This window comes from Vibrio sp. 10N.261.54.A5 (assembly GCF_041471145.1).
GTDB lineage: Bacteria > Pseudomonadota > Gammaproteobacteria > Enterobacterales > Vibrionaceae > Vibrio > Vibrio crassostreae_C.
In genome coordinates this window covers 1-54,464 of the sequence record NZ_JBFRNU010000069.1, presented here as the reverse complement: position 1 = coordinate 54,464, position 54,464 = coordinate 1, and the positions used below count along the sequence as shown (strand labels likewise).

General features: G+C 44.3%; 46 protein-coding genes. 20 read left to right on the top strand and 26 right to left on the bottom strand.

Features of this window, described 5'->3' with window-relative positions:
- On the bottom strand, window positions 1-1,147 hold a 1,147-nt coding region (locus AB4329_RS20040), incomplete at its 3' end, for a cadherin-like domain-containing protein (protein WP_372139112.1).
- A 190-nt stretch (window positions 1,148-1,337) separates the two neighbouring features.
- Between AB4329_RS20040 and AB4329_RS20035 the strand changes: the two genes are divergently transcribed.
- From AB4329_RS20035 to AB4329_RS19980, 12 genes are all read left to right on the top strand, one after another.
- On the top strand, window positions 1,338-1,688 hold the full coding sequence (locus AB4329_RS20035; protein ID WP_017060458.1) for a hypothetical protein: 351 nt from the start codon (window positions 1,338-1,340) through the stop codon (window positions 1,686-1,688).
- A gap of 12 nt (window positions 1,689-1,700) precedes the next feature.
- The gene (locus tag AB4329_RS20030) at window positions 1,701-3,050 is read left to right on the top strand and encodes an HlyD family type I secretion periplasmic adaptor subunit (RefSeq protein WP_017060459.1); all 1,350 of its coding nucleotides are present in this window, start codon (window positions 1,701-1,703) and stop codon (window positions 3,048-3,050) included.
- 3 nt (window positions 3,051-3,053) lie between these two features.
- Window positions 3,054-5,285: a response regulator gene (locus tag AB4329_RS20025; RefSeq protein WP_372139110.1), complete on the top strand. Its 2,232-nt coding sequence runs from the start codon at window positions 3,054-3,056 to the stop codon at window positions 5,283-5,285.
- The gene (locus AB4329_RS20020) at window positions 5,260-6,684 is read left to right on the top strand and encodes a TolC family protein (RefSeq protein WP_017064679.1); all 1,425 of its coding nucleotides are present in this window, start codon (window positions 5,260-5,262) and stop codon (window positions 6,682-6,684) included. Before AB4329_RS20025 ends, AB4329_RS20020 begins: the two co-directional genes overlap by 26 nt.
- Window positions 6,674-8,260, top strand: a complete 1,587-nt coding sequence (locus AB4329_RS20015; protein WP_017060462.1) for an ABC transporter transmembrane domain-containing protein — start codon at window positions 6,674-6,676, stop codon at window positions 8,258-8,260. The genes AB4329_RS20020 and AB4329_RS20015 overlap by 11 nt, the downstream gene beginning before the upstream one ends.
- On the top strand, window positions 8,257-10,395 hold the full coding sequence (locus AB4329_RS20010) for an ATP-binding cassette domain-containing protein (RefSeq protein ID WP_017067905.1): 2,139 nt from the start codon (window positions 8,257-8,259) through the stop codon (window positions 10,393-10,395). Before AB4329_RS20015 ends, AB4329_RS20010 begins: the two co-directional genes overlap by 4 nt.
- Before the next feature lie 108 nt (window positions 10,396-10,503).
- The gene (locus tag AB4329_RS20005) at window positions 10,504-10,878 is read left to right on the top strand and encodes a hypothetical protein (RefSeq protein ID WP_017060464.1); all 375 of its coding nucleotides are present in this window, start codon (window positions 10,504-10,506) and stop codon (window positions 10,876-10,878) included.
- A 213-nt stretch (window positions 10,879-11,091) separates the two neighbouring features.
- Window positions 11,092-14,295: a response regulator gene (locus AB4329_RS20000; RefSeq protein ID WP_372133322.1), complete on the top strand. Its 3,204-nt coding sequence runs from the start codon at window positions 11,092-11,094 to the stop codon at window positions 14,293-14,295.
- A 10-nt stretch (window positions 14,296-14,305) separates the two neighbouring features.
- The gene (locus AB4329_RS19995; RefSeq protein ID WP_017060466.1) at window positions 14,306-14,782 is read left to right on the top strand and encodes a hypothetical protein; all 477 of its coding nucleotides are present in this window, start codon (window positions 14,306-14,308) and stop codon (window positions 14,780-14,782) included.
- Between the two features lies 1 nt (window position 14,783).
- A complete protein-coding gene (locus AB4329_RS19990) occupies window positions 14,784-15,875 on the top strand; it encodes a sulfate ABC transporter permease (RefSeq protein WP_372133325.1) in 1,092 nt (363 codons plus the stop codon).
- A 107-nt stretch (window positions 15,876-15,982) separates the two neighbouring features.
- The gene (locus AB4329_RS19985) at window positions 15,983-16,492 is read left to right on the top strand and encodes a helix-turn-helix domain-containing protein (RefSeq protein ID WP_372139108.1); all 510 of its coding nucleotides are present in this window, start codon (window positions 15,983-15,985) and stop codon (window positions 16,490-16,492) included.
- Complete coding sequence (locus AB4329_RS19980) at window positions 16,489-17,331, top strand: IS3 family transposase (protein ID WP_106427119.1); 843 nt, start codon at window positions 16,489-16,491, stop codon at window positions 17,329-17,331. Before AB4329_RS19985 ends, AB4329_RS19980 begins: the two co-directional genes overlap by 4 nt.
- A 74-nt stretch (window positions 17,332-17,405) precedes the next feature.
- Here the strand turns inward: AB4329_RS19980 and AB4329_RS19975 are convergent, their stop codons facing one another.
- Both AB4329_RS19975 and AB4329_RS19970 read right to left on the bottom strand, forming a co-directional pair.
- A complete protein-coding gene (locus AB4329_RS19975) occupies window positions 17,406-17,945 on the bottom strand; it encodes a disulfide bond formation protein B (protein WP_017068121.1) in 540 nt (179 codons plus the stop codon).
- A gap of 9 nt (window positions 17,946-17,954) precedes the next feature.
- Window positions 17,955-18,110, bottom strand: a complete 156-nt coding sequence (locus AB4329_RS19970; RefSeq protein ID WP_017072479.1) for a DUF5993 family protein — start codon at window positions 18,108-18,110, stop codon at window positions 17,955-17,957.
- A 331-nt stretch (window positions 18,111-18,441) separates the two neighbouring features.
- Between AB4329_RS19970 and AB4329_RS19965 the strand changes: the two genes are divergently transcribed.
- Window positions 18,442-20,679, top strand: a complete 2,238-nt coding sequence (locus tag AB4329_RS19965; protein WP_372112181.1) for a hypothetical protein — start codon at window positions 18,442-18,444, stop codon at window positions 20,677-20,679.
- 90 nt (window positions 20,680-20,769) lie between these two features.
- On the opposite strand, the gene AB4329_RS19960 is transcribed toward AB4329_RS19965, so the two are convergent.
- Window positions 20,770-21,030 (bottom strand): DUF5062 family protein, encoded by a 261-nt coding sequence (locus AB4329_RS19960; RefSeq protein ID WP_017070120.1) that lies wholly within the window; start codon window positions 21,028-21,030, stop codon window positions 20,770-20,772.
- Between the two features lie 448 nt (window positions 21,031-21,478).
- On the opposite strand from AB4329_RS19960, the gene AB4329_RS19955 reads away from it, so the two are divergent.
- Complete coding sequence (locus tag AB4329_RS19955; protein WP_372074846.1) at window positions 21,479-21,694, top strand: hypothetical protein; 216 nt, start codon at window positions 21,479-21,481, stop codon at window positions 21,692-21,694.
- Between the two features lie 138 nt (window positions 21,695-21,832).
- Here the strand turns inward: AB4329_RS19955 and AB4329_RS19950 are convergent, their stop codons facing one another.
- From AB4329_RS19950 to AB4329_RS19915, 8 genes are all read right to left on the bottom strand, one after another.
- Window positions 21,833-22,579, bottom strand: coding sequence for a phosphatase (locus AB4329_RS19950; RefSeq protein WP_372074845.1), 747 nt, complete (start codon window positions 22,577-22,579; stop codon window positions 21,833-21,835).
- A gap of 15 nt (window positions 22,580-22,594) precedes the next feature.
- Window positions 22,595-23,329, bottom strand: a complete 735-nt coding sequence (locus AB4329_RS19945; RefSeq protein ID WP_017065845.1) for a nucleoside/nucleotide kinase family protein — start codon at window positions 23,327-23,329, stop codon at window positions 22,595-22,597.
- Between the two features lie 10 nt (window positions 23,330-23,339).
- On the bottom strand, window positions 23,340-23,852 hold the full coding sequence (locus tag AB4329_RS19940; RefSeq protein WP_017065193.1) for an MltR family transcriptional regulator: 513 nt from the start codon (window positions 23,850-23,852) through the stop codon (window positions 23,340-23,342).
- A gap of 58 nt (window positions 23,853-23,910) precedes the next feature.
- Window positions 23,911-25,182, bottom strand: coding sequence for a zinc-binding dehydrogenase (locus AB4329_RS19935; RefSeq protein WP_017065192.1), 1,272 nt, complete (start codon window positions 25,180-25,182; stop codon window positions 23,911-23,913).
- 48 nt (window positions 25,183-25,230) lie between these two features.
- Window positions 25,231-26,637, bottom strand: a complete 1,407-nt coding sequence (locus AB4329_RS19930) for a PTS mannitol transporter subunit IICB (RefSeq protein WP_372074844.1) — start codon at window positions 26,635-26,637, stop codon at window positions 25,231-25,233.
- Window positions 26,638-26,666: 29 nt separating this feature from the next.
- Window positions 26,667-27,110: a PTS sugar transporter subunit IIA gene (locus tag AB4329_RS19925; protein WP_017065190.1), complete on the bottom strand. Its 444-nt coding sequence runs from the start codon at window positions 27,108-27,110 to the stop codon at window positions 26,667-26,669.
- A 539-nt stretch (window positions 27,111-27,649) separates the two neighbouring features.
- Window positions 27,650-28,081 (bottom strand): GNAT family N-acetyltransferase, encoded by a 432-nt coding sequence (locus AB4329_RS19920; protein WP_372139106.1) that lies wholly within the window; start codon window positions 28,079-28,081, stop codon window positions 27,650-27,652.
- Between the two features lie 119 nt (window positions 28,082-28,200).
- Complete coding sequence (locus tag AB4329_RS19915) at window positions 28,201-28,857, bottom strand: Qnr family pentapeptide repeat protein (protein ID WP_372139105.1); 657 nt, start codon at window positions 28,855-28,857, stop codon at window positions 28,201-28,203.
- Window positions 28,858-29,177: 320 nt separating this feature from the next.
- On the opposite strand from AB4329_RS19915, the gene AB4329_RS19910 reads away from it, so the two are divergent.
- Window positions 29,178-29,768, top strand: a complete 591-nt coding sequence (locus tag AB4329_RS19910) for a TetR/AcrR family transcriptional regulator (RefSeq protein ID WP_372139104.1) — start codon at window positions 29,178-29,180, stop codon at window positions 29,766-29,768.
- A gap of 108 nt (window positions 29,769-29,876) precedes the next feature.
- Here AB4329_RS19910 and AB4329_RS19905 read toward each other — a convergent pair whose 3' ends face one another.
- The 14 genes from AB4329_RS19905 to AB4329_RS19840 form a co-directional block, all read right to left on the bottom strand.
- Window positions 29,877-31,124, bottom strand: a complete 1,248-nt coding sequence (locus AB4329_RS19905) for an anaerobic sulfatase maturase (RefSeq protein WP_372139103.1) — start codon at window positions 31,122-31,124, stop codon at window positions 29,877-29,879.
- Window positions 31,125-31,241: 117 nt separating this feature from the next.
- Complete coding sequence (locus AB4329_RS19900) at window positions 31,242-32,987, bottom strand: arylsulfatase (RefSeq protein ID WP_372139102.1); 1,746 nt, start codon at window positions 32,985-32,987, stop codon at window positions 31,242-31,244.
- Window positions 32,988-33,080: 93 nt separating this feature from the next.
- Entirely contained in the window at window positions 33,081-33,512 is a 432-nt protein-coding gene (locus AB4329_RS19895; protein ID WP_048610280.1) for a tetratricopeptide repeat protein, read from the bottom strand.
- Between the two features lie 194 nt (window positions 33,513-33,706).
- A complete protein-coding gene (locus AB4329_RS19890; protein WP_372139101.1) occupies window positions 33,707-34,912 on the bottom strand; it encodes an iron-containing alcohol dehydrogenase in 1,206 nt (401 codons plus the stop codon).
- Between the two features lie 248 nt (window positions 34,913-35,160).
- Window positions 35,161-35,604, bottom strand: coding sequence for a hypothetical protein (locus AB4329_RS19885; protein ID WP_372139100.1), 444 nt, complete (start codon window positions 35,602-35,604; stop codon window positions 35,161-35,163).
- Between the two features lie 72 nt (window positions 35,605-35,676).
- Complete coding sequence (locus AB4329_RS19880) at window positions 35,677-37,092, bottom strand: coniferyl aldehyde dehydrogenase (RefSeq protein WP_372139098.1); 1,416 nt, start codon at window positions 37,090-37,092, stop codon at window positions 35,677-35,679.
- A gap of 276 nt (window positions 37,093-37,368) precedes the next feature.
- Window positions 37,369-37,851 carry a MarR family winged helix-turn-helix transcriptional regulator gene (locus AB4329_RS19875; protein ID WP_017066477.1) on the bottom strand — a complete coding sequence of 161 codons (483 nt, stop codon included), beginning with the start codon at window positions 37,849-37,851 and terminating at the stop codon, window positions 37,369-37,371.
- A gap of 362 nt (window positions 37,852-38,213) precedes the next feature.
- Complete coding sequence (choV, locus tag AB4329_RS19870; protein ID WP_372130874.1) at window positions 38,214-39,428, bottom strand: choline ABC transporter ATP-binding protein; 1,215 nt, start codon at window positions 39,426-39,428, stop codon at window positions 38,214-38,216.
- A 2-nt stretch (window positions 39,429-39,430) separates the two neighbouring features.
- Window positions 39,431-40,273: a choline ABC transporter permease subunit gene (choW, locus tag AB4329_RS19865; protein ID WP_372129492.1), complete on the bottom strand. Its 843-nt coding sequence runs from the start codon at window positions 40,271-40,273 to the stop codon at window positions 39,431-39,433.
- 95 nt (window positions 40,274-40,368) lie between these two features.
- Window positions 40,369-41,340, bottom strand: a complete 972-nt coding sequence (locus AB4329_RS19860) for a choline ABC transporter substrate-binding protein (protein WP_171733156.1) — start codon at window positions 41,338-41,340, stop codon at window positions 40,369-40,371.
- Window positions 41,341-41,459: 119 nt separating this feature from the next.
- Window positions 41,460-43,172 (bottom strand): choline dehydrogenase, encoded by a 1,713-nt coding sequence (betA, locus tag AB4329_RS19855; protein WP_372139095.1) that lies wholly within the window; start codon window positions 43,170-43,172, stop codon window positions 41,460-41,462.
- Window positions 43,173-43,244: 72 nt separating this feature from the next.
- Window positions 43,245-44,705: a betaine-aldehyde dehydrogenase gene (gene betB, locus AB4329_RS19850; RefSeq protein WP_372139094.1), complete on the bottom strand. Its 1,461-nt coding sequence runs from the start codon at window positions 44,703-44,705 to the stop codon at window positions 43,245-43,247.
- Between the two features lie 119 nt (window positions 44,706-44,824).
- A complete protein-coding gene (gene betI / locus AB4329_RS19845; protein WP_004732441.1) occupies window positions 44,825-45,427 on the bottom strand; it encodes a transcriptional regulator BetI in 603 nt (200 codons plus the stop codon).
- Window positions 45,428-45,858: 431 nt separating this feature from the next.
- Complete coding sequence (locus AB4329_RS19840) at window positions 45,859-46,968, bottom strand: alpha/beta hydrolase (protein ID WP_372139093.1); 1,110 nt, start codon at window positions 46,966-46,968, stop codon at window positions 45,859-45,861.
- Between the two features lie 278 nt (window positions 46,969-47,246).
- Between AB4329_RS19840 and AB4329_RS19835 the strand changes: the two genes are divergently transcribed.
- From AB4329_RS19835 to AB4329_RS19815, 5 genes are all read left to right on the top strand, one after another.
- Window positions 47,247-47,951: a response regulator gene (locus AB4329_RS19835; RefSeq protein ID WP_029236480.1), complete on the top strand. Its 705-nt coding sequence runs from the start codon at window positions 47,247-47,249 to the stop codon at window positions 47,949-47,951.
- 35 nt (window positions 47,952-47,986) lie between these two features.
- Window positions 47,987-49,306 carry a sensor histidine kinase gene (locus AB4329_RS19830; RefSeq protein WP_372139092.1) on the top strand — a complete coding sequence of 440 codons (1,320 nt, stop codon included), beginning with the start codon at window positions 47,987-47,989 and terminating at the stop codon, window positions 49,304-49,306.
- Between the two features lie 135 nt (window positions 49,307-49,441).
- Complete coding sequence (locus AB4329_RS19825; protein WP_004732471.1) at window positions 49,442-49,717, top strand: hypothetical protein; 276 nt, start codon at window positions 49,442-49,444, stop codon at window positions 49,715-49,717.
- A 564-nt stretch (window positions 49,718-50,281) separates the two neighbouring features.
- Window positions 50,282-52,651, top strand: a complete 2,370-nt coding sequence (locus AB4329_RS19820; protein ID WP_372139091.1) for a M4 family metallopeptidase — start codon at window positions 50,282-50,284, stop codon at window positions 52,649-52,651.
- A 143-nt stretch (window positions 52,652-52,794) separates the two neighbouring features.
- Window positions 52,795-54,351, top strand: coding sequence for a M28 family metallopeptidase (locus AB4329_RS19815; RefSeq protein WP_372139089.1), 1,557 nt, complete (start codon window positions 52,795-52,797; stop codon window positions 54,349-54,351).
- The last annotated feature ends 113 nt before the right edge of the window (window positions 54,352-54,464 follow it).

The following is a 54,464-nucleotide window of genomic DNA, read 5'->3' as shown; positions in this document are numbered from 1 at the left end:
CGTTTGGCGCAAAGGTGTATGTACCATTACCGTTGTCGGTAAGGATACCGTCGCCACCATCGTAGGTCACACCTTCAACCGTTAGGTTATCACCTTCAATGTCAGTCGCACCTGTTAGTAGGTCTGCATCGGTGAATACAAGAGTTCCGTCTTCCTCGATTTCAAACGTTTTATCTTCAGGAACAGGCGCGTCATTAATCGGGCGTACCGTTAAATCAATTGCGCTGCTAATCGTTTCTTGGCCGTCACTGATGTCGAAAGTAAGGTCAAGTTCACCATTAAAATCAGCTGAAGGAACAACGGTGAAAGTACCATCACCATTGTCTTGAACTGTTGCATCATCACCAACTTGAACGTTAGAAGCAACAAGCTCGTCCCCATCTACATCACTTGCGTATTCGAGTAATTGTTCTTGAGTGAATGTTATGGAGCCATCTTCATCCATGATGTAAGCCAGATCTTGTTCAGCTTCTGGCGCATCATTTTCACTTTCCACTTTGATTTTAAACGTTTCGCTTACCGTTTCAGAATCAAAGTCATCCTCTACTTCGCTAATGGTCTCTTCGTCAGAAGCTTGAACATCAACTGCAAACGTCTCTTCTACTGTTTGTGAATCTAGCTCATCACCAACTTGTTGGTCACCCGACTCTGAAGATGTCGCACTCGGCGCTGCTGAAGTACGCGCAGCTTGGCCTTGTTCTTCATTACCTTCAGCGTCTACACCACCTGTCGCAGCCTCTGCGATATCACCACCTACAGCTTGTGCGCCCGCTCCAGCACCGCCACCACTGCCAGCAGCGTTATCCGAGCCAGCTTCAGAAGCGGCTCCACCAACTACATTGGATTGTGCAGCGTCTGAATCTCCATCACTTTCTGGCGTCTCTTCTTGCACAGCCGCACCAGAAGCAGAGGCATCTTCAGCATTACCTGCACCACTCGGATTTTCGTCTAAAGCCTGGTTAACTTCGTCTGCCGCATCCGCATTTTCAGCACCCGTCGCTATTGTCGACGCAATCGTGTTTTGTTGATTTTGTTGATTCTGCTGTTGGGAGGGCGTACCCGCGTCGTTCGTGTCCGTTTGTTCTACCGCGTCATTTAGATCTTCATTTTGGTTGTTTTGGTTATTTTGGTTATTTTCGCCTGCCATTACAGCCTCCGTTGCTACTAGCTAACTGATCGTATTTATAGAGGCATTAAAGGACATCATTTTGAAAAACCAATTTTTTATACAACATTTTTCATAATTTCTTTTTAAAGAGAAAGAATCAAAAAAAATTTGAAAACTGCCTTTAAAGATCCTTAGTTATTGTGATTAAAGCAATTAAGGCAGTGGAGCGATGATAGACATGACGAATTTGTTGCGCTCGGTCGACAACAACCACAAAGGGCTGCAATTGCTATTAGGCGACTTTTACAATGACTTTTCTGACGCAGCCCTAAATATAGAAGCGCTTCATAACGGTAATCATTTTGATGAACTCAATAGTTACTCAAAACGATTGAAGACCATCTTAACGTTGCTTTGCGACCAAGACCTTCCGCCAAAAATGGCCAAATTGGAACACTTGAGTAGACACGAGTTTCCTGCGCCGGAAGATCTAATAGAGGATGTAAAAACTGAATTGCACAACGTCAATCGACAAATCAACCACTTGTTGGATATTAAGGAAGTAATAGATGGCAAGTAACCGAGGTCAGTCATGAGCAATAACCAAATAGAACATCACCTCAGAAAAGCACTCGTTTCCAATAACGAGGCTTCTAAGGTCACAGCTGATGACACTATTGTGCTTGCTAGTGCCATGACCAGCGTTCACAAAACGTTGCTCATTATATTCTTGCTCGCTTTGGTCGCTATTGCGGTGGCGTCACAAGCACGTATCGATATTGTTGTTTCTGTACGTGGCGAACTGCTATTGGAATCGGATGTTGAGAAAGTTCAGCATTTAGAAGGCGGGATATTAGAAGAATTGTTAGTCAGAAAAGGGGAAGTCGTTTATGAGGGCCAACCTATCGCTCGAATACGCTCACTTGACCGTAACACTCAACTTGATACCGTCAATACTGAAATTATTCAGATAGAGCTCGATAAGATTCGTTATGAAAGCTTACGCGACATGATAGAGCCTAACTTCGACGCTTTCATTGAAAAATACCCTGAGCAAGTTCAGGTCAACATGAATACCTGGAGACAAGAATTCTCTAAAAACCGTTCAAATGAAGAACTCATTACACACGATATTAAGCACAAGAACTCGTTGATCAGTTCAATGTTAAAGCGTCGCAAAAGTTCAGAGAATCAACTCTCTCTGATACGTAAGCAGCTCAACATCAAAAACACCCTCTATAAAGAAGAGATGGCGTCTTATGTCGACGTTCTTAACATGAAAGTACAAGAGTCGAATATGGTGCGTGAGATTGAGAACCTTGACGAATCTGTGATGAATGAGCGTTTCCAACTCGACAAACTGGAAAAGCAACACCGTGACTTGGTTGAGAATCGAAACTCTGAGTACCAAGCACAAATCATTCAAGCGAACAAAGACCTCAAGCTAAAGCGAATCTTACAACCGCAGCATTCCGACAAAGTTGATCGCCTAGTCGTCTACTCGCCAGTCGATGGTGTGGTCGATAAACTTCACTTCAATTTCCGTTCTGCTGTGATTCCGCCAGGAGAAAGTATCGCCGATATTGCCCCAATAAATAATTCGTTACACGGTGAAGCGAAGATCCCACGTAAAGACATGGGATTTGTCGAAATTGGTCAGGCAGTGAAAGTAAAAATGGATACCTATAACTTTGCAAAATACGGGTTTGTTGAGGGAACCATCGCCTCAATCAGCCGTTCATCATACGAAGAAGAAGACGCTGAATTCTATTTAGCTGAGATTGAAATTGACCGAAACTTTCTTGAACGAGGAGGCACTCAATACAAGTTATCACCTTACATGGAGTTTACCGCTGATGTGAAAACAGGCTCGCGTCGCGTGATCGAATACGCTGCGAAACCGGTGATGTCAGCCATCGAGGATGCTTTCGATGAGAGATAATCAATGAGCGGTAAACCTTCGTACAATATTTCCATACCCGCCCTACGTCTAAGCATACTATTTAGCGTGGTATTGGCTGCGCTCGCTTTCTATTTATACTTTTCTTGGTCAAAAATAGATTCAGTCGCACAAGTGCAAAGCGCCCCACTGCTCATACAAGCCCAGAAGCTTAATCAGACCATAGAACAAGATATTCAAACTCTGCAACAGTGTTTAAGTACCAACACTTGCGGCACTAACCAATTCAACCTGGTTAACTTGAAGCTTGAAATTAATGAATTTCGCTCTTTAGCCTCGTTGAACAAAACCGAGTTCAGCTTGGTTGGGGCAACTGAATACACACAACTGGAATTGGCGATTAATCGTTTCTCCGATAGCGCAAAAACACGTAACGACGTATTAGGCTTGTACCTTTCATTGACCAATAACTATCTGCAGATGGACGACAACTATCGCACCATGTTTAACAACCATGCAAATGACTTAATGTCAGAAAAAAACGAGTTCTTTATCTGGTTGTTTATGGTGGTCGTGATATTGGCTGTGATTACGATTCTATCCAACTCAGTTGCTATGTTGAAGCTAAAGAAATCCAGTTCTAACGAACGCGAAATCGACTATGAATTCGATGCCCTGTATCAAGAGCTGAAGCAGCTAGATTTACAACGTCTTGAAGAGCTTCTTAATGAAGTTAGCATCAACCCCAAGCAGCGTCAGATTTACTCTCATCTCAAACTTATTTTCAGTAAATTAGAAGACCAAAAGCGCAATAACGATCTCTACAAACAGTTGTATGCGCTGATCGGTTATGAGATTCGCGGAATTACAAACACCATCAACGGTGGTGTCCAATATCTGGTTCAAGAAACCGATGAAAACGGCGTGTTGATGGCGAACGATATTACCTCTGCGTGTAGCACACTATCTGAGTTAGCAGAAAACTATAATCGCTTGATATCACAGGGTACGGAAAGCAAGTCGAAAGAGTTCTCTTTACTGAGCGTGTTATCTGAATTAATGATTCATATCAGTGCCAAAGTACAACGTAATGAAAGCCAACTTGACTGTTTTATCTCTGACAACTTACCGAATCGTGTTGCAGGCCAATCCACCAGCTTATTCTGGATACTGTTCCTTCAACTTTCTAACGCTATTCAACTCAAATCAAATAAGAAACTGTTTGTGACGATTGAATCGGGTGCGGCTTCTGACATGGAAAATACCCGTGTCACCATCAACCTCAACTTCTTATCAACGCTGGATGTCTCTGTTGCCAAGCTCAATAAACTCCATTGGAGCGCCCACAAAGACCATACAGCCAGCACAGATGACTTAGCGAAAAGCGTTCTGAAGGATTACGGATATTACGAGAGCCACTGGTTCCAGTCAGGGGCTCAGGAACGTTTTCAGATCGAGCTTGATCTTAAGGCTAAGAACTTCCACACAGAGAAAACTCGCTTTAATGGCAAGCGTTTACTCTTGTGTGCTAATACTCAAGTTCGCATCGATGTGATGAAGAAAATGCTCAGTAACTTGGGGCTTGATATCACCGAGATTCGCACTGCAAATGAGCTTTTCTCAGCGGCGAAAACGTTCGGTGATTACGATGCGATAATGTTGACCGATACCTTTGAACCCAACAAGCTGCCGTCGTTGAGCAAGACGGTGAAATCTCAGCTTAAGAACCACCCAAATACCAAGTTACTGTTGTCAGTGACCAACACTCAGCAAGCACAAGAGTGTCATAGCTTCGTCGACAAAATCATCAACGCTCCTGCTATCCCTTACGAGTTCATTCCAAACCTACTCACCATTATGGAAGCGGAAGCATCGGAAGAACAGATGGAAAACAGCTCATTCCTTATCGTAGAGGATGACCGAGTTCAACAAATTTTACTGAAACGAATCTTGACCAAACAAGAATATGAACCAGACATGGTTGGCGATGGCGCCGATGCCGTGAAGCACTTTATGAACAAGCGTTCTGACATCATCTTCATGGATTGCATCATGCCGGGTATGGGTGGCATCGAAGCCACAAAACGCATTCGCCAATTCGAACAAGAAAACGAGAAAAACCCTTGTACCATCATAGGTGCAACCGCATTGACCAGCAGTAACGAACACCAGGCTTGTATTGAGGCCGGAATGGATTACGTAATCAGCAAACCTTATAAAAGCGACCAAATCATCAAGGTGATCAACAAGTATGTGGCGGTACAAAAACTTAACTAGCAGCATCATAGCTGCGCTTACATTAAGCACGACACCTTCAGCATCGGCGACTACCCTGCTTGAGGCGGTAGAACTCGGTCTGCAGAACAGCCTTTCTCTTCGGGCGAGTGATAAAGGGGTCGAAGAGAACGAGTACAACATTGGTATCAGCCGCTCAAAATTTCTTCCTTCCCTCAATGGTGCTGCCGATACCACATGGAATGAAAATGAAACCTTGCTATCAAGTGTGCCTGATGAAACTTCAAGCTATAACTCGAACAGCTACAGCCTTTCCCTTTCTCAATCGATCTTCAATCTGGGCGATATTTTCAAATATGGGACGGCAAAGCTCGACTTCAACATTGAAGAGATTAAACACGAGAACAAAATCCAAAGCACTATTTCAGAAATCGGCTCTCAATACTTTGAGTATTTGAAAAACAACGCACAAATTAAAGCGACCAAGGTAGAGCTTAAGTCGTCTGAGACGCGTGAACATCAAATGCGACGCAATGTGGAACTCGGCAATACAGCCGCCAGTGAGCTTTACGAAGTGATTGCTCAGAAAGAAGGTGTGTCGAATCGATTGAGAACCTTGCAGAAAGACCGTCGCGTCATTCTCAACGGGCTATCGATTCAGATTCAATACCCTATCACTCCGTCTCAAGATATCTACGAAAGTGTGCCTTTAAAAGAGATAAACGAAACCGAACAACGATCAATCATGGATCAAGCGTTAAAGCTCAACAACGACTTGTTAGTGGCTAAGAAAAACGTCGAGAGAAGCCGCAGAAGCTTAAAAGAGAGCGGTTCGAACTTCTTACCGACCGTATCGCTTTCAGCCAGCTATCGACACGATGACGCCAATAACTTCGACAAAACCGACATTACAGCGACAGGCGAAAGTAACTCAACCAGTGTTGGGTTAAACCTAGCAGTTCCTATCTTGTCTGGTGGCTCTGATTACTACGGCTATCAAAAATCATCGACGGCCATCGAACGTACTGAGCTGCTTTACCAAGATTCGCTTTACACCACACGTAACAGTGTGAATACCTCCGTGCTCAACATTAACGATTTCTCGCAGTCTATAAGCAGTTACGAAAACATCATTCGCGCCAACTACGCGTCTTATAAAGGGATCCAAAGAGCCTACCAATTGGGCACGCGTACTATCACCGACTTGCTGGCGGCGGAAAGTAAACTATTCAGCGCCTTAAGAGACTACGAAAGCGCACGATACGACTACATCATCGAGACCATCAAGCTTGAGCAAATTAAGGGAATACTCTCAATTCAATCTATCGAAAGCGTGATGCAATTAATGAGCGATATTGAGGGACGAGACAATCAAGATTTGGTGCCTAAACATCTTCTCTCAACGGAGTCGTTGAGGAAAGGAGGTCGCAATGCAAACTGAGCAGTTTTCGCAAAAGATCAACATGGCAGATAAGTGTTATCTGACTTTCTCAACGATAATATCGACCCTGTTTGGTTTGGTACTGCCCTTCTCCATTCTGATCATTTTTGACCGAGTGTTACCCAACCAAGCACAAGATACTCTGTTCTTATTGTTCGCGATTATCTTGATTTCTATCTTCCTCGACTATCACTTAAAAAATCAGGAAGAGAAGATTTCCTCTGTCATCATGAGGCAGTTTGAGACCAACTTAACCAATAAGGTATTTCAATCCATCTGTTTGGCGGAAATCTCTAAGTTCCGACGTTTGGAGCCAGGCGAATACCTAGAACGAATCTCAACCATTCCTGAATTGAAAACCTTCTTTGGTGGCGAATCGGTTCGAGCGCTTATCAACCTTGCCGTCAGCGTGATCACTATCCTCATCATAGGACTCATCAACATATGGGCTGGCATTACCCTTCTGATTGCCTCTGTCATCTTGGCTATTTTTGCGTGGAGCCTTTCCAAACAAAAGATTGGTAGTTTGCAGAATAAGTCAGACATCGAAGGGTTAACTACCTCCAAAATCATTGAGATCATCTCTAGCCCGCTTGATATCAAAGCTCGAAATATGGAATACCGCGTTGAAAGCCTGATGACACAAATGGTCGAAGAGCGCGAAGTTGAGAACATCAAATATGAGCAGATTGAATCTAACTTCAGCCTAATATTGGCGCTCATCCAACAGCTTTCTATAGCTTGTGTTGTTGTGGTACTGGCAACGGCCGTTATCAATATGGAATCTAGCCAAGGCATCATGGCCGCGATCATCATGCTAACCAACCGTTATTTTGCGCCTTACCAACAAGTGATGCGCACCGCGAGCCGTTGGGAGTTAAACAAACTCCATATTCAGCGTATCGTTGACCTCCTTGAATTGGCCGCCTCTGTTGAACACCAACATGAAACAACAGAAGTAGAACGTATCTCGGTTAAGTATTCTGAAAAGCAGCGTATCGAGTTCGAACTCGGACAAGCCTATTTGCTGACAGGGAAAAGTGGTTCGGGTAAGACCCACCTCGCTAACTGTATTACGCGTCAGAACAGTGATAGCAAACTAGATATCATGATTAACGACACGCCTTTGGATGACGTCAATTACAACGTTTGGCGTAACAGTGTTCTGATGGTTGATAAGACCAGTTCGTTCGTAGAAGGGACGATTATCGATAACCTCACCTGTTTCCGCCCAAGCTTGAATAACACGGCGTTTGCACTGTGTGAAACCATGAACATCAAAGCTCAAATTGATGGGCTTCCTGCCGGTTTTTATACAGAACTCAAAGGCCATATGCGTAACCCATTCTCACGCCAAGTTGGCTACGCCCTATTATTAGTTCGCGCCCTGCTCGCCAGTAAGCGCGTATTGATATTTGATGACATCGACTGTGTGTTTGATGAGGAATTTGCACGAATGGTTCTCACCAGTACGGCTTATCGAGCCAACGACAAAATCTTGATCATCGCCAGTAATAAAATGGACAAGCTTAACCATCGCCTCAAACGCGTAAAACTTACCGGAGGTGACCAATGAGTATCTTAGTCGACTTCAATAATGTACCGCAACGTGTCTTGGATTTTGAATCCAGCGGATACGACGAACGTTACAGTCAATCGCCACTTATCCGCGGTTTGGCCTACACCTTGATAGCACTCGAATGGGAAGGCACACCCGCGATACTCAGCGATGCTTTTATTCCGAAACACAAAGACAGCGACAGCTTTACAGCAACCATAGAGCGTCTTGGGTATCGCTGTGATGTGACCAAATTAAAGACACTCGAGAATATAGATAAACACCCTCAGCCATGCTTTATTGAAATAGAGAATCTAAGTGCGATTTTCTTAGGCACCAAAGATGGAAAGTTGCTGCTGTTTGATTACACGAACAACAACACCATTGAATACCCAATGTGCAAAAAGCCCTGTTTGCTGATTGCGATTAGCGAATATTCTCGTCTGTTCCGCGAGCCACCTCCGGAATCGCAAGACAGAAGCAATTGGATTAAATACGCTTTCTATCGTTATAACAATGAACTTAAAAGCCTGATCATTCTCAGCTTCGTCATCAGTATTCTCGGTGCATTGCAGCCATTCTTTATTATGAGTGTATATAACTTCGCACTGACTTCGAGCTCCGAAGCCACACTCTATTGGCTAACCTTATTCGCCATTATTGTCGGCTTCTCTGAATACTTCTTTAAGAAAATGCGGGTCAATATCATTGCCACTTCCGGTAAAGACCTCGCCGTGCACATCTCGCAAGCCGTTATATCTAAATTGCTTTGGCTACCCTATGCGATGACATCTACTGCTGGGGTCTCTTCTCAGCTAGCACGTTTGAAAGATATCGATACCTTCCGACGCTTGGTGACCGCAGAATCAACGCTTAGCTATTTTGATATGCCGTTTGTGATTGTATTTATCATCGCCATTGCTCTGATGTCTGGTACAGCGGCATTGGTGGTGATGGGCGGCTTAATACTGATGTTAGTGTTCTGTATTTACTCGCGCTATATCTACTCGCAAGCCACATCCAAAAGTTCGCGTGCCAATGCGATGGTTTCGTATCAATGGAATGAAATTCTTCGTGGTATCAAGACTATCCAAGGCCTGCCTTTACTTCGTGTCGTTCAATCTCGATTCAGCGCATCGCATATGCAAAGCACCAGCGATGCAGAGAACGTTGCCGTAACGAACAGTAAGATTCAGGCCGCTGGCGGTAGTTTGATCCAAGTGATTGGCACAGCAAGTATCGTGACTGCAGTTATTGGCGTGATGGAAGGTACTTCTGATGCGGGTGCCATGCTCGCGACCGTTATTCTGGTTTGGAAAGCGTTAGGCCCAATCATGGGTATCTATAACTCAATTTCCAAGTTCCAGTCGATCAAAGCTTCGTCCGCACAGATCAACAATTTAATGTCGATGAATGACGACAAATTAACCTTAGAGAAAAGCCCGCCTATTCGCCTGTTCCAAGGCAGCATCGTGGGCAGCGGTGTCAGTCACCGATACGCGGGAGCAGCAACCGGCTTAACTAACTTGGGGTTCAAAATCCCACCCAGTGCAAAAGTGGTCATTTGTGGCCCAACGGGCTGCGGCAAAACCACCTTAATTTCAATCATTGCTGGGTTAGAAGACCGCTATCAAGGCGCAGTCTCTGTCGATGGTTACAACATTAAACAGTTCAATAGCTACCGTTATCGCACCTCGATTAACTACATCCCTTTTAATTTGCATATTTTTGAAGGCTCACTCGAGACCAACTTCATTCTACACAACGGGCTGATTCCAACAGACAAGATGCAAGAGATGGTGAGCTTCTTCGAGTTAGATGAATGGCTTCCGGAAGGCTTAGCTACTCAGTTAAGCGTGGATAAATGCAAAAGTCTCCCGAATGGAATTCAACAAAAATTGCGTCTGGCACTCGGCTTAGGTAACTGTGAGCAATCTCTGATTATTATTGATGAGCCATTCAATGGTGCAGAAAATGAAAATGCGCAGTACTTTAACCGCCTGTTCTCCGATAAATTGTTGAATAAGACCGTGATTTTTTCGACTAACGACCCTGGTTTGATCGCAACATCAAACATGAGTTTAGTGTTAGAGCCGGATGGAAATTTGAAATATTTTGGCTTAACAGACAAATACTTAAACAGCTTAAGCTAAAACCTCAACGCTTAATCACAATTCGCTATTTAGGGAAATGGATATAATTGACAAATTCATAAGCGAGAGGGATGATTCGCCCCAATACCACAGGTAACAAGGAAGAATATGTACACATTCGTTGCAGACAAGCTTGATGTAGCTTACTTATCCGCAATTCCTGAAAACCACCAACTTCAGGAGTGCGATGTACCTGAAGAAGAGATGGAGCTTCGAGAGATCGTTGAGGTTTGGTATGAGTCTGCCTTCCTACCCGCTTTCAATCTTCAGAAAATAGACATTGAGAACAAAGCAGAGCTCACCATCGTACAAATGCACGTATTCAGCAATGATACGAGCACACTCGCCTTCCTACTAAAAAACAGAGTGTATCGCGCCGCACTTAACAGAATGCTCGGTATTTGGACATTAGAACCCTCTGCAAAAACCGTATTAGAGCAACTTCTTTTCGAATTAAGCCTCGATAACAATCGTCCTCATTAGTAAGCTTTTTAAGTGATTCATCAATAAGCATAAAATTAAACAAACTGCCAAACGCTATAAATTACTAATAAAAGAACGCATTTCAAAATAAGCTCTGGAATCACAAGAACTTATACCTCTCCCACACTTACGTAAAATTTACCGTTTCAAAGTTTCCATATCGGCATTTTTATTCTACTGTTTTTATATAACGACAGTTGGATGGATCCTTATATGGCGATTACGGTTTGGAATAACCTTTCAGTCAAACATAAACTCTTTGGCTTAGTTCTACTTCCCATTTCATTATTACTCTTCCTAGCAGGTAGACAGGCTTATATATTAACGACTCAGTTAACCGATTTTGAACGAACCAATCAGTTATCTGTCTATCTTCAAGATATTTCTATTTTGTATAGAAGTACCTTAGCCTCTAGCCCTGAAGAGTTTGCTACTCAAAGCAACCAAGTAAAGGCAGAACTTAAAAACCTGTCTCCCATCATTTTTTTAGACGCATCTGGTGAAATGAATCAACTTGTTGCCGATTTCAGCGAAGCGACCTTATCGACGATGCAAGTGACTGACACTTACGATAAATTGGATGCCCTCGAATGGCAGAGCGATTTATACAAGCAACTGTTACTTGAAGTAGAGAAAGTCCCTTTTGAAAACACTAAACGTGAAATTCAACAGCACCTCACTGCCCTTCAACAACTTGAGTGGTTGATGTTTTGGTCGAACGAAGAGTTCAAGCTTGGTAGTTCACTGATTGAGATCTTCCAAATCAGCCAAGAGTACGACCCAGAACTCGCCGAACAGATCAAAACCTTGAGTGAAAGACAGCAATTGTTCTTAGAGCGCTTTGTTTCATTGAACGCCAACGAACATCAAGTTTCTTTGATGGTTGAAGTGTTTCGAAATGATGTGTTTGCTCAAAGCCAAGAGATAAGAAGCGCGCTACTCGACCTAAATACAATCAGCCAACTGACGCCACAAGAAGTGTCTGTCGGCTTAGAAGCGATGAGCGCACGGCTCAACTTATTACAAAGCCTTGGCGGCGTAATCAAGCAAGAGTTTCAACAAGAAGTTGAGCAAGCCATCTATGACGCGCAAATACAACGAACCCTGTTTATTTCAATCGTCGCTTTGCTGGCAGCGATTGTTATGGGTTTAACTCTTAGCTTGGCGAGACAAGTCACTAACAACCTTAATTTGGTGTTAGCTTTCTTAAAAAGCGAAAATGATGACACGCGCCCTTCTTTAGATAAATTAATCCAAGGTAAAGATGAACTCAGTCTGTTTGCTCAGCAAGTTGAACGATTGACCATCGAACGAGAGCTCGCGAAAGAGAGATTGACGGTAGCAAAAGAAGACGCAGAGAGAGCCAAAGAGGATGCCGAACACGCGAAAGACAACGCAATACAAGCCAGCAAAGCAAAAAGTAGCTTCTTGGCCAACATGTCTCATGAAATTCGCACCCCGCTCAATGGTGTTATTGGTATTTCGGAAATCCTCGCAGATACGCCGCTTACACCGACACAACGTGACTATGTTGATACGATCGAAACTTCATCCCAACTGCTCCTTAGCTTAATCAACGATATCTTAGACTTCTCTAAAATTGAGTCTGGCATGCTATTAATCAGCCCGCATTCTGCATCGATTAGAGAGTCGATATACGACATCGCCTCTATTGTGGCACCAAAAGCGAAAGAACAAAGAATATCGATTAACGTTGATATCAGCCCAGATACACCAGCACGCGTGATGATAGACGATCACCGTTTAAGACAGATCTTGATGAACTTTATGTCGAATGCGGTGAAGTTTACGGCTGAAGGTGGCGTCACATTATCAATTCAAACGCTCAACAAAGCAGATAACAATGCCACTATTCGATTTGCTGTACGAGACACGGGTATTGGTATCGATTCACTGCAACAAAAACAGATATTTGAACCGTTCGCTCAAGAAGACGATTCAACCACACGTCAATTTGGTGGTACTGGTCTTGGTCTAGCCATCAGTACACAGTTGGTAGAGCTGATGGGTGGTCAAATTCAACTCGACTCCGTCAAAGGTGAAGGAAGCTGTTTCTACTTCGACTTGGTATTGCCTGTTGACTTGATACTGCCAAAACCAAGTACAGCAACGGCTGATATTTATGTGCTGGGTAACGAAAACATGCTCTCCGAGCGAATCGAGTCCGACCTTAACCTTTATGGTTTGAAGGTTACCGATAAAACGAATGATATAACGGCAATTACAGAGCAGCTCTCCACTCAAAAACACACTAAACCTATTACTGTTGTTTTCGCCGAAGATGACGCATTCCTAGCTAATACCCACGCAGATAACTTAGAAAAGCTGCACCAAAACGGCATCACTATCTGTTTGATACGCTCCTTCTTAAGTGAGCCAGCGGATCTTGGTGACAGCGTTACTGCACAAGTCGCACAGCCCCTACTCGGCTTGCGTTTAATTAAAGCTATTGAGCTTTGTGATACACGAGGTTTGGCGGAACTATCAGAAGCAAGCCAGACATCAGTCGAGATCCAACACAAAATCCTCATCGTTGAAGACAACAAGATCAACCAAAAAATTGCTGGTCTTCATGTCGGTAAAAGTGGTTTTGAATTCGAGTTCGCTAATAATGGTCAAGAAGCTGTGGACATGTTCACCGCTAATCCTCATTACGCGGTGATACTCATGGACTGCATGATGCCGGTTATGGATGGCTTTGATGCAACAAGCAACATCCGAAGAATTGAAAAAGAAACAGAAGCGACGCGACGCATCCCTATCATTGCATTGACCGCCAGTGTCATCGATGACGATATTCAGAGGTGTTTCGACGTTGGTATGGATGACTATGTACCAAAACCATTCAAGTTCGAAATGCTTAAAGAGAAAGTACTCACCGCGGTAGAAGCTATGCCACTACCAGCTTCCTATAAAGCTCAACCTAAGAAACAACCTGCAACTGTCACTCCAATTATCAACGGGGCTGCGACCAAACGTACTTTGCCTGAAGAAGCGGAACAAAACGCAATTCCGAGCAAATCAGAGAGAATCTTGCTAGTCGAAGACAACCGCGTCAATCAAAAAGTAGCTTCTATCATGCTGAAGAAGGCCGGATATGCCTTTGAAATTGCAGACAACGGACAAATTGCCGTTGATATGTACCAGAACGACAGTAGCTTCGACATTATTTTGATGGATTGCATGATGCCTGTTATGGACGGTTTCACGGCAACTAAGGAGATTCGAGAACACGAGAAAAACCAAGGCTTAAGCAAAACTCCTATTATCGCGTTAACCGCTAGTGTTATCGATGATGATATTCAAAAGTGCTTTGATTCCGGAATGGATGGATACGTAGCGAAGCCCGTAAGAAAAGAAAAGCTATTCCATCAAATAGAAAGTGCGACTTGTTAGGAGATACCTCATGGATTGGATTAGAACAATAAAAACACTTCCCCGCAGAGTCATGTTGCCAGTCGCGGTAGGGCTATTAGGAAGCTTGCTTTTTCTAAGCCCTGCTCACGCCGCTGAAGATTATGCCATATTTTCTTTAGACTCCGGATTTGAAGAGATATCAATAAACAAAGCGCGAAAGCTCTATAGAGGGAAAACTAAGCACCTCAATGGCAAACGTGTTGAACTGTCTGATTGGCCTGAGAACAGTGCCGAAAGAGAGGACTTTTATCAGCTTTTGCTTGGAAAAAATGCCGCTCAAATGAATGCACACTGGGCTGGTTTATCTTTTTCAGGAAAAGCGCGTTATCCAAGAGAAATCAAAACGGCGTCAACCGACAGCTTAGTCGACTGGCTTGATGACAAACCAAACCGTATTGGTTACTCCCCACTCTCTTCGGTTCCTCAAAATGCCAACGTTCTCTACGTTATAAGTTCGGAGAAATAATATGAAAAGAATAATTACGTCAGTGTTATGTGCCTCAATGGCCTCTCCGGCTTTTGCGAATATCGAACTTACCGATAATTTATCCTTGAGTGGCTTTGGCTCAACGTCTTGGGCAACATCGGATAACGATAATCCATTAATCATCAACCGCGGTTTTACTGATGAGAGCTGTTACGACTGTGATACCACATTTGGTGTTCAACTCGATTACTTCTACAACTCATTCAAAGCTTCCGTGCAAGTTGTCAAGCCACCCCAATATGATTGGAGTGAGCCGCAGCTAGAGTGGGCTTACTTAGGTTATGAATTTAATGACTTTGATGTCAGCATTGGTCGATTACGACTGCCACTGTTCCTTGCCTCTGAGTACTACTATGTAGGCCAAGCCTATATGACCGCGAGGCCACCTACAGAGGTGTATAACAGCGTTCTCGGAATCACAGCTTTCAATGGCATAAAAGTGAGCTGGACTCACGATGTCAGTGACGAAGCTACTCTTTTACTTACTCCGTTTATCGGCATAAAAGATAAAAATGACGTAGATTTCAACTCGACTACAAAACTGGAATTTGAAACCAACCGAATGTTCGGTGCCAATCTTCAATTGAGCGGTGAAAACTATCGTTGGAACTTGTCATTCCTCGACTCCAATTTTGATCAAACCGTTTCTGGCACGATTACAATCCCTGGGACTTCGATAACAGCTCCATTCAGTAGCAAACAAGACAACCAACACATTCAACTTTGGTCGTTAGGTGTTGAGTATGAATTAGGTCAAGCGGTGCTTGCAAGTGAAGGACAGATCAGTAACATCTCGTCCTCGATGTACGCTAGTTTGGGCTACAGACTAGATTTATTCACTCCATACGTCGTTTACGGAGCAGAGTTTGATTCTCACGAACACCTAACAGGAAACAGCTACCTAATTGGTGTGGATTACGATGTGTTACCTAACGTCTCCATCAATGGCGAAGTGCAATACTTTGAGGCTCGTAAAGCAAACGGTGCCTTTGTTGAGAATTTCAACGCACTTACTGGTTTTGATGACAAAGATGCCGTCCTTTATACGATCATGTTGAGTTTTGTTTTTTAGCTCGAATTCAAATCGATGGTCACTTGCAGCAATTAAGATCCAAAAAAGCCAGTCGAATATTTGAACTGACCCCCAATAGTTGGACACCAATTATTGGGGGTCTTTTTATGTCCAAATATAGCCGAGAGCTAAAATGTATCATTGCTAGGCAATACTTAGATGGCACGTCATCTCTCTACTTAGCAAAACAATATTCAATTTCTTCAAGACAGATACGGTATTGGGCTCAAGTCTTTGCCATCCATGGTGCTGATTCATTTTTACCAACTAACCAAGCGGTTACTGCTCAGACAAAACGAAAAGCATTGAATTTAATGTGGACGAATGAATGGTCTCTCACGCACACTAGCGCAGTATTAAACCTCTCATCCCCTGGGATACTCTCTGTCTGGCTCAAACGATTTAATGAGCACGGTATCAAAGGGCTCAAAATGCGCCAGAAAGGAAGACCCTCAATGAAACAGCAACCTCAACGTACCACTAAGCCTGATGATGAAATGACACTTGAGGAGCTAAAAGAGGAGTTGGTCTATTTACGAACCGAGAATGCCGTTCTAAAAAAGTTGGAAGAGTTGGATCAGGAAAAAAACCGTCGAACAAAGAAAAAGCGGTCATAGCTCTAACTCTTAAAAGCAAATACCCGTTAAAGCACTTACTGCACACTCTACAGCTGGCAAAAAGTGTCTTTTATTATCAGGCTCAAACGAGCAAGCGCCCAAATAGCTACGAACGTGAGCTGCGGTTGATAAAGTCAATTTATCATGAGCATAAGGGGCGATACGGCTACCGCCGAATTCACTTGGAACTAAAAAATCAGGGGTTCGAGCTTAATCACAAAACGGTTCAAAGGCTTATGGCTCAGCTCAACCTTAAATCGACGGTCAGGATTAAAAAGTATCGTTCATATCGAGGAGAGTCTGGAACAGCAGCTCCTAACGTGCTTGAAAGAGATTTTAGTGCGACTCAACCCGATGAAAAATGGGTAACTGATGTCACGGAGTTCAAAGTAAAAGAGCAGAAAGTATACTTGTCTCCCGTTGTCGACTTGTTTACTCAGGAAGTGGTTGCTTATAGAGTGGCTAAAAATGCCTGCTTGCCGCTTGTCACGGATATGCTGACGGAAGCCATATCAAAGCTTAAACCCAACTCAAAGCCAATTATACATAGCGATCAAGGTTGGCAATATCGCCATCGACAGTATCAAAAAAAGGTAGCGGAGAGTGGGTTAACGCAAAGCATGTCGAGAAAAGGTAACTGCTTGGATAATGCGGTTGCTGAAAACTTTTTTGCTTTACTCAAAACAGAGATGTATCACAACCAAAGCTTTGAAGATGCAGATGCTCTGATAGAGCAAATTAAAGAATACATCGAGTACTACAATACCAAACGTATAAAAGTGAAACTAAAAGGCCTGACTCCGATAGAATATCGAACTCAGGCCTTGAAAGCCGCTTAACAGAAATGTCCAACTTTACGGGGTCACTTCAAAACGCTGTGGCTTTCTCTTTTTGCTGATAACTGCCATGTGAGTTAGTTGAGTAACCAATAGCTCACTGGGTTATCTGGACACTGATAAGGACCACACTCAACAAAGGTAGCGATAGCATTGAGTGCAACCACGACGATGGCTAATAAGCACGCCACACGCCCCAAATTACTCATCTTATACGCTTCTTGCGATGGCTCTTTATTAGTCAATATTAGAATGACAGCAACCGCTAATATGGTCGCAGTAAATAACACGAAAGCCCAAGTGTAATAGTGCATTCCAAAGATAGGACTCCCATAGCCAGGCGTGCCTGGAATCACGTGCAATGAGACCTGCCGTAGTGAGGTGGCGACACCATACAAGGCCCCGATCAAAACAATGCCATAGTGACGAGGTTGAGGCCCATAAACCACATTCAACATGAAGCCAAACGCAACCATCACAAAACCGATACGTTGCAACAAACACAGCGGGCAAGGCAACTCATGAAGCACAAACTGAAGGATAAAGCCTATCAACAGCACTACGGTCATGCCGAGTAGGCCAAGCGTATTTAGGAGCGTTAACTGATTTCGATTCATGTGAGCTCCTTACAATAGGATAGGTAACGAGTCGGTCGCATGGTGATTAAACCAATACAACCCAAGAATCACAGAGCCCGCAAAAAAACCATAAGCCGCGGTCTTCTTGTCGAAAAAGGCGCATAGCATCGCCACAAGTAACAACAAAAATAATAAATACATCATAAGAGGTATTTCCTCGCTATTTATCAAGTTCGGTCATATTGAACGTCAAAATGAATATCCACACCTACGCCCTCAATCATTCAATTTCGGAAAACCTATGGATTACGGATTTAAAATCATCAACTTAATACTTGTTAGCAAGCTCTAACCTGTCAAGTTACTGTTACTAACAGAGTGCTTCCCCTACCCAAAGATGCAAGTAACACGCCGATATAAGCAAAGTGAGCACCGCTCAGCATTAGACATAACCGGAAACAGAACATAGATATTACGATTGGCTACACTTACCAAACAGGGATAACACTTAAAGAGTGAATGGCAAGGAAACATAATGAAAACAACACGATTAGTCTCAGCCATTTTTCTTACCAGCCTTACCTTTCCCAATATCATTTGGGCCAACTACACGATCGTTCTACCCGGTCAACATGAGCAAGGGATCGACTTACAAGGCAATGAAATATCAGCCCACGATGTGGTTGATTGGGAGCTCAACAATAGTGATTTGATGTTTGGAGCGAATGCGGAGCCGAGCCTCAACAACAAAGTCCAGGCCGTTGGCTACATGTACAACCAAAAGTTAGAGTTAAATTCAGGCCCGTTCGAAAACGAAATTAGAGACATCGCTGAACGATACGACATCGATTACGAAGATTTTTTTCTACACTTTTCAGAAGACACCATCCTTGCAGAGCCTGACCCGACTCATGGTGAGAACACTCTATTAAACCGCAAGCCTATGCTCGTTGGTTATACCGAAGACGAAATGCACGCAGGTTTTGCCCTTTACCAACCCACACCTTGGGATACCGATGTCTTTGAACATTTCCAACAAGGGGGTGCGCTCTACATTTATCACTCTGAAAAGTTTGACCATTTAGAATTTGAATTTTCACGCTTTGCACAAGGAGGAAAATTTCGGATTGAATATCCATCTTCGATGAATGCTGAGAATCATGTGACCGATTGGTCTCAAATCGAAATAACGGAAGATGGCACCAAGAACATGACTCAGAACCAAGCGGTAAACTGGCTATTACCCGCAGATTGGGTAAGAGCAAGCACTCATGATGGCAGTGGCCAAAGTTATGGTGGCGGCCAATTTTTTGGCTCATCTTTTGTCCGTGATGGTGGGCGTTTATACGTTGTTAGAGTGCGCTGGCAAGGCCGCGCAAATGATATTCGACCTCGTTTAAACCGTGTTCAACTCGGGGATAGCTTTCCGAACGTCGCTCCAAAAGACTTGTCATCAGCAGCAGTAAATAACCGCTCTCCCGATAAAACAACGCATTGGAGAAAAATTCTTGGTTTCGACCAGTCGGCCGATCTCAACAACGACAACTATTTATCTCCTGCTGAATACCAAAACCGAAGCAACAAGTCTGCCACAGCTCGATTTCGTTGGCAGTCCCGTGTTATTCCTTTTGGTCGAATGTGGGACCAAAATTCGTCATGGTCGCTAACCAATCTGGCTAATCCCGGGCTATTGATGGCAATGGGCAGTTATTATGGTCAACACTGGACAAAACTAGGACTCCGTGGCGCCTACAACGATGACACCAATAAGCTCTTAGGTAGCAATCAATTTGATATTTACTCTGGGGGAAACATCGCTGAGCTTGATGCTATCGCAGGCTCAACTGAAGCGGATGAACGCTATAAGCAAGAGTTCACCGCCTTTCTCAAACGATTGACTGCCGTTAATGACAAACCATTAATCGGGCTAAACATTGGAACGGCTAACCTCTATGGTCGAAATGGGCAAGCGCACCTTATCGATGCAGGAAACCTGTATTTCAGGGAGCACTATATATTTCCGTCAACGGGATTTAGCGGCTATGGCGGGCTATCGAAGTTTTGGGATAACTCAGCACTCGGCTATTCAGGGTCGAAGGTTATTCAACAAGCCACTACGCGCTATGGACGAGTGCAGTTCTTTGGAAACAACCAAGAGAATTGGCAACAAGACCAGTACTCAACTCTCGCTGTCTATTACCTCAACTACCACCCTGAACACAGCTATTTCAATCAATGGAACAACAGTTACGTGTATGGGAGCAACAACACCACAACAGATAACTTCTGGAAACCGGGCGTACCCAAAAACATGGCTTATAAGCCCACAGCATTGCTCGATATCCCTCTTGGAAAACCTTCAGGTGTGATTCCTTCGGGGTTTGAACCTACCTCATTGATGCTCTCAACTCGTACTCCACAATCTGAGGATTACACGATTGTTGGCAACACTTCGCAATCCCAGGTCACTCATCAAGACTTACCTAATGGCAAGGTTTCACTGCTACCGACTCATACCTATTTCCTTTATCAATCAGATAAGCAGGTTGTAGAAGGCGGCCCAGAAGACATGGTGATAGCCAGAGAGTTTGAGCATGGACGAGTTCTCTATCGCACCGATTTTTATGGGAAAAATGCTGACTTTTATGCTGCAGAGAAAATCTCGATTCGATTAGACCGACCAATGAAGCCCGTAAGTGCTGACGGCAGAGTGGGAGAGTATGTCGATGAAGTACAGATCGGTGGCTACCAAGGTTTGCTATTACTTTACTGACTCGGTTTAAACTCGAAATAGCAATCATAAAACAAAAAAACCTAGCGAGTGACCGCTAGGTTTCACACATAAAAACGAGTTAGTCTCTGCTTACTTCAGAGGATCATTATCAGGCAAAGCGTTGTGTATCCATAACGCTAGGCGCTTCTTAATATTTGCACCATCCAACTTACTGTCCGGTAACGGTGTGATCTGATTGACTTCAACAAGGAACAAGTACACCGCTTTAACCTTTATCGGTTGGGATGAATTTGGCAAATCAAAACCTTGTAGCTTAGCCATCTTAAAACCGACTTCAACTGCTTTTTTTACCAGCTTATCTTCATTAATGATCTTCGCGGTTTTCGACATATCATCTCCATCATCTTTATCGAATGAATATTGAGTATATCAAACCGAAAAATTCACAAGATTACTTCGCTCTCAATTTGAGGAGTCACTTTGATAAATAACATAAAACGAATAACAGGCTCTAGGATGACTCTAATTCGCTTGATAGTTACGCCACCAATACCTGTACGCAAACGGTCTCTTAACAGAACACTCAATAAATGAGATCTTAAGTCAAAAAACAAAAATTCGAATAATATTTGACTTAGCATTCCAAAGAATACGGAATATTATGATGTTCATTTTGAAAGTTAAAATTCAATAAAAGATCAATAAACTGCTGTTATTTAACTGGTTTAATACTAATTCGACTTAGATCATATTTACAACCAATTGTAACCAATTGTTATTTACAAAATACTCACTAAGAAAATAGAATAAAACCACTAATTTTATACTGGTGTTGAAAATGCGTTACCTCTGGGCTTCATTCTGTCATAAAAATCCAATTCCGGGTCGAATTGTTCATATCCTTGTTATGTTGATAGCGCTAGCTTCTATCACCACTCCATTGATTTCAAAAGACGCCACAACCATCTTAACTTCACTGTGTGCTGCTCTAGTATGCTTCGTCATTTTTGTCTTCTTTGCGCTCGCCGACAAAATGCGCTCAGGCATGCATTAATCAACCAATCAGTTCTCTATCACCAAGCATTCTCTTTTTAAAAATTCATTATAAAATGCTGGTTACCAGATACGGAAAAGCCCAAAGTTAATAGCTTTGGGCTTTTTGATACCAGTAATCATTAACTCAACAACACACTTAATATAAGTGTGCAAATTCTTCGATTCGACTCTTACCGCGCAATAATAAAAAGTTCAAAAAGCGGGATGTTGAGGTAGTGATTATTTTGTCTTCTTCCACATCATGCTTTTCAAGGAGCGCTATGGCGAGATCTACACGCCCTATATCTTCACAAAAATGGGCATCTGAGCCTGTCGAGAAATAAACCCCGACTTGCTTTCCAATCTCCACAATCTTAGAACAGCGTACATCACTCCCCTTGCGGCTTTTTCCCGTCAAAGAGGTATTGTTCACCTCAATCGCCACATTGTGCTGTTTAGCACACTCGAGCACGGCTCGAATATCAAATGGGTAATTTGGGTTACCAAGGTGCCCAAGCACATCAACCTTTCCCCCCTCAATTATATTAATGAGGGCTTGGGTATGTATCTCTTCAGTGGATGGAGGAAACACAGGTTCGTGGAAGCTGGCAATAGTCCAGTCAAGGTGCTGATAGGTTGAAGGGGATAGATCTAAGTCTCCTTCAATGTTGGTGATGTTTGCTTCCACTCCACGTAGGATTCCAACATAGTGAAGAAAGCGGGGCAAAATTCTTTGATTGTTGAAAAACCAGTAGTGGGGGGCACCCGGCATTTCAGGAGCATGATCCGTTGTACAAAGAAGTTTCAGCCCCTTATGCTGTGCTGCTTTAGCGTTCTCAATAATAGTGCTGTAAGCATGGCCGCTGGCAAGAGTATGAGTGTGGCTGTCGACGACGATCTTCATAGCGACCTCCTAGAATTAATTGATATCAAAAGAACCATCTTGGTTCATATATAGAGTTAGGTCCGCTTTTACAGAATGATTTAAAACCATGTCTACATTCTTTGAATCTGAACTTTTATAAAAAGCGAGAGCCTCTTCAAGCGTTGAGCCACCACGAATCTTGCGGTTCACTAAACGCTCTTCTAAAAACTTAGGAGCGGTATCGATGAAGATGGTGAAATCAGCAAGCTCATTCAACCCACTCCATACTGGTTCATCGAGCAGAAGCCAATTTCCCTCAATCACCACAATCTCTTTTTCAACGGTGATTGCGTCATCAACTGGATCATGCAGGTTACGATCGTAGTAAGGCCACTTTGGGTCTTGAACTTTTAGCTTCTTGAGTTTGTCGATAAGAGATGTGAGGTTAAAGGTTTCGTGTGCGCCTTTAATACTACGCAGCTTTATCTTCTCTTCACCGCGGATGGTGTAATTCGAATCGAGGATCTCGTTCGGGTAATGAAAGCCATCGAAAGGCAGCACCTGCAATGGTTCAACATTTGGGATTGTGTGAGATAGGTACTCCCAGAATGCCGCTAGGGTTGATTTTCCACTGCCAGGAGGCGCAGCTAAGAATATAACCGTTCGTTCGTTCTTTTCTTGGTAAAGACGAGAAAACTTTTCAACCAATGGCTTATGAATTTGTTCGATATTGTTATCTGAAAACACAGCTTCGGTCTCAAAGCCACTGACATTTAGGGAAACTTTCATATGAAAAGCCTTAATCTAAAATTTCGTTCTCCACAGTTTCTAACAAACCTTCGCAAGCGAGCTTCAACACGGTTTTGACCAGTGACTCATAGCGAGCTTGAGAAAAGGAGTCGAATGATGAAAATTTTAATTGGTTAATCGAATCAAGATAGATGCTGCCGTCGCTCTTTGAGAGCGTCGCTTGATTAGTGATGAAGTCGTAAATGACATCATCACTAAACGAAATTGGCTCTTGTTGCTGAGCGACAAAACCGTGCATTTGGTCAAACAAGTTAATATCTGCGTAACTCTCTATTGAGATCTTACCCATCGCAAACATCAGCTTTGATACCACATCAATCTCGACCAAAGGACCATCCTCTTTGAGTAGAGGGGTCACGGCATACTCAATCACCAAAGGATCTTGAACAAATACCCTTGGTAACAAATGCTTTAACTTAACGCTAATCAGCTTATGAGATGCTTGGATAAAACAAGTGGCGGTTTCGCACTCTTCTAAGGCATCTAATAATTCGTCTTGCACCGTAATAACATGTTCCTTATTGGTCGTGGCAGCAGTGTAGCTGCCACGAAATCATCGATTACGCCGTTAGGCTAACGCCGTAGAACTCAAGCAGTGCTTTCTCTGCCAGTTCGTTCCAAACGTAGTTGTTATCTTTCAAAATTCGGTCTAGTTCGCCGAAGAACGGGTCTTGCTCTGCTAGCTTATGGAACTCATCAATTGCCGTCAGTGGCAGGTCAATATGCGGGTAGATTAGCTTTTTACCACCCGGAATATCCAGTTGATTTAGGATAGTGTGAGGTGCCGCCTCTAAGCCACCAACGTGAGTTAGCATAAATGATGGGTTGATCTTACCCGCTTCCGAAAGTTCAATGGATTCAACCATATCCCCTGTTGAACCGCCAGAGGTTCCTACAATATGCGTAGATTCATAATGCACATTGTAAAAGTTGAACGGTACTTTAAATTGCTTATCTGTTGGACCAGCAAAGAAGTTCAGGCAGCCATCGTTACCTAATAGCTCATCAGCTTGCTCAAGCACCTGTGCAACCGCTGCATACACCATGACATCGTCATAGCCATTGCCGTCATTCAGTTCTTTTAAGTACGTAACAGGGTCATCAATTTTCGCTGTGTTTACGTAATGGAGTTCAATACCATTCTCGGTCGCTTTTGATACCGGGATAAGGCTTTCTGCGCGCGAGAGACGAGCTTCATCGATATCAGTCACCACAATACGGCTTGGCTTCACAGGGCCGTTAATCGCGTAATCAATCGCGCCAATACCCATAGGGCCAGCACATGCAAGTAGCGCTAACGCTCCGCCCTCTTTGATGCCCATTTGATGTTCATACACGTATGGGGTTGTGTGGTAGCTAGCGTGGAACGCACCGATGATGCAAGACATTGGCTCTGCAAGCGATGCGTTTGCATAGTAAGAACTCTTGTATGGCAGCACACAGTCTAAATCAATCGCTACTTTAGGGATGATTGAGTACGTCGCGTTACCACCGAATGTCTCGTAGCTGTAGCCTGCTGAGTAGCCTGTTGGCAAGCCCATTGCGGGCTGCAGTACAAATGGTTCGCCCGGCTTAAAACGGTCTTGTAAGTTAGCACCTACTTCTACAATCACACCTGCGTATTCATGGCCTGTCATTACAGGTACTTCAGCAATATTTTCAGGCACACGTTTGTGGTTACTGCCGAGGAGTGCTGCTTTGTAAGTCGATAGACAGATGCTGTTTGAAACGTTTTTAACCAGCAGTTCATCATCTGAAATCTTTGGTAGATCGAAGGTTCTTAGTTGAACGTCTTTCTCACCACAAATTACCGCTGCAGTTGTTTGAACCATGATTTTATCTCCGAAAAGTGGGGCCAATACCTGACCCCAGAATATTAATTAAGCTTGCTGACCGATGGTGTCCATTAGGTTGTCTAATGCTGGGTCATGTAGGAAGTTCTTGATGGTCACCACAGGCAGGCCTGTTGCTTTGATTGCTCGACTCTCTAGACTCTCGTGGGTCACCACCACGTCCGCGTTGCTCGGCACTTTTTCGATTGCGAAGTTCTTCACTTCAACGTTAAAGCCGGCTTTTTCGAGTTTGCGCTTAAAGGTTGATGCCCCCATTGCGCTTGAGCCCATCCCTGCATCACATGCAAAGGCGACAAATTTAATGTCTTTCGCTTCTGCTTTTACCGCTGCTTGTGCTGGCGATTTTGCTGCTGCACCTTCAGCTTTCATATCTTTCATGTCTGTGATTGATTGCTCAAACTCTTCTTCAGACTCCTCTTTCTTGCTTACTTTGAGGATTGCGCTTGCGACTAAGAAAGAAACAATCGTTGCTGTTGTTACACCGGCGATGGTCGCGAAGAAGCTGCCTTTTGGTGTTAGAGCTAGGTAAGAGAAGATTGAACCTGGACTTGGACCTGCAACCAGACCAGCATCAAGTAGATTGAACGTTGCGATGCCTGTTGCCGCACCTGCAATCATCGCTAAAATCATGATTGGCTTCATTAGCACGTATGGGAAGTACAGCTCATGAATACCACCGAAGAAGTGGATGATGATTGCACTTGGTGCTGATTTCTTACTTAGACCTTGACCAAACTTAGCGTAAGCCAGAAGCATACCTAAACCAGGGCCAGGGTTAGACGCCACCATAAAGAAGATAGATTTGCCTGTTTCAGCTGCTGCTTGTAGGCCTAGTGGGTAGTAAATACCTTGGTCGATAGCGTTGTTCAGGAACAAGACTTTTGCTGGTTCATTAATAATTGCAAGTAACGGTAGGAAGCCAGTCGCTACAAGCGCTTCGATGCCCGATTTAACGAATAGGTTCGCTGCAGTTACAGCTGGACCAACAATCGCGTAAGCAAATAGACACATCAACATGCCGAAGATACCTAGCGAGAAGTTGTTTACCACCATCTCGAAACCAGAAGGGATCTTGTCTTGTAGGCGTTTATCGATTTGAACAATCACCCAGCCACTTAGTGGACCCATGATCATTGCACCAACAAACATTGGAATCTCGGCGCCGGCAATAACACCCATAGTACCGATAGCACCAGCTACAGCACCACGCTTGTCACCAACAATCTGACCACCGGTATAACCAATCAATAATGGTAATAAATAGGTAATCATCGGACCAACAAGCTCACCGAAATACTCATTCGGCATCCAACCTGTTGGGATAAATAATGCGGTAATGAAGCCCCAAGCAATGAAGGCTCCGATATTTGGCAATACCATGGCAGTCAGATGACCACCAAAAGCTTGCACTTTGGCTCTTATATTTGTAGACACGTTATATTCCTTATTTTCAAAGGTTATTATTAGTAACTTTTAATAATTTCAAGCACTTCTGCTTTTGAAGAAGAAGCAGCCAGTTTGGCAATGTTTTCTTCATCAACCAGCATTTCGCTAAGCGCTTGAATAACCTCAATGTGTGTATCTGAATCCTTTGCAGCTAATGTTAATAAGACATTGGCAGGCCCCATATCAGACCCAAAATCCACCGGGTTAGAAAAGACATGAATACCAAGTCCAGTCTTTAGTACACCTGCTTCTGGGCGGGCATGAGGCATAGCAATACCTGGACAAAGAACGTAATAAGGTCCATTATCATGCGTTGACTGAATGATCGCGTCTGCGTAGTTATCGGTAACGTAGCCCTTATCTTGTAGGTAACGAGTCGTTTCCTTAACTGCATCTTCCCACTTGTATTCAGAGTGGTTAATAACATCAATTAGGTCGTGGTCAATAAGGTCATAAAGCATAATATATCCCAGTTATTCTTTGTTCGTTTTTGTTGGGATTATTATCAATGGAAGTAGAAGAATAGAGAAATGGCAACAAAGTGAGATCCAGGTCACTTAAATATCAGAGTCAAACGATTAGTTATTCTCTACCTCTCATATTTATCATGAAATTTAATTACAATTTTATTATTAACAACAAGTCAATAGTTTAAATTTGATAGCAAGCCCAGTTATAGGATTTAAATAAGATTACACAAACGTGATAAAGATCTATTTATACGTATTGACCAAGTATTAATTGTGATGATGGTTACATTTAATTTGGGCGTTTGGGTAATGTTAAGCGCTAAGATCAGTGACCAAGATCCCGTATGAAATACAAACACCACCACTTTGTAAGTGAGTAACACCTCGTTCACGCACCTATTCAGATCTGCCTCATATTGGATAATTTGGTTATCATTGGTTCAGATACGGAAAAGCCCAAAGTTATTAGCTTTGGGCTTTTCTTCTAGCGACTGTGGTTGATTACAACCGAGTGATACGACAACCGAGTCTTACAGCGTCATATGCAGAATTGGAAATGGTTTTCCCATATCATCAATTGGTGAGCGTGATTCTACTTTAAACCCCATGTGCTGATAGAAACCTACCGCTTGTGGGTTTTGCTCATTAACGTCAACTTTGGTGGCTGCTAACTGCTCAATCGCATGTTGCAACAGCACCGTACCTACGCCTTGCCCTCGAACTTCATTCAAAACGAAAAGCATCTCGACTTTTGCATCATGGACACCCACGAAGCCAACTATCGAACCACTTTCATTTTTAACGCATTTCAAAGAAACCGCAGGGAACGCATGTTCCATGATGATAGGTTTAAAAAACTCAATATCTTCTTCTGTAATAAAGTCATGAGTTGCTCGGACCGAATTCTCCCAAACCTTAAGCATTTCTGCATAATCTTCAGGAAGCACATTTTCTATAGTCATAATTTTCTCTAGATTAAATTGAATATAAACATGTGCAGCCGCGAGCCAGTAGTCTATCAATGGTTAGGAAAACAAAACAACCGCCTTCTCTATACCATTTACTCGCTTCGCTAGCCCTATTAATCGGGCATTACCACAATACCCATGGTTTCAAGCAGTTGCTCTTGTTGCCACCCAACAATTTTGATTCCTGTTGTATCTACTTTGCGAGGGTCTAACCCTTCTAGTTCTGCATGACACAAATTCGCCCCTTGCATACTAAATTGCCCCCATACATCTTCCGAGAACACGCCTCGGCTAAGATCGGACTCTTTTAGTGACGCTCCGCCAAGGTAAGTGCCTATCCAACGGTTCTCAAACAGCTCGCACTTCTCTAAACAAGCTTGTTCAAAATTGGCGTATGACAGATTACAGCCCGTAATATACGCAGAGCAAAAATACATTCTATTGCTTACCTGATTGGCAAAATTCGCACGAGTAAAGTTCGCCCCTTTCAGGTCACAATCACGTAACTCAATACCATAGCAATTCGTATTACTAAAATTCGCCATCGCCAACTGACAGTTCTGAAAACTTGCATCACGCAAATCTGCAACATCGAAGTGGCATCCCTCAATATCGCCTTGTTCGATAAACTTACAGTTAATAAACGTTGCATCACGTAAGTTCGAACGTCTGAAATCACAACGGATAAACGTGCAGGCTGTAAATGTAAGCTCTGATAAATCTTGCTGAGCAAAACTGTGCTGATGATAAGTGCTGTTATTGGTGTCCATTTAGCCCCCTAAAGAAATTAAGCTAAGACTACCATTGCGATCTCAAGAAAACACCAAATTAAAAACCAACAAAAACAGTAACTTAAAACACCCTGATTTAGCCATTTTAAGGCACCAAACAAGCCCTTTAAGGTTGTTATTTTCGATTTATAGGATGTGCTTATCTTGAAAAAAGTTTTGTCGCTTAGAAGTGCCAATAAGAGAAAATGTTACTTTGACGGAACGAATCAATTATTGACCGCGTCCTAACGCGCTAGACTGGACGGTTGGTATGTTGCTCGTTACACTATTCCTCATTCTCAGCATAAAGAGTAAGAACAATGAAAGACATGCGACAAGCTATGCTCGATGCAGGGTTTAGCCTTATTAATGAACACGGGTTTGCTGGTGTTGGCCTGATGAAAATCATCAACCAAGCGGAAGGCACGAAGGGTTCTTTTTACCATTACTTCAAATCCAAAGAACACTTTGGTGAAATCCTTCTTACTAACTACTTTGATGAGCATTTCGCTAAGCTAGATGACTTTTTAAGTGATGAGTCGCTTTCTCGTCGTGACCGCGTTAAAGCCTATTTCGAGTTTTGGTGTGCGTCGAAACTGACTGAAGACTTCAATATCCAATGTCTTGTCGTAAAACTGGCGGGAGAAGTAGCTGGTTCTGAAAACCCGTTGCAATCGACCATGGCAGAAGGTGCAGAAAAGATCATCCTGCGTATGGCAAAGCTGTTTGAAGAAGGTAATGCCGATGGTGATTTCACTATCGCAGAGCCAGAATCGCTATCTCGAACGCTTTATGGCTTATGGCTAGGCTCAACGCTTATGGCCGCTATGCAGCGCAACCGTTCGATTCTAAACAATGCCATGGATGAGACCATTCTTGCCATGATCTCGGCACAAGAATCGGCTGACTAAATACCCCCGTAACCAGAAGCCAAATACCAAATACCAAAAGGCTCGCACAATTTAGTGAGCCTTTTATCTAACTTTAAATCTTGATTGAATCCATTCACGCCTACTCCATTACCCCAGACGAGACGCAATATTATTGGCTTTGAGTAAACCCTTAATAACCGGGTCGACATGCTTGAAGAAGCTCAGCCAACCTTCACAGAGATAATTTAACCCCGCTTCACCATCTCGGCTTGTGATGATACGGTTTTTGGGGCATTCGCCATGACATGCAAATTTAAACTCACAGGCTTGGCATTGTTTCGGCAGAGACTTCTGTTTGGCGAACCCAAAACTCTGCTGCTTTGGCGAGAAGGCTAAAGTTGAAAGTGCTTGTTCCTGAATATTACCCAGCTGAAATTCAGGAAAGACATAATGGTCACATGAATAAACATCGCCATTAGGCTCAACCGCTAACCCTTTTCCGCAGATCTCACTCAAGGTACACATGGTGCTTTCTCTGCCCATCCACACTCCGACAAAATTTTCAAAGTACGGCACTAATACCCGACCAAAATCGTGCTCAATCCACTCGTCAAAAATGGTAGTGAGGAATTCTCCCCATTGCACTGAATCGACACTCCAAGCTTCAACCTCGCCTGATACGGGAATGATCGCTTGTTGGTTGCTCAACCATTTATTGTTGGTGTGAGCTTCGCGCTTATCGACCACAGGAATAAACTGCAATTGCTTCGAACCCACTTCATCGCGTAGAAAGCGATAAACCTCTAGTGGATATTTACCTGTCACATCATTCACGCAGCTTAGGGTCGCGAACTCGACGTTATGTTGTTTCAAGTAGCGAATGCCACGCATTGTTTGAGAAAAAGTGCCTTTGCCTGCACGGTTGGTTCGGTAGTGATTGTGTAAGTGCTCTGGGCCGTCAATGCTCACACCAATGATAAAGTCATTTTTTTTGAAGAACTCACACCACGCATCATTCAATAACGTTCCGTTGGTTTGAAGGTCATTGCTGATCTTACTGTGGTTGGGACAATATTTTTTCTGCAGCTCGACGACCTTTTGAAAGTACTCAATCCCCAACAAGGTAGGCTCTCCACCATGCCAAGAAAAGATGATTTCAGGCGTATTCTGCCCTTCTATATATTGCTTGATATAACGCTCTAACAGGACTTCATCCATCCTATATTGAGAGCCTTTTGGGTATTCAAGCAGCTGCTGTTTCTCTAGATAATAACAGTAGGTGCAACTGATATTACACACCGCCCCAATCGGTTTTGCTAACGCCTGAAGTTTGCTGTGTGCTTTGCCATTGAACTGCGGAACTGAACTCAAATTTGATAGCGATAATGTCGTCATGAAGAGTGCCTCGATGTAAAAGTTATTGTATTAGCTAAAACAATTCGTAATTCCTTTACACGGTGTTCATCGGCCAACCAAGCTTGATGGCATTAGGTTGGCCGAGTGGTTTTTCCTCTATTTCACGTTTTCAAACGGGTTCCACGCTTCGTCAACCGGGACGATATTTTGCGCTTTTTCGTATTCTTGATATTCAGCGACCATTTCAAGGAACAGATCTGGCATTTCATTTCTCAAGTCATGTTGCTCGGCTGGGTCTTTCTTGGTGTTGTATAAGTGCCACTCACTGTCGCCACCCATTCCCGTAGAGATTCGAATGATCTTATGATCACCTTTTAGCAAAATCCCGCTACCAAACAATTCAAATGGAATCGCATTATCGGCACTGTGCACCTCTGCCGTTTCCCCTTTGAAGTAAGGCAACAAGCTCACACCACTCATCGGCGCCACTTCTCGACCTTGATATTCCGTTCCTGGATGCTCTACCTCTGCAATTTCAAGAATCGTGGCTGCAATGTCTTTCACTTGGGATAAGTCATCTGTTTGAGTTCCCGGCTGTAACGCATCTTCACCTTCTAAAAGCGCTTTGGCTGGCTTAACGATAAACGGCACACGGATACCGCCCTCTGCTGTGTAAGCTTTGTACCAAGATAGGCCGCCGGTTGAAGCGCTTGCCCACTCAGGACCAAGTGACACACTGGAGTTCGCCTTACCTAAGTTTTCGGTCGAATTATCGAAGTGATGAGCGGTCCACGTTCGGATCAGGTCACTGATGTTTTCACCGGTAATATCCGCCGCTTCTGGGCCGTTATCCGCTAGATACATGATGTAGGTATTATCGTATTCCCCGATTTCTTTCAGATAATCGACTATCTGACCGACTTGTTGGTCCTGCATTTCCATCATGCCCATCGCCACAGCCATTTTCTTGCCGTACCACTTTTGTTCTTTCTCTGAGAGCGAGTCCCAAGGGCGGCTTAATGAATTGCGTCCTGAAATCTCGGCCTCTTTAGGAATCACGCCCATCTGTTTCATGCGTTCGAAACGATCTTCTCGAACCGAGTCCCAACCATGTTCAACGTAGTAATCGACTTTATCTTGATAGGCCGACTCAGGCGCTTGCAGTGGCAGGTGAATACCGGTGAATGGGACGTAAGCGAAGAAAGGCTTACCGTCGTCTTTTTTGCTGTCGATCATCTTGATGATCTCGTTGGTGTAAACTTGGTCTGAGTATTCGCCTTTGTATTTATCCTCAACCACTTCACCGTTGCGGTAAGTTGGCTCAACTTCGACGCCGGGAATATCGCCTTTTTGCAGCACATCCGCTGTCGCAGCGTTTTTGGCCGGGAACATCATATCTCGGTTAAAGTGATTCGAACCGCCCGCTAAAATACCGTAACTCTCACCAAAACCTCGATCATCAGGTAAGAAGCCATCCTCGTGTCCTAAATGCCATTTACCAGAGAGGTAAGTGTTATAGCCGCTCTCTTCAAGCAGCGTTGCGACCGTAACACCTTTCTTGGTGAGATAACCTTCATAACCCGGCTTACCAATCGCGCCCGGATAGACGGCATAGTCGAAGGTGCCTAGCCCAACCTCATGGCTGTTTGCTCCGGTTAACATCATAGAGCGCGTTACCGATGAGGTTGGTGACGCGTGAAAGTTAGTAAACTTAACCCCCTCTTCGGCTAACGCCATCAGGTTTGGGGTATCCGCTTCAGAGCCATAAGGCTGTGTATCGGCAAAGCCCACATCATCGCCAACAATAACAACAATATTCGGCTTTTCTGATTCAGCCGCAAGAGCAGCACTGCTTGCCGCCGCCATTGCAGTGAACACTAAAGATTTCTTGAATGTCTGCATAAGACGTTCTCCAATTTCTGTGATTAACTTGTTTCAGTAATTAACTTTTCTGCGAGTAACTTTTTCTGTGAGTAACCTGAGTTAAGATTTGAATTAATGCGCGGCTTGCGACATCCAATGTAATAAGTCGAGCGCGGGGTCATACTCTTGAGCTGCTGCCATGCCTATCCAGGTGACAGCTTCCGCTTGGCTGGCTTGAACGCCACTTCCAGAGATATACATCAACCCAAGCTGTGTTTGAGCTTCAGGGCTACCGTTGTTGGCTGCGGTGACGAACCACTCCGCGGCTTTTTCATCATTCTGTTCTACGCCCTCTCCGCTCAGATATAAGTAAGCGACAGAGAGCTGGGCATCCAATTGCCCTTGGTAAGCCTCATCCAACAATTGCACGACATCTTGGTGCTGCTGCGATTGATCCATGGTGGCTGCGTTCTTAGAGCTTTCGCTTCCAACGCTTGCTTTGGCAAAAAACAGAGCAGCCAAAACACCAGTCAGAATCACGGTAGTTAAACGTTTATTGATCATTTATTTCCTCCTCGGGAATAAAGGTCACAACGTCCCTGTCGAATGAATTAGGTGAAAAGTAGGAATGGCGCGATGATGCACAAGCTTGATAGCAATACGTTTTCAATTTTCATAATTGGCTCTCGAGTAATAGTTGTGAGTGAATCAGGGACTGAACTAAATGGTCATAAAATTCAGTCGATTAAGACAGAGACTTAAATCGCTTTCTCAATGATGGTTTCAATCGTCTGTTTCGAGATAGGGTAGAACTGAAAGCAGATGTCTTTTTCAATCGCTTCCGCAATGTTGCTCTTCTCTTGCTCATCAAACTCCCAGCTGCTGAAACGCTTCATCGCACCGACACTGGTTTGGAAGTTGTTTAAGAAATCCAACACTCTCTGGTAAACCATCTCATCGGTTCCCGTAGTGTCGACCGAAAAAGCTTGAGCTAACTTCGCCGCATTCGGCATATAGAATTCAGGCAGCGCTTCAATCACAACCGGCATCAGTACCGTGTTGGCATCACCATGTGGAATGTGGCTAATCGCACCAAAGGCGTGAGCACAGTTATGAATCGGAATGCCGCCCAAAGACGAATAGAAAGCAGAGATCGCCATGGTACTTGCTTGAAGAAGATTGCCGCGCGCTGTTAGGTTTTCTGGCTCTTTAAGTGCCAAGGGTAAGTTTTCAACAATCAGTTTTGCCGCCTGAATGCCGTAAGCGTCGGTGAATGCATAACTCATTGGCGAGACAATCGCTTCAACAGCGTGTGTTAGTGCATCCATCGCGGTAGAACGAGTCAGGTGGGCAGGCAGCTTAGTGGTCACCGTTGGATCAAGAATCGCGATATCAGCTTCCAATCCCGATGCGACTAGGCTTGCCTTAATGTTTTCATGTTCGTTGTAAAAAACAGCAATAGGAGAAGCTTCTGCGCCCGTGCCAGCCGTTGTCGGAACAGCAATATGGGGCACTCGAATATCTTCATTGTTTGGCCACACATCCATATGACCGCCACCCGCAATCACGGTGCGAATGTCATCTATCTTCTTATGAAATGCGTATTTCACACCTTTAGAGGCATCAATCACGCTGCCGCCACCAACAGACAAGATCGCATCAGCATTGACGCTGTTTGCAAACTCAATGGCTGCGTTGATGTTGTCGCAAGTCGCGTCTGGTGCGATATCGGTGTACACGCCAACAAGCTGAACCGCTTGTTGGTTCGCTTCCTGACTCGCATTCTGGTTTACAAACAACGCCGAGAACTGCTCAACAAAGCCAAGAGACTCCAAACCTTTATCAGAAAAGAGCACGACTCTTTGCGCACCTAAGCGACCAAACAGAGAAGGGATATTTTCAATGCCGTTCTCTTGAGCATGAACAATGGTTTTAAGTTGAAAGTTAAAATTATTGGTTGTCATGGTATTTACCTCATTTCTAGTTGATGACTAAACAATAACCAATACAAACCGGTCGGTCTAGAGTGTTAATGTCAAAGATATGTCAATTAAGATCTTTATGGATCATTGCCCCAAAACGAAAAAAGCCCGCAAATGCGGGCTGTAGTAATAAGTAAGCTAGTGAGTGATCATTAAATAAGTGTCATTGATTCACCATGAGCAACTTATTAACTATTAACTATTAACTATTAACTATTAACTATTAACTATTAACGAAGATGAGCTGGCACCTTGCTTTTGTCTCTAGTGAGGTAGTAATACAGGTAAACTAAAGAGTAGACAGTCACAAATCCATCGAGCGCAAATACACCGTTCCAGCCATAGAACCACTCATAATCGTTGATACACACGTTGTATAAGAAGATACCAACAAACATCGACTTCTCAAATGCGCTGTAAATCATGGTCGAGGTTCGCAACGATTTGTACTTCGCCGAGAACATCAACAACACACCAATACAGCCAACCATCACACCCCAGTGTTGATAAGTACCGAGCAAGTACTCCTTGTTTTCCATCATGGTATCGTTGTACGAGAACAGCGTCTGCATACTCCAATCTGGCGCTAGGAAAGTGGAAAATGCCGTCGCTGTTAAGAAACCTGTAATCATCAAATACGATTTGATCGTACGTTCAAAAAAACGTTCCAACATAAAAGTAACCTCTTAAAATAATTTCGTGAAAATAACTTTTTGAAAAATAAACAGTGTCATACCAACAGTGATTTACTGGCCAAGCATGCCCATCACTGCGGTTTTTAATTCGTTGTCTTCTTTTGAAAACAGATGCTTAACGCGGTGATCTAAACCTGTTTCCAACACAGTTTTAGCGTGAGAGAAAGTGATAAACCCTTCTTTACCGTGATAATTGCCCTGGCCTGATTCGCCAATGCCACCAAACGGCGCGTCATCAACCGCTAAATGGAAAACACAGTCATTAATACACATGCCACCGGAGTGAACTTGGTGCTTAACCTGAGCCTGTAAACTCAAATCAAAGCTCATCAGGTAGAGTGCTAACGGCCTTGGTTTGCTATTGATGACTTGGAACGCCTCTTCGACATTGCGATACGTAATCAAAGGTAATAATGGGCCGAAAATTTCTTCGTTCATCACCTTGGATGACAGGCTTGGTTCAACGATCAAATGTGTCACCAACCGATGAGTATTTAGGTCCATCGATTCGTCATGGCAAGCAACGATTCGTGTCCCAGCTTCCTGCTCTTCATTCAACAGACCAGCAATACGATCACATTGGCGAGGGTTAATGAGCGAGGTTAAACTCTCAGAGTAGATCCCTTCATCAAATAGCTGTTGATATTGTTTTTTGTACTCCAAAATGAAGGCTTCGAGCTTATCTTCAGGGAGTAGCACGTAATCTGGAGCGACACATACTTGGCCGTTGTTTAGGCTTTTACCATAAATAATTCGCTCTACCGCAATATCAATCGGCATGTCTTCTGCCACGATAACCGGCGACTTTCCACCCAGCTCTAGCGTGACTGGGGTTAGCGTATCAGCCGCTGACTTCATCACTTGGCGACCCACTTGGGTTGACCCTGTAAATAGAAGATGATCAAACGGCAACGCCGAAAATGCGGCTGCGATTTCTACCTCACCTTCAACCAAGCACACCTCATCGGCATGGAAAACTTCCGCCAATAGCGCTGTTAATACTTGGTTCGTCGCTGGGGTAAATTCGCTCATCTTGATCATGGCGCGATTTCCCGCAGCCAGCGCCGAAATAAGTGGGCCGACGGATAACATGATCGGGAAATTCCACGGAGCAATAATCCCGACGACGCCTTTGGGTTGATAAACCACTTCAACACGAGAGGTTGAAAGCAATGGGCCGGAATGACGAATCGAAGATGTCGACCAATGAGGTAAACACTCAATGCTGTGATCAATATTTCCGATACAAGGCAATATGTCAGCCATCAAAGTGTCTTGTCGGCTGCGGTGACCATAGTCCTCACTCACGGCTACACACAAACGATCTGTGTAATCGATTAGCGCAGATTTAAGTGCGAGCAGCTGCTCAATTCTCTCCGATATCGCTGGCATCGGTTTCTGTGCAAAAGCTCCCTGCATGCTGTTCAACGTCATGGTCATTTGTGTTGGCGTCAATTCGTGTTTCATACATCACCTCGTGGTTAAGATGAACACACAATAATACACAACAGACCGGTCGGTCTAGCATTTTATTGTCAAAGAATCGTCAATGGAGTTTTGATTACAATCCAATGAGGCGGCTACAAACGGGGCAAAAAGTCAGGGGAATTTAAAATAAGAAGGCGTAGCTAACACGCAAGGCAAATAGAGAATTTTAAATGGCAGGATCAAAAATGGCCGCTTAGTGCGACCATTTGACAATTATTTAAGTTGTTGTTCTAAATAAACAATTTATAAATAAGGTTAGCTCTTGGCTACGTTTGCAATGCCTTCAAGTTGAAGTACTGGAGCGGCGTCGATGTCTTCTGCGTTCATCATTGATGATACTCGCTGCATTGAAGAAAGCAGTAAGCTTTGCTCCCACGGCTCTAGGTTTTGGAATTTTTTAACGAAGTTATCTTGCAGCGGTGGTGGCGCATTGTTTAGCAACTCTTGACCTTTTTCAGTCAGGTTCGCGTGTACTTTACGGCGGTCCGATGAACTGCGTACTCGTTGTACATAGCCATTTAACTCAAGACGGTCGATGATCGTCGTCGTCGTTGCTTGGCTTACATTGGTCTGATTAGACAATTCTTTGATCGTCACATTACCCATTTCTTGGATTGCTCTCATTAAGATTAATTGAGGGCCAGTCAAACCATACTCTTTACTCAGCTTCTTCGAGTGTAAATCGATAGCGCGAATAATTTGGCGAATAGCGACCAGGATTTCGTCATGTTTGTCCAAGATGCAGACCTTTGTACTAATATACTGTGAATGGTTTTACAGCGTCGAAGCGATGAAATGTCTCGAGTGATTACGTCACGCGCGCTCGAATTACACTGTAAATTGATAAATTACTTCATTGATTTTTCCGCATTGTACTGATGTTCATACTATTCTCAATCTTTTCTATACCACTAAACTTGCGTGGTACGGCACTTTTACTTAATGAAGGGGAAATGCAAGCTTCAATGAAGGTAAAAATAGTGAGTCCGAGAATACAAGTTCAAACAATAATATATTTTAATAATCATAGAGGTAGAGAGACTTAACCCTCTCCACCTAATAAAAAACCAGCCCTAATCGCCAAACTGCAAAACGAAATTTTACGCGGCTGTATTCATCTGAAAATTACCCGTTAGTGCGTTGTAAAACTCGCTGTTATCCAGAATACCGACCAGTTGATTGTCTTCCACCAGCAAAATCGGGTGGTTACTGATCTGCTTGAGCTTAATCGCATCACGCATGCCAATTTCCGGACTTGCCACGACCACACTCGACGCGCTGATCGCGGTTAGGTCGTCAGACTCGCTCCACTCGACAAGCGCCAAAGCAGATTCACCTTTCACAGATAAAGCACCTTCATTCTGTTCAATCCAGAGATCTTTAGAATCGCAGATCTTCCAGCTTTCATTCTCTTGCGTCAGTGAATCAAGAGGCTGCATCAAAGAACGACCTTTAAGCACATTCAATGGATTGGTGTGTGCAACGAAGTCTTTTACGTATTCTGTTTTTGGCGTCAATACGATCTCTTCAGGCTTACCGTGTTGAATCAGCTTTCCTGACTCCATGATCGCGATGTTGTTACCAATCTTCAGTGCTTCATCTAGGTCGTGACTCACGAACAGAATCGTCTTGTTGAGTTTGTTTTGCAGCGTGATCAGTTCATCTTGCAGCTGAGCACGAATCAGTGGATCAAGCGCCGAAAACGGTTCATCCATCAACAGAATGTCGGTGTCCATTGCAAACGCACGCGCCAAACCAACACGTTGCTGCATACCGCCAGAAAGCTCATGCGGATACTTGGTTTCCCACTCTGCCAAACCCACCATTTCAAGTTGTTCACGCGCTTTAGCACGACGAACATCTTTGGCTACGCCTTGCATTTCTAGACCAAACGCCACGTTATCTAACACGTTTAACCAAGGCATTAGGGCAAATTTTTGGAACACCATAGAAACGCGGTGAGTACGAAGATGACGCAAGGTCGCTTCGTCGCACTGTTCACCTAAATCAACCTGCTTGTCTCCATCTTTGATCGCCAATGAGCCACGGCTGATCTCATTCAGGCCGTTAACTGCGCGAAGCAAAGATGATTTACCAGAACCAGACAACCCCATCAGCACACAAATCTCGCCTTCTTCAACGGTCAGCGACACATTATCTACGCCAACCACTTGGCCAGTCTCATCAATGATCTCTTGGCGAGTTTTACCTTGGTCGAGTAGCTCAAGCGCTTGTTTCGATTTATTACCAAACACAACATCGAGATTCTTAATGGTAATCGCGTCCATTGTCTTTTTTCCCTGAGAGTTAGACATGATTAAGCTTCCTTCTGGTTTGGTGTTTTGCACAAGCGGTCAAGGATGATTGCGACTAATACAATCGCTAATCCAGCTTCAAAACCTTGTGAGATGTTCACTGTGTTCAATGCACGAACAACAGGTTTACCAAGTCCGTCAGCACCGACAAGAGCGGCGATAACCACCATCGAAAGCGACAACATAATACATTGGGTTACACCCGCCATGATGCTTGGTAGAGCCGCCGGTAATTCGACCTTCATCAGCAATTTCATGCGGCCGGCACCAAACGCTTTACCCGCTTCAATCAACTCTTCAGGCACTTTAGTGACGCCTAAGTAGGTTAAACGAATCGGTGCAGCTATCGCGAAAATAATGGTAGAGATTAAGCCAGGAACAATACCCAAGCCGAATAGAACCAGAGTTGGAATCAGATAAACGAAAGTTGGGACTGTCTGCATCAAATCAAGAATTGGACGCAAAACTGTATAGAGCCAAGGACGGTGAGCAGCCATGATGCCAACCGGTACGCCAATTAATACGGAAATCGTTGTCGCCGCAAAGACGAGAACAAAGGTTTCCAGCATTTCTTGCCAATAGCCGAGGTTAAGAATAGTCAGCAGTGCTGCGACCACAAAGATCACCAGCGAAGGTTTACGGTGTAAGTACCATGCAATAGCAGCAGTCATCACGATTGGCAGAGCAGGCGGCATCCACTTAAATACATCGACTAAAAACATAATGACGGTTTCTAGAAAAATCGAAATAGCGTCAAAGAATCCTGCTGCATTGATTGTTAGCCAATCAACACCCGCTTCCATCCATTGTCCGACAGGGATTTTGTTTTCCGTAATAAAATTCACAATATTGCCTTTTATTATGGGTGGGCTACTTCAAACCAATCGATAAATTGGCAAGCCCACCTTTATTATTTATGTAGCTGTTGAGATAGGTAGAACTAAGCTTTAACTTGCTTTAAGTATTCAGTGACGGCTTGAGTCGCTGATTCACCTTTATGCGTTTTTACGTTGTCTAACCAAGCTTCAACTTGTTGAGGATTCTTGTTCAACCATTGTTGAGCTGCTTTTTCTGGCTTCACTTTTTGGTTAAGAATCTCTTCCATCAACTGGTTTTCCATCTCTAGAGTGAATTCTAGGTTTTGTAGAAGTTGACCGACGTTTGCACACTCAGACAGGTAGTTTGAACGAACGTTAGTGTAAACATTCGCGCCACCGTAGTTAGGGCCAAAGAAGTCGTCACCACCTGATAGGTATTCCATCTCAACATTGCTGTTCATTGGGTGCGGCGCCCAACCTAGATAAACGATCCACTGGCTACGACGAGCAGCGCGAGATACTTGCGACACCATGCCCGCTTCGCTTGATTCCACTAGGCTGAAATCTTTCAAGCCAAACGCGTCTGAATCAATCATTGATTGTATTAGGCGGTTACCGTCGTTACCCGGCTCGATGCCATAGATGCGGTCTTTAAATTTGTCGGCATGTTTTGCTAGGTCGGCGAAGCTTTTTACACCTGAGTCGTACACGTATTTTGGTACGGCTAGCGTGTATTTTGCGCCTTCAAGGTTGGCACGAACGGTTTCAACCGTGCCCTCTTCACGGTACTTAGCAATATCGCCTTCCATGGTTGGCATCCAGTTGCCTAGGAATACGTCAATATCGCCGTTCGCCATTGAAGAGTATGTCACCGGTACTGAAAGTAGGTCGGTTTTGGTTTTGTAACCAAGGCCTTTTAATAGTTCAGAAGTAACGGCGGTTGTTGCGGTAATGTCAGTCCAGCCTACATCAGCGAAGCGGACGTTTTCACATTGCTGTGGTTCAATAGAAGCGTTAGCACCAAATGCAAATGAACTGATGGCTAATGTTGCTAATACCTTTTTTGTAGCGGTTTGTTTATGTTGAGTCGTCATAATGATTCCTTTTTATCTTTCCTTTTTCTGCCCTAACTCATACTAATCAGGGCAGTTTTGCTGACTTTTGACTAATTTTGGTTGTTACTTTTTATTATTTTTATCTCAATAACAGAGGCTTACGCTTCTCTTACTGGTTTATTGATTCTTTGCTTCTCTTGCCATTCAGGTGCAATCCACACTGGAACGTCCTGCTCTTTGAGCATTGGCTTACCCAAAATCAAATCGGAAGCACGCTCAGCCACCATAATGGTCGGGGCGTTCAAGTTTCCGTTCGGAATAACAGGGAAAACAGATGAGTCAACAACGCGCAGATTATCAATGCCGCGAACGCGACACTCTTCATCAAGCACTGCCATTGGATCATCATCAGCGCCCATTTTGCAGCCACATGAAGGGTGGTACGCACTTTCCACGTTCTGTTTAACCCATTCGTCGATTGCTTCATCGGAAGTCACACTTAGACCCGGCTGAATCTCTTCACCTCGGTAAGCATCCATTGCTGGTTGAGACAAAATCTCACGCGTTAGACGAATACAATCGCGCCAATCTTGGCGGTCTTGCTCAGTCGAGATGTAGTTGAAAATGATCTCTGGCTTGGCATGCGGATCAGCAGAAGTGATCGCAACCGTACCGCGACTTTCTGGCTTATTAGGCCCAACGTGTACTTGGAAACCGTGACCATCAAAGGCCGCTTGTCCGTCGTAACGCATCGCTGCTGGCAGGAAGTGATATTGAATGTTTGGCCACTTCAATCCTTTACGAGAGCGAATGAACGCACACGATTCAAAGTGGTTAGTAGCACCCAGACCTTTGCGAGTCAGAATCCATTCCGCGCCAATCATGCCTTTGCTCACCAAGCCAAGCTTGCTGTTGAGTGTGATCGGTTCGTTGCAGTGATATTGGAAGTACACTTCTAGGTGATCTTGAAGGTTTTCACCGACACCGCTTAGTTCGTGTTTAACTTCAACGCCAGCCTTTTCAAGCACCGCTTTCGGGCCGATACCAGAAAGCTGCAGCAGTTGAACAGAACCGATAGAACCCGCAGAAGAGATCACTTCTTTGTTCGCCACAGCCACCTGGGTATTTCCTGACTTTTCAAACTCGACACCGACGGCTTTCAAGCCCGATTGACCATTTGAGTCTTGTCCTTCAAGTAGGAAACGACGCGCCACGATACCTTTCTTCAAGGTCAGGTTTGAACGCTTCAATGCTCGACGTAGATAAGCGTTAGAGGTTGAGGCTCTAACACCCTTGTCTACCGTCATATGCATAGTGCCGAAGCCTTCTTGCTGGTAGCCGTTGTAGTCTTGTGTTTCTGGGTAACCGGCGTCTTTACCTGCATCGATGAACGCTTGGTAAAGCGGGTTGAGCTCCATATCGTTACCATTACAAGTGCCGACAGGGCCATTGTCTCCACGGTATTCATCACCACCTTTGTTCCATGATTCAGCACGGCGGAAATAAGGCAGACATGCTTGGTAGTTCCAACCCGCAGCGCCCTCTTCTTCCCATTGGTCAAAATCACACGCGTGGCCACGAACATAAACCATACCGTTGATCGATGAGCTGCCGCCTAACACTTTGCCACGTGGGCAGTGCAGTTCACGTCCATCAAGGCCCGGCTCTTTCTCTGTTTCAAATTGCCAAGCGTACTTTTCAGTATTCATTGGGTAAGAAAGCGCGGTTGGCATTTGGATAAAAATACTCTTGTCCGTACCACCAGCTTCCAGTAATAAAACGCTATGTTCACCGCTTTCCGTTAGCCTATCCGCTAACACACAACCGGCCGAACCCGCGCCGACGATAATATAATCGTAGCGTTGTTCCATGTTTTGATTTCCCTGAGATAAGTCAGTGGGGCTAGCTCTTTTAAGCTAACCCATAAAATTGAGTGTTACGCGTTAGGCATAAGGGCTGGCGTAGTCGCCAAGTTCAATAAGAATGCTCTTAGTCTGCGTATAGTGAAGTAGGGTTTCTGGTCCATTTTCACGGCCAATACCTGAAAGCTTGTAACCACCAACAGGCATTTCTGCAGGAGAGTCCCCCCACGTATTAACCCAACAAATACCAGCCTGCATTTGATGGATCACGCGGTGAGCACGAGAAAGGTTTTGCGTGAACACGCCAGCCGCAAGGCCATATTTGGTGTCGTTAGCGCGGCGAATCACGTCGTCTTCGTCCGTAAACTTCAACACTGACATTACAGGGCCGAAGATCTCTTGTTGAACGTGAGGCATGTTGTCTTCGCAATCCACAAACACGGTTGGGATAACAAAGTTACCGTTCGCTAAGCCGTTGTCTGTCACTTGATAGCCGCCCGTCAGCAGGGTTGCACCCGACTGCTTAGCTAGCTCAATTGCTTCAAGGACTTTTGAAAGGTGTTCTTTAGAAATCAACGCGCCGATCTGAGTCTCCATGTCCATTGGGTTACCAATGATCAGCTTCTCAGTGCGTGTTTTAAGTTGATCGATGAATGCGTTGTAGATATTTTTGTGTACATAAACACGGGTACCGTTAGTACACACTTCGCCTTGAGTGTAGAAGTTTGCGACCATCGAAGCCGAAACTGCATCATCCAATTTCGCATCATCAAACACGATCATTGGTGACTTGCCGCCAAGTTCCATGGTGACTGATTTCAGTGTCTTAGCGCTATCCGACATTACCGCTTTACCGGTACCGGTTTCACCTGTGAACGACACTTTCGCGATATCTGGGTGCGCCGTTAGCATTTGACCTACTCGGTAATCGCCCTGAACCACGTTAAACACGCCATCAGGAAGACCAGCTTCAGTAAAGATCTCTGCAAGCTTTAGAGCTGTGAGCGGCGTCTCTTCTGAAGGCTTGAAAATCATCGCATTACCCGCAGCGAGTGCTGGAGCCGATTTCCACATCGCAATTTGGATAGGGTAGTTCCACGCGCCGATGCCCGCACAGATACCTAGCGGTTCGCGGCGTGTGTAGAAAAATTGAGATTCACTCAGCGGCTGTTGGTCGCCTTGTAGCGTTGGAGCCAAGCCAGCAAAGTATTCAATAACATCAGCGCCAGACGCCACGTCCACTTCAATTGCTTCTTGCAGCGGCTTGCCCGTATCAACAACCTCAAGGTTTGCAAGGTCATCATTTCGAGCTCTAAGTATTTCCACTGCCTTCAACAGAATGCGGCTGCGTTCCACAGCGGTCATTGCAGACCATACCGCAAACCCGCGTTTCGCAGATTCAATAGCACTGTCGACATCTGCTGAAGATGCTTGGCCTAAGGTCGCGATAGGTTCACCGTTGGCAGGGTTAATGCTATCAAAGGTTTCACCAGAGGTTGCTTTAACCGCTGCGCCATCGATGTATAACGAGTTCATTTCCATTTGAGATTCTGACTTAATTATTGTTATTAGACTCTACTGGTCTATATGTGAGTATTGGGTGCGAATAGTGGTCGTTCTAGCTCTAGGTCTAGGTCTAGGTCTAGCGCTACCACTGCGATCTATTTGCTGTGACACGAGTAGAACGTAAGTTGTTTATCTAGATAATCATTGATAATGGCACGCGCCTTTTGAGCATCGATACCATCTGGGTTTAGTGTGCCTCTCAGCCATAAACCATCAATCAGAGACGCAATCCCGTGAGCAACGAGATCCGCTTGTTCATGATTCAAAATACCTTTCAACTCAAGACGTAAGTGTGAAATCAAACGTTTTTCATTCACACGCTGCAGTCTTTTCAGCTGCTCGTCATGCATTGAATATGACCAAAATGCCAACCACGCCTTCGCGACCTTATTTTCTGCTTGGTAACCTTCGAAGTTACCATCGATGATCGCGTTGATTCTCTGTTGGTGAGCATCAACAGGAAGTGCTTTTAGTGACGTGGTGATGGTATTAGAAAGTTGGCGAAGGATTTCACGCATGGTCTCTTCGAGCAGCCCATGCTTCCCGCCAAAATAGTGATTAATAATGCCAGTGGAGACTCCCGCTTCTTTGCTGATCAACGCAATACTCGCGGCATGCAAACCCACTCGATCAATCACCGTCATGGTGGCTTGAACAAGCTGTGGTTTACGTATATCAGGCATCCCAACCTTCGGCATTTCTCAGTCCTTTTATTTTATATTGAACGTTCAGTTAAATATAAAATGACAGAAATTTAGTTAGGGTTCAAATGATTATTTAAAACAAACTCGTAACAATACAGCATTTAAAACAACAAAAATCATTATGAAACAACAGCTTAAATATCATTTAGAGCACTAACGAAAACAATTAAAGATTTGAGGTGTGATAGTTATTGGTCAAATGTTTTTGCTTAGAAAGTTCAAGAATCAATCAGTGAGAGTCCTTGTAGAAACTTTTTGGGGAGGGAGTGGAAAGTAAGTATCAAGGAATTTTCATACTGAAATTTAAGACAAGGAAATCCACAATCAACACAGGTAACGAATCAAAAAATGAACAAAAAAGGTTGGTGACAACAACGTCATCACCAACCTTATCAAGTCGTTTCTTATGTTATTACGAGCCTAAGCTACTCAATGCGTGTGATGAAACCGTATTTATCTGACTCAGCCTTAGTCACCCAGTGTTCGCCAGAAGCCGGAGCAGAATCTAAAGTGAAGATATAGAAATCGATTCCTGTATCTCCCATTACCTTTTTAAAGTAGGTCGCTTGCTTGCGATGACTTTCGTTCGTGTATGGGAAATCTTTGGCTGTTTTATCATCCTCAGCCCAACTATGCACACCAACCTGTTTATTAAGCTCAATAGCTTTGGAGGTATCTGCTCGTTGCAAAACTCGTGGGTTACCCGCAACGAAAAGATCCGTGCCGCCAGAGAACACCGAGCCCGTAGGCGTTACGATCGTCGTCATGTTGTTACTGTGGATCATGCGCCCGGTGTACATATTGATATCATCGTCAGCGCTGCCACCAATATGGTTGGTAAACTTCAACGTCATCTCACTGCCTTGATACAATTTCACGACATCAAAAAGCTGAGAATAGGTTGATGCGCCTAGAGTGGAAGTAATGCGATCAACAGCGCCAGTCTCGTTGAGCACATCACGGTAAAAAGCGTTGAAAGCAAACGAGGTGGTTATCGTTACCTTGTTCCCACTTTTAGTGTTACTCAGAATGGTAGACCCAAGGCTAGTCACGTATTGAACCAGTTCATTGTGATACTCAAGCTCGACGGGCTTATGAGTATTCGTCGTCGTGTTAATTAACGTGGTGTCATTGCCGATTGAGCGTTGAGCCGCACCACAATCAAACACGTCCAAACCCTTGCTCTCTGTGTAGATACCGCAGCTATCAAATCCTGCATCAGGGAGGTACAGATCCACACTTTGACCTAAACTATCCGCAAGCCTAACCACTTTTTGCTTATCACTAATATCTTCCGCAAACAGAACGATTTCATACTGCACACCGTTGTAATCAAGTTTTATGGATTCTTGGACCTCTTGTCGCTCTTTATACAACTCACCCAGTTTCGCTGATGAAAATACGTAATCAGCTTGAGGTTTTGCTTGCGCTTTAGTCGCCGCTTTACCAGAACTTGAGCCTGAGTTAGAGCTTGAATTACAGCCCGCTAACAGAATCAAAGGTAACGCCAGTAATGCATTTCTATAGTCGTTCATACAGTTATTCCCAAAATATTTGATGGGAAAATTCTATTATTTAAAGACCAAAACATCTGTCGTGCGAATGTATGAGAATGTATATCGTTTTGAACATTGTTTTTTATTTTCACACAAATCCAAAAACATCATTGAACTAGCGTGCAAAGTGTTTAATCATTCATGTCAGGTATTTTACGTAAGGCCTGTAAATTGGGTATGCCACAATAACTAAACACTCAAAAAGGCTCCCTCACGTAATCTCAATAAGTGAAACGCACGACAAGGCTGATAATGGAATGACAAAACCTAAAATGATCATCGTGGAAGACGATTTGAAACTTCAGAAAATGTTGCAGGACTACTTCGTCGCGCAAGATTTTGATGTCACGGTGTTGGACGATGGCAGTGATGCTGCACACACCATCCTCACGGAGCAACCTGACATCGTACTGCTGGATTTGATGCTTCCTGTAACTGATGGACTTACAATCTGCCGACAGACGCGTACGCACTATAAAGGTAAAATCTTGATGCTCACTGCTAGCGATGACGACTTTGACCACGTCGCTGGTTTAGAGACAGGGGCTGATGACTATGTCACCAAGCCAATCAAACCAAGAGTTCTGCTGGCCAGAGTTCGTTCGCTATTACGCCGCCAAGACACCAATACCGCTTCAGTCGATGACTCAGACACCCTTCAGTTCGATCAACTCGTTCTGAAAAACACTTATAAGAAGTGTGAACTTTCAGGTGCGGTTTTATCACTCACTGACAGCGAGTTTGACCTACTTTGGTTATTGGCAAACAACCCAGACACGCCGTTATCTCGTGACTACTTGACGCAAACATTGCGCGGGATTGAGTACGACGGAATAGACCGGACGATTGACAACAAGGTTGTACGTCTAAGAAAGATTTTGGGCGACGACCACACACCAGCAGAGAAAATTCAGACCATTCGCGGTAAAGGCTACTTATTTGTTTCGACCGCCTGGCGTTAACCTCGCTCAATACGAGCGTAATAGAGAGAGCGATTATGCGACGTATCTTTTTGGAGTCCCTATTAGGGCTGTTAGTTTGCTTCATGGCCGGCCTTGTCGCCTACGAGATTAGCGTCTATCAGCTCAATACCGACTACGAATATGTACTGGAAGATTACGAAGCGGCTGCCCACCAGCAATTGATCGAGAACATCGCTAAAAATCAAGGCCTTGAAGCGGCTCATCAAGCGATAAACCAGTTTGTAGAAACCACACGAAATAAATTGGTTACATTCAGCCCAGACGATGAAATACCCAGCCCCGTTTCAGAGTTCTTCAGCACGAATCCGAATACCTTTGTTTTTCACGATGATGAACGGGACCTATGGTTTCGCTTAGCAAGCAGTGACAATACCTATCACTACCTCCCCAACAGTGAAGCGTTCGTTAGGCAAAAAATAGAGTTGGAGGATGACCTCATTTGGTTGTTCTTTTTAGCGAGCTTTATCTTATATGGGTTATGTCATCTATTTATTATCTTCCGCCGAGTTAAAAAGCTTGAGGCTGCCACTCTGCGTTTTGCGGAGGGCGATCTCTCGACACGAGCCGAGACTTCAAGTGGTATTGCGATTGGTTCACTGAACAAATCCTTCAACCTAATGGCCGACCGAATTCATCGCTTGGTAGAAAGTAATCGCTCACTCACTAATGCTGTCGCTCATGAACTGCGCACGCCAATATTCCGTATTCAGTGGCAAGCTGAAATGTTGAAAGACACCCAGCTAAACGCAGAGCAAGAAAGCACGATTGAGAGTATTGTCGAAGACACGGAAGAGATGGAAAAGATGGTCGATGAACTATTGTATTACGCCAAACTCGATAGCACTGACCTAGAAAACTTAAAAAAGCCATTAGAGATTCGAGACTTTCTCGACCACGCAATGGCGCGTTGGAACAAAGACACTCAGCTCAACATCGACCTATCGCTACCAGAGCAACCTAGCTCAATAATGGCGGATGAAACGCTATTTAACCGAGCACTAGATAACCTAGTGCGTAACGCAATGAAATTCGCACGCTCACAAGTGTCGATTGCAGCGACCGTGCATCAAGATCAGCTACAGATTGCGGTACACGATGACGGTGATGGTGTGGCTCAAGAACATCAAGCTCGCCTGTTCGAACCCTTTTACGTTGGCGACAAAGCGCGTAACAAAGCCAAGAGCGGCCATGGTTTAGGGCTGTCTATCGTCGAGAAGATCTGTGCTCAACATAGCGCTACCGTGGAGGTAGGTCAGAGCCAAGCCTTAAAGGGTGCGGTATTCACCATTACCATTCAGCTGTGTAATGATTCAGCTGACAAACCCATACAGTAACTACAAAACACCTCTGGAATAATGTTCAACATCGGTCGGGAGATGCTGTCTCCCATGAACTTATTGAATCTTGATAATCACGACACTGCTTTTGTGGCTTGCCATCTCGGTTCCAATCATTCTTAAGGTATTTTTATGAAAAAGTTATTAGTTGTTTTAGGCATTGTTTCTCTAGCAGGTTGTTCAGGTATTAACCACAATGAAGAAGTTTACACAGCGCACGCTGAGAGCTTCAACATTGTAGGCTTCCAAGTTCCGGGCAACACTCAAGATCGTGCAATGGAATTGGTTCCTGAAGGCGCAACCGTCGATACCGTTACATCAACAAATTCTGATACGACCTCTGTTTTGGGTGTTATCAACCGTATTATTGGTATTGAATATGTTCAAGTTGGCGGTAAAAAGCAGTAATTCGCTTTAGTCGCAAACCATAGCTAAGTGTACTAGTTACGTACCTTTAATCAGTAGCCTGCACAAACTAAGTTAATCTAAGCCAGTGACCCGTCGCTGGCTTTTTCCATCCAGCCGTTTTTGTGCTCTGTGCCAAATAAAGCCCCATTTGGCTAACTCTCTTGTAACTAACAATTCAGAAAATAATCCCAAAAATCGTCAATTTCTTATCAAAATTGCCTTTAAATTCGCTTAATCGTCTTTCGCTCAAACTGACACTTCCAAATCGTTGATCCTTCTATCAACCCAGAGCCCGCTAATTGAGGCACAGATCAATTTACCCAAAAATCTTAATTTCCAGTAAAAAACAACACCTAATAAAATTGTCATAATTTTATAAATAAAACCTATGAGTGCGTTCAAAAATAAACAGAAACGATAACTATCTGTAAATACGAGAAATATAAGTTTCATGAATAAAAGAGATCATTGCCATGCTACTAATTAATCAGATCGAATGATGTAAATTCGTTGTGATAATTTTGTTACGTTTTCATGGATTTTACATGGAAAGAGAAAATAACAATGAAAATGAAAAAGCGTTTAGTTGCCGTTGCTATAGCCAGTGCTATGTCTTTATCAGTACATGCAAGTGAATCCGTTAACATCGATCAACCGATCAACTTTACTAGCTTTTCTGGGTTAAACGCTCAGTTAGGAGTCAGTAACGCCTCTAACTTCAAGATGGTGAAAGAAGTAAACCTGAAAAAGCGTGGTATCTATAAAGTTAAGATCCAGCAGAACATCTGGGGAACACCGGTATGGGGACATTACCTAAATGCCACCCAAAGTGTCCAAGGTGGCGCACTTAAGTCCGTTCAAGGTCGCTACCTTAAAACAACGACCTTAGAGCGATCTTTTGTTAAGCCATCAATCAACAGCGCTCAAGCGGTTGAACTCGCAAGTAAAGATCTAAAGACTCAAGGCTTAACCAGCAAATCTCTAGACAACGTTCAACATCAGCTATTTATCTATCAAGGCTCTGTGAAGCAAGGCATCGGACAGCAAAGCGTAGATAAAACACGACTAGTGTACGTTGTCTCTTACCTAGTAGAAGGCAGTGAACAGCCGACTCGACCGTTCACCATGCTAGACGCGCACACAGGCGAAGTCATCGACCGCTGGGAAGGTATTGCCCATGCTCAGATCGGTACTGGCCCTGGCGGCAACGAAAAAACCGGCATGTACGAATACGGCACCGACTACCACTACCTTGATGTTCAAGAAGTGGGCACAGAGTGTGTAATGGAGTCTGAAAATGTCGTTACCGTTGACCTTAATGGCGCGACCGACGGCGACACCACTTACAGCTATGAATGTCCTCGTAACGAATATAAAGCAGTGAACGGCGCATTCTCACCACTCAACGATGCCCATTACTTTGGCAACATCGTGTTCGATATGTATAAAAACTGGTTCGACACAGCGCCACTCTCCTTCAAGCTCATGATGCGTGTTCACTACGGTGAAAACTACGAGAATGCATTTTGGGACGGCAGAGCCATGACGTTTGGTGATGGTGAAAGCTTCTTTTACCCGCTTGTTAGCCTAGATGTATCAGCCCATGAAGTGAGCCACGGTTTCACTGAGCAAAACTCAGGTTTGATATACGCAAACCAATCCGGCGGTATGAACGAAGCCTTCTCTGACATGGCCGGTGAAGCCGCAGAATACTATATGAAAGGCACCAACGACTGGATGGTCGGACGCAATATCTTTAAAGGCGAAGGTGCGCTGCGTTACATGGACGATCCATCACGCGATGGCTCTTCAATCAACAACGCATCCGAGTACTACGATGGCTTAAACGTGCACTACAGCTCTGGCGTGTTCAACAAGGCGTTCTACCATCTTGCAACCACACAAGGTTGGGACACCAAAAAAGCGTTCGAACTGTTCGTGCTAGCCAACCAGATCTACTGGTCTGAAAACAGTGACTTTTGGCAGGGCGCCTGTGGCGTGAAAAACTCAGCAACCGACCTTGGCTACAATGCCGATGATGTTGTTTCTGCGTTTAACTTAGTGGGTGTATCACCGTGTGGCGAACCACCACTTCCACCAGAACCGGAATATCAACACCTTGAAAACGGTGTTGAAGCCGCAGTTGCTGGTGAAACAGGCTCAAAAACTTACTTCGATATCGAAGTACCAGAAGGCCAAGACAAACTAACGATTGATCTTGCTGTGTCTACGGGTGATCCGGATATGTATGTTGGTCTAGATTATGCGCCAAGCTCTCAAGAGAATATCTGTAAGAGTGAAAGCGTAACCGATGAAGTATGTGTAATTGAAAACCCAACAGCTGGTCGCTACACGGTGAACATTCTGGGTTACTCAGATTACGCAGGTGCAAATCTGAAAGCATCGTACGAATCAGGCAATGCTAACGTACCGCCAGTTTCTTCTTTCGAACACACGGTCGTAGGCAAAGAAGTAGAGCTGCGTAGCACAAGTTCGGACAGCGATGGCCAGATCGTCTCTTACCAATGGAACCTAGGCGATGGCAACACGCAAACCGGTGAAGTGACTCGTTATACCTACGCTGAAGCTGGCGACTACGTGGTGACTCTAACCGTGACTGACGATGCAGGCGTTGCAACATCAACCAGCAAGTCGATCACGATTGAAGGTGACTCAGCAGAAGGCTTCCCGCTAAAACTGAAGTTTGGTAACAAAAACCCGAACGGCAAGGCGCGCGTTAAGCTGGCATGGGATTACGATACCAACGACTACTTCGTGATTAAGCGCAATGGCAAGAATGTTGGTGCAACAGACTTCAACTCATACGTCGACAAGTTCCGTCATAACGGAACAGTAGATGTGGAGTACCAAGTGTGTACCTCAATCGATATCTGTTCAGAAACCAAGCATTACCGTTTCATTAAAACACAATAATCGATAGTAAATTCAGGGCTCCGAAAGGGGCCCTTTTCGCGGTTAACTGTTCAGAAAATGAAACATCTACACAAAAACATCCACGTATTACACAAAAATCACCCCCATCAACATAACAATACTCACCATAAAAAGGACGATAAATGGCTATTCAAAAAAGCATGCTAGCTTTGGCTGTGCTCGGAGGCTCTTTAGCCTTAATCAACAGTACTTCGGCTTACGCATCCCTAGGCATCACACCACCAGCGAACGAAGAAGTTTGGATCACCACCGATGCTGACGCACAGCATATAATGACTCAGCATGGCGCAACGGTTTATCCAAGCGTGACCGGAAACAAGCATTCCATCGTCGCGAAAATCAACCAGAAAGAGCTGGCGAAACTATCTAGCCACATGCACGAAGAAACCCACCGTTGTGGTGGCTACATGGTGCACGAAGACAAAGCAAGCGCACTCAAAGCGGCAGCTATGCCACTGACCATGAGCAACTTCGAAAAGCCAGTTATCAGCCATCAAGATACGGTGAACGACCTACTCGCTCAGGTCGAGCCGAACAACATGGTCACGACCATCGAAAATCTAACCAACTTCACCAACCGTTTTTATACTACTTCTACTGGTGTCGCTGCTTCAGATTGGCTTTTAGAACGTTGGGAGACGGAAATTAAAGATGTGCCGTATGCGTCTGCACGCCAGATCACGCATGCCGAATACCCACAGAAATCCGTTGAAGTGACACTGCTTGGCGCTAAATATCCTGAAGAGATCGTCGTGGTTGGTGGACACCTTGATTCGACCGTTGGATCTTGGACAAGCGAAGGCACCATCTCACCGGGAGCCGATGATGATGCGTCTGGCATTGCAACGGTAACAGAGTCGCTTCGCCTGATGATCGCCAGTGGTATTCAACCAGACAAAACCATTAAGTTCTATGGTTATGCTGCTGAAGAAGTAGGGCTACGTGGCTCACAAGATGTCGCCAACGCTTTAAGAGATGAGCAAGCCAACGTTGTATCGGTATTGCAATTAGACATGACCAACTACAACGGTTCAGCGCACGATATCACCTTCATCACAGACTACACCGACAGCAACCTCACCGCCTATTTAAGCGAGCTGATCGACACTTACGCGAGCGACATCAGTTACGGTTTCGATGATTGTGGCTATGCCTGTTCTGACCACGCCTCTTGGCACAATGTTGGCTACCCAGCTGCCATGCCATTCGAAAGCATGTTCAACGACTACAACCCAAGTATTCACACTGAGCACGACACGCTTGAGAATTCCGATCCAACCGCAACACACGCGACTAAGTTCGCCAAACTAGCCATTGCTTACCTTGTCGAAACCAGCCTTGATTCACCCGTTGCAGGCCCTAAAGAGCTGCAAAATGACGTGCCTGTTGAAGGTCTTACTGCAGGATATGGTGAAGAGCAATTCTTCACATTTACGACGGAAAGTGCAGGTCAGTTAACGGTAACATTAACCGGCCCTCGAAGTGGCGATGCCGACCTTTACGTGAAACATAATGGTACCGTATCGAAAGCAAGCTACGATTGCCGTCCATACCAGAACAGCAGCAACGAGCAATGTGTATTGAACAAACCAGCGGGTGAATTCAACATCATGGTACGTGGTTATCGTAACTTTAACGATGTCACCATCGTCGCTAACTTTGTCCCTGATTGGCTGTAAGATTAGTTAATTGACTAACAGTTAAACCGAGTAAACACGGCTAAAACTAAAAATCCGCAAGCCCACGATCATAAATAGATTGGAGCTTGCGGGTTTTTTATTGGTTCATCGCG

Bases quoted from the DNA above. Each gene is read 5' to 3' on its own strand.
- AB4329_RS20035 (WP_017060458.1), top strand. From the start codon at position 1,338: ATGATAGACATGACGAATTTGTTGCGCTCGGTCGACAACAACCACAAA.
- AB4329_RS20030 (WP_017060459.1), top strand. From the start codon at position 1,701: ATGAGCAATAACCAAATAGAACATCACCTCAGAAAAGCACTCGTTTCC.
- AB4329_RS20025 (WP_372139110.1), top strand. From the start codon at position 3,054: ATGAGCGGTAAACCTTCGTACAATATTTCCATACCCGCCCTACGTCTA.
- AB4329_RS20020 (WP_017064679.1), top strand. From the start codon at position 5,260: ATGTGGCGGTACAAAAACTTAACTAGCAGCATCATAGCTGCGCTTACA.
- AB4329_RS20015 (WP_017060462.1), top strand. From the start codon at position 6,674: ATGCAAACTGAGCAGTTTTCGCAAAAGATCAACATGGCAGATAAGTGT.
- AB4329_RS20010 (WP_017067905.1), top strand. From the start codon at position 8,257: ATGAGTATCTTAGTCGACTTCAATAATGTACCGCAACGTGTCTTGGAT.
- AB4329_RS20005 (WP_017060464.1), top strand. From the start codon at position 10,504: ATGTACACATTCGTTGCAGACAAGCTTGATGTAGCTTACTTATCCGCA.
- AB4329_RS20000 (WP_372133322.1), top strand. From the start codon at position 11,092: ATGGCGATTACGGTTTGGAATAACCTTTCAGTCAAACATAAACTCTTT.
- AB4329_RS19995 (WP_017060466.1), top strand. From the start codon at position 14,306: ATGGATTGGATTAGAACAATAAAAACACTTCCCCGCAGAGTCATGTTG.
- AB4329_RS19990 (WP_372133325.1), top strand. From the start codon at position 14,784: ATGAAAAGAATAATTACGTCAGTGTTATGTGCCTCAATGGCCTCTCCG.
- AB4329_RS19985 (WP_372139108.1), top strand. From the start codon at position 15,983: ATGTCCAAATATAGCCGAGAGCTAAAATGTATCATTGCTAGGCAATAC.
- AB4329_RS19975 (WP_017068121.1), bottom strand. From the start codon at position 17,945: ATGAATCGAAATCAGTTAACGCTCCTAAATACGCTTGGCCTACTCGGC.
- AB4329_RS19970 (WP_017072479.1), bottom strand. From the start codon at position 18,110: ATGATGTATTTATTATTTTTGTTGTTACTTGTGGCGATGCTATGCGCC.
- AB4329_RS19965 (WP_372112181.1), top strand. From the start codon at position 18,442: ATGAAAACAACACGATTAGTCTCAGCCATTTTTCTTACCAGCCTTACC.
- AB4329_RS19960 (WP_017070120.1), bottom strand. From the start codon at position 21,030: ATGTCGAAAACCGCGAAGATCATTAATGAAGATAAGCTGGTAAAAAAA.
- AB4329_RS19955 (WP_372074846.1), top strand. From the start codon at position 21,479: ATGCGTTACCTCTGGGCTTCATTCTGTCATAAAAATCCAATTCCGGGT.
- AB4329_RS19950 (WP_372074845.1), bottom strand. From the start codon at position 22,579: ATGAAGATCGTCGTCGACAGCCACACTCATACTCTTGCCAGCGGCCAT.
- AB4329_RS19945 (WP_017065845.1), bottom strand. From the start codon at position 23,329: ATGAAAGTTTCCCTAAATGTCAGTGGCTTTGAGACCGAAGCTGTGTTT.
- AB4329_RS19935 (WP_017065192.1), bottom strand. From the start codon at position 25,182: ATGGTTCAAACAACTGCAGCGGTAATTTGTGGTGAGAAAGACGTTCAA.
- AB4329_RS19925 (WP_017065190.1), bottom strand. From the start codon at position 27,110: ATGCTTTATGACCTTATTGACCACGACCTAATTGATGTTATTAACCAC.
- AB4329_RS19920 (WP_372139106.1), bottom strand. From the start codon at position 28,081: ATGACTATAGAAAATGTGCTTCCTGAAGATTATGCAGAAATGCTTAAG.
- AB4329_RS19915 (WP_372139105.1), bottom strand. From the start codon at position 28,857: ATGGACACCAATAACAGCACTTATCATCAGCACAGTTTTGCTCAGCAA.
- AB4329_RS19910 (WP_372139104.1), top strand. From the start codon at position 29,178: ATGAAAGACATGCGACAAGCTATGCTCGATGCAGGGTTTAGCCTTATT.
- AB4329_RS19905 (WP_372139103.1), bottom strand. From the start codon at position 31,124: ATGACGACATTATCGCTATCAAATTTGAGTTCAGTTCCGCAGTTCAAT.
- AB4329_RS19900 (WP_372139102.1), bottom strand. From the start codon at position 32,987: ATGCAGACATTCAAGAAATCTTTAGTGTTCACTGCAATGGCGGCGGCA.
- AB4329_RS19895 (WP_048610280.1), bottom strand. From the start codon at position 33,512: ATGATCAATAAACGTTTAACTACCGTGATTCTGACTGGTGTTTTGGCT.
- AB4329_RS19890 (WP_372139101.1), bottom strand. From the start codon at position 34,912: ATGACAACCAATAATTTTAACTTTCAACTTAAAACCATTGTTCATGCT.
- AB4329_RS19885 (WP_372139100.1), bottom strand. From the start codon at position 35,604: ATGTTGGAACGTTTTTTTGAACGTACGATCAAATCGTATTTGATGATT.
- AB4329_RS19880 (WP_372139098.1), bottom strand. From the start codon at position 37,092: ATGAAACACGAATTGACGCCAACACAAATGACCATGACGTTGAACAGC.
- choV (WP_372130874.1), bottom strand. From the start codon at position 39,428: ATGTCTAACTCTCAGGGAAAAAAGACAATGGACGCGATTACCATTAAG.
- AB4329_RS19860 (WP_171733156.1), bottom strand. From the start codon at position 41,340: ATGACGACTCAACATAAACAAACCGCTACAAAAAAGGTATTAGCAACA.
- betA (WP_372139095.1), bottom strand. From the start codon at position 43,172: ATGGAACAACGCTACGATTATATTATCGTCGGCGCGGGTTCGGCCGGT.
- betB (WP_372139094.1), bottom strand. From the start codon at position 44,705: ATGGAAATGAACTCGTTATACATCGATGGCGCAGCGGTTAAAGCAACC.
- betI (WP_004732441.1), bottom strand. From the start codon at position 45,427: ATGCCGAAGGTTGGGATGCCTGATATACGTAAACCACAGCTTGTTCAA.
- AB4329_RS19840 (WP_372139093.1), bottom strand. From the start codon at position 46,968: ATGAACGACTATAGAAATGCATTACTGGCGTTACCTTTGATTCTGTTA.
- AB4329_RS19835 (WP_029236480.1), top strand. From the start codon at position 47,247: ATGACAAAACCTAAAATGATCATCGTGGAAGACGATTTGAAACTTCAG.
- AB4329_RS19830 (WP_372139092.1), top strand. From the start codon at position 47,987: ATGCGACGTATCTTTTTGGAGTCCCTATTAGGGCTGTTAGTTTGCTTC.
- AB4329_RS19825 (WP_004732471.1), top strand. From the start codon at position 49,442: ATGAAAAAGTTATTAGTTGTTTTAGGCATTGTTTCTCTAGCAGGTTGT.
- AB4329_RS19820 (WP_372139091.1), top strand. From the start codon at position 50,282: ATGAAAATGAAAAAGCGTTTAGTTGCCGTTGCTATAGCCAGTGCTATG.
- AB4329_RS19815 (WP_372139089.1), top strand. From the start codon at position 52,795: ATGGCTATTCAAAAAAGCATGCTAGCTTTGGCTGTGCTCGGAGGCTCT.